This window comes from sulfur-oxidizing endosymbiont of Gigantopelta aegis (genome assembly GCF_016097415.1).
In the GTDB taxonomy this organism is placed as follows: Bacteria; Pseudomonadota; Gammaproteobacteria; order GRL18; family GRL18; genus GRL18.
On sequence record NZ_JAEHGE010000001.1, the window covers coordinates 2,601,017 to 2,658,687 of the forward strand.

Consider the following 57,671-nt stretch of genomic DNA (forward strand, 5'->3'; position numbering starts at 1 on the left):
AGAAATTGGCTTTGTACCACAATTACCCCCACCCTTAAAAATGCCTGTCGGTCAATTAATTAGCTTCGCTGCGAGCCTATGTGATGCAGACCCATTGGAAATGATTAAGGTGGCAGAACGTTTAGGCTTGGATTTTAAGCAATTGAAATCACGCCCCTTTGTTAAGCTGTCGGGTGGGCAAAAACAAAAAATATTAATTAGTATTGCCCTTGGGCGTGATGCAAAAATTCTTATTCTTGATGAACCTGCTGCCAACCTTGACCCTGAAGCACGGCATATTTTCTTTCAATTGTTGGCTGAGAAAAAAGATGAAGCCGTTATGCTGATTTCTAGTCATCGACTGGATGAAGTGGCCGCTCTGGTTAATCGAGTGATCGAAATGGATCAGGGTATCGTTGTCCTTGATGACCGCGTTGAAGACGAGGTTGATTTAGATAGCGTATTGCAAAGTGAAATAAAGATCAAACGTGCTGACGAAGCTTTTGCCAAGGCAATTAAGGCTTGGAACTTTGAATCTGAAGATGGCATTCAATGGTTTGGTAAAATTGCCGGTCCCGACCGTTTGCGCTTCTTGGGTGTTTTGTCACGCTATGCCGCCATTTTAAAAGATATTCACATGGAAGATCAGAAAAAATGACAAAATCTTTAATGTGGAATAGTTTATTGTTAGTCATACTGCTTTCTATGGCTATTTTTTTAACGGCCTGTAGTGAGAGTAAGCAAACAGGCGTCGTTGAAGTTAAATGGGATCGAGATGCTTGTGACCGTTGCCAGATGATGCTCAGTGAACGTAATTTTGCTGCACAAATTCGTGTTTTTCCTGAAGGAAAACGCTCTAAAGTCTACAAATTTGATGATATGGGCTGTGCGGTTTTATGGTTGCAAAGTGATGATGCACAGGCACAAAAATACCTGGCTGATCCTAAAACAGAAATATGGGTTAATGACTATCAAACTAAAGACTGGCTTAACGCAAAATCGGCTTGGTTTATCAAAGTGCCTGCATCGCCAATGAACTATGGTTTAGGTGCGCTTGCTAACAAACGTGACGATGCAATGAACTATAATAAGGCTGTGTTACATATCAAAGAAGTTGAACAGAAATTAAATATCCATGGCGGCAATTTAAGTCACTAGCTCCCTGAAATTATAATTTTTAATGAATAGTATAAAAAAGTGAATATGAAATGAAACATTTATGGTTAACAGCCTGGGCTGATATTATCGAATCACTGCGCGCAAAATGGTTTATTGTGTATAGTTGTGTGTTCGGTGGTATCGTTGTGCTGTTATTTGTCTTTGGTATTACCGAAAGCCGTATTATGGGCTTCACCGGACTCACCCGCCTATTAATTACCTATATTCAATTAACCATTGCCATTTTACCGGTGTTCGTTCTGATTACGACGGTGCGTTCAGTTGCCGGTGACCGAGAAGCAGGGGTGTTTGAATATTTACTTTCACTGCCCATTTCTCTTGCTGCATGGTTTTGGGGACGTTTCTTGGGACGTTTTATCGTTGTTTTTTTACCGGTATTTCTGGCCATGATTGGCGCGGTAATATGGGCTTCGCTCAAAGGCGCACAAATCCCCTGGGGACTCTTTTTGAGCTATACCGGCTTATTATTAGCAGTAGCCTGGTGCTTTTTAGGCATTGGCATGTTGATCTCCAGTATTGCCAAAAGTTCCGATGTGGCTCAAGGCCTGGCGTTTATGGTGTGGCTGACTTTTTTACTATTCCTCGATCTCATTCTTCTTGGAATTATGATCCGTGAAGGTCTGCCATCAGATACTGCTGTTCTTTTATCATTGTTGAACCCATTACAAGTATTCCGTACTGCGGCAATGGTATTATTTGACCCGCAATTAGTGATTTTAGGCCCTTCAGCCTATGTTATTCTGGATCTTTTTAGTGAGACAGGTTATATCATCTGGACTATTGTCTATCCTGTATCCTTAGGGACTTTAAGTGCTTATGCCGGGTATTATTTATTTAAAAAGGGCGATCTGCCTTAAGGTTCAATGGGGTTACTATTAATATGAGCTTGCATGTGTTTAAAATTCTATTAGTCTTATGCCTTATTTTGTCAATTACTACTGTTTATGCTGAAGAAATAGAGATTGATTTAGATCTAGGCGAGGAAATCAATGAAGTCTGTGCGGGCTGTCATGGTGAATATGGTCAGGGTGGAAAAAATGGCGAATACCCACGTTTAGCGGGCTTACCAGAGGCTTATATTAAAGCTCAAATCCATCTATTTAAAGAAGAAAAACGCAAGAATATGCCCATGCGTCCTTATGCTAATGATCGTGAATTGCCGGATAGTGATATTCCATCATTGGCTGCTTTTTTATCACAAATTAAGCTTACAAGCACCATGCCGGAATTTGATGAGTCGATGTCGGCCTATGAAAAATTATTAATTGCTAAAAAAGTATTTAATATTCCTAAGGCAGAGGGTGATTTTGAATTAGGTAAGGAGCTCTATATTGATGACTGTCAATTGTGTCATGGCAAGCAGGGTAGAGGTAAAGAAGGCTCAGATACACCACCGCTTGCCGGTCAATATACAGAATATATGACGAAGCAAATTCAAGACTTTGCCAGTGGTGAACGCTGGCATGAGTATGCTGAAGACATGTTTGAAGACATGGAAGCAGAAGAAATTCAGGCAATCATGGCCTATTTGTCAGAAATGGATGACTGACAATAAATATTCTATCAGGTAGAATGCCTCCCTCTTGTGAAATATTAATCGAACACGAGTAATGAATACTTGCTGAGCTAATTAATATTAACGTCTAAAAATTTGTAGCAACAAAAATTAATGACAATTAAAAAGGAATTTATTATGTCAGAACAAAATCCGTACTCTACTCCCGAAGCTGTATTAAACTCTGCTCATCAGGAAAAATATCAACCCAAATTCTTTAGTTTTAGTGGGCGTATTGGCCGCTTAAGATACCTCGCTTATAGTTTTGGCGCTACTATATTGCTATTTATTGTGATGGCTATATTGATGGCAATAGTGGGTGTGTTAGGCGCAAATGTCGATATGAACCAAGGTGAGATGCCTTTAGGGGTGATATTTGTTATTGGTTTATATTATGTGTTTTCTATTGTCTTGGCCGTCATGTTCGGTAAGCGACGTTTAAATGATTTAGATAAAAGTGGTTGGTGGTTTTTATTGTTTCTTGTGCCAGTATTAAATCTCGTGTTGGTAATTTATATTTTATTTTTCTCAGGTTCAGAAGGCAGTAATAATTTCGGTCATGAGCCTATTGAAAACAGCATGACGATTAAAGCCTTGGCTTTAGCATTTCCATTGTTAATCGTTGTCGGGGGTATTTTAGCGGCTATTGCAATCCCTGCCTACCAGGACTATGTTCAACGTGCACAAGCGATGCAGATGCAACAAGCTCAATAATCTTCTTCGCTACAACAAATATCGACCTGCTCGTGCTTCGTCAATATGGCGAGGCACAAACTCACCATTGTTTTGTCTGTCGATCACCATCATGGCTAAGTGATTCATATAAGCCTGAACACTGGTAAAACGGATATTTGTGTCTATTTCAAATACTTTTTGGCTTTGTTTTAGGCAATCTATTTCGTAATTATCCAGAGAGCGAAAAAGTGCTTGCAATTCTTTGTTTTTCATAAATAATGAGTTCTCATTGAATTAATTATAAAGTTAACATAAAAGATGCAAAAATTATTCCTTTATTGTTTTTTTCCAGTTTTTTTCTTTTCCTCCTTGCCACTCATGGCAGAAGTTAGCTCATCTGAAAATGAAACCACAGCCTTGAAATCGTGGAAATTATCTGAAAAAGGCTTTGAACTACAGATAGTTCAGCGTTTACCTGACCAGACACGGGGCTTTTTTCTGGCCAGAGGCTTTAATAAGTCACAGGCAAATGACATTGCGACTCAATGTATTATGCAGACTATTGTAAAAAATACCTCGAAACAAGAAGAGGCCATTATTTCTGTGAAACTCCGGGAGTGGCGAGTTAAAACTGCGGCGCAGGTGCGTGGTGTTAAGCTTAAAGAAGATTGGGCTGAGCAGTGGTCTAATTTGGCAAAAGGTGAAACGGCAGTTAAACCCTCAGCCAAAATTGCCTTTCGTTGGGCGACTTTTCCAAGTGAACAACAATTTGATGTTAAGGGTGATTATAATTGGGGTATGATCAGTTTCGGGCTCAAACCAGGAGCAAACTTTGATTTGCAAGTGTTTTGGCAAGTAGGAGAGAAGCGCTTTTCGCAATGGATAAGAGGCATAGATTGTCCGGAAGACAAATAACTACTGATAAAAGATAAACAACCCCCTAAGATTCAGATAATAAAATATGAGATTCAAACTATGATTAAGCTTTTTTATAAAACCATCCTTGTTGGTATTTTTCTATTGCTCAGTAATAATGTTTTTTCAGAGCAGTCTTTAACTGTACTTGATAAGCCTATTATGGCACCGGATTTTTCTTTACAGGATATGGATGGTAAGACGCATAAGCTATCGGATTATAGAGGCCAGCCGGTTATTATTAATTTTTGGGCGACCTGGTGTCCTCCCTGCCGTGAAGAAATGCCTTCAATGGAACGTGCATGGAATAAAATAAAAGATCAGGGTATTGCCATGTTAGCGATTAATGTTGGCGAGAGTGAAGATGCTATTTTTACTTTTACCGGTAATTATCCAGTGAGTTTTACTTTATTGCTTGATACGACAGGAACAATCACAGAACAATGGCCTGTGAAAGGACTACCTACCACCTTTGTCGTCTCACCTGAAGGCAAGCTGGTTTATCGTGCTGTTGGTGGTAGGGAATGGGACGATGAAGAGTTATTAGACCATGTCAGAAAGTTAAAAAAGAATGAAGACTGAGTTTATATCTTAGGATATTCATATTTTTACGTTCAGTTAAATGTCTAAAAAATTAGCAGACATTTTAGAATAATAATGCACCTAAAATAATCAGTTGAATTGTAGCGAGAGCGACTTAGGTGCTGAAGATTAAGGGTTTTACAGGTTATTTTGGCTTTATTCGTAGTCACCCTACGGGTGAAGTCAAAATGTTCTGGAAAATCCTTAAGATTCAGTGCATAAGGCGGTCGCAGTAGGTTCAACTGATTTTTTTAGGTTTAAGCATATAGTTTTTAATCGATTCCCCCTTAAGAGCTGTAGCCGCTTTCAAGCGTTGATGCTGGTCGGACGTAATTTCAATCGAAAGTCGTATAATAATGAACCATCCACACAAACCATTAGTATAAAATAAAAACAACAAATTATACATTTGTTGTTTTGCTGCCCCGCAAATGGTTTTGTGGGCTGACAACTTTCAACGTAAATTTTGTAATCACGATCTAGTTAGTGTGATGAAATCCAAATGTTGTGTTAATATGTGTTATATGGATTGTAAATTATTATGAGGATTTTCATCATGCCACGTACTACCAGTATTACTTTGGGTGAATATCAACAGAATTTTATTGAGTCGCTAGTCAAAAGTGGTCGCTATACTTCCACAAGTGAAGTTGTCAGGGATGCTTTACGTAAATTGGAGGAATCACAAGGCTCAGAATGGCTGTTGAGTCAGTTAATTGAAGGTGAAAAAGGTGAAGCTAAAGCTTGGGATGATGAAGCATTAATGTCTCATGTCAAAAAGGAAGCCCAAAAACGTGGCAATCTATAAAATTTCGCCTTATGCAGAGCAGGATTTAATTGACATATATTTGCGTGGACTGAATAAATGGGGGGAGAAACAGGCAGATGAATTTCAACTTCGAATAGTTTCAGCTTTTCATACCTTAGTCGGTAACCAAGATTTAGGGCGTTCAACCTCTATTCGACCACAGCTTCAGAGATATGAACTTAGTCCCTATGTGATTTTTTATCGCAAGTTCAGTTATGGGATACGTATTGCACGCCTATTATATAAAAGCAGGGCAATGGAAAAACATTTATAACTAAAAGTAAAAATTCCTGTTGCCTGGTATTACAAAAATGCACTTCACTATATTGATCCAAAGCACCAGTTCAATCATGGTTTTGTCCACCCATCTTTTGAGATTAAATAATGGTAAGCGCTTAACCATCTAGCGTTATTCAAAAAATATCTCCCCTGCCTCATAATCAATCCATCGATTAATTATGAGACATATCAATGAAACCAGAAACCCAAGCCAACTCAAAACAATTTTGGCAAGACTACGTTAATCAATGGAATGAAAACAGTATCAGCCAGGCATCCTATTGTCAGGAACATGGGCTACCCATCAAACGTTTTGGCTATTACAAGCGTAAGTTGCTGGGTGCAACAACGCAAACCAGTGCGATGACAAAGGGGAATGGTTTTATATCTGGCGTCAACTACCTTGTCCGGTTGGCGACAATTAGCTTGGCCGGTTTCTAATTTATTATTTTATTCATAGTGAGTTTTTTACAATCGATTATTCTCCTTTAATTGTCTGCTCTTCTTTTTAACTTGATTTTTCTTTAGTCGCTGCTCTTGATCTGGCTCTAGGGCGAAAAGCGACCGATGTGCGGCTTTTGCTCTTGCACGAGGCCACTTTGAGCTTTTTGGCTTTTCGCCCGCTCTATGCTTTTTATCTTGCTTTTAAAATGTTCAGCGATCAATGAGTTAGCCATTAATCTAAGCCTTTCATCGCTTGTTTTCTACGATAACTGTCGCCTTCAATTTGATAAATAGACGCATGATGAATGAGTCGGTCAATGGCAGCCACTGTCATCATATTGTCAGTGAAGATACTATCCCATTCACTGAAAGCCTGGTTTGAGGTAATGAGCAAGCTATTGCGTTCATATCGGTGCGCAATTAATTCAAATAGTACCTGGCTTTCACTATTGGTTTTTTTGACATAGCCAATATCATCAAGAATAAGTAGCTCATATTTATCCAGCTTTTTCAGTTCAAATTCCAGAGATAACGCTTCTTTTGCCTTTTGAAGCATTTGCACCAATGAAGTGCTGCTCATGAATTTAACCCGCACTGATTGCTCGATGAGTGCGTAACCAATAGCGGCGGCTAAATGCGTTTTCCCCAGACCACTGGCACCAAATAAAAGCAGATTATGTCCTTGCCTGAGCCAGTCTAACTGAGTGATTTTTTGTTTGAGCTGTTGGGCTGTCACACCGGTTATTTCATTAAAGTCATACTGTGATAACTGTTTACCAATGGGTAGTTTGCTTTCTCTTAATAAGCGCTTTAATTTGTTGTCATGCCGGTAACTGGTTTCTAATTCACATAAATGGGCTAAAAATAATTCAGGCTCCCAATCTAATTCAATGGCTTTTTGTGAAACCTGCTGCCATTGTTTGACCATGGTCGTTAAACGTAATTCTTGAGTAAAAACGGTAAACTTTGTGCATTGGCCATATTAATTCCCCAGTAATACATTGTAGGTCGATAAGTCATGTTGCTGACTGGTGTACTGAGGTCTATCAACCGACATGGGCGCAAAAAAGTCACGGCACGCTTTGATGGAAACTCGACTGCCGGCTTCTAACGAGGCTAAGACAAAACGACCCAGCGCTGCTTCACAATCATAGGCATCGGCAATGGACAGCAAGCTCACCATGTAACGGCAATCATCATCATGAATGCCCGTTTGTTTGAGATTTTCCCAAATCAGGGTGAAATCACCTTCTGGGACAATATCATCTCGGTAAGCCGATGATTTAAAGGCATTGGGCTTTTTGGCTAACGAGTGAATGATATGTTTATAATTGATTGAACGCGAACGGATATGGCGGTGTGCATAAATACGCTTTAAACTTAAGGTCAATTCATGACCATAGAAACAATCTAAATGTTGATCATAAATATGGATCAATAACGTGGTACCAATCAATCGGGAGGGTACGGTATAAGTGACTCGTTTAACTGAAATGGTACTCCTTGTGGTGACTTTAACATAGAGCTCACTAAAGCCATTGGTGCGGCGGCTGGGAAGCGGTTTTAAGTGTGCTTTTTCTTCATTAAATCGTGTTTTACAGCGTATGTTTATTTGGCGAACGATGTCATCAATAAAGGCTTCATAATCCAATAAGGCGGTAAAATCTCGACTGCCACGAAGGAGTAGCTTTTGTTCGATTCGGCGTTTTAAATGACCATTAGGGGATTCAATGGCTCCATTTTCATGGGCAATGCCTTTATTGTTTCGAGTGGCTTTTATACCATAGTATTGACATAATTTTTCATAACGCTCGGTCAGCTTTTCTTGTTCATAATGATTGTTAAATGCAGCACTTAGGCTATCGGTTCGGTGGCTTACAGGGACACCGCCTGATTGCCATAGCGCATTTTGTAAGCCTGAAGAAAGAGATTCAAAGCTCTCTCCACCTAAGACAACTTGAACATAAGTCCAGCCACTATAAACCAATCGGTAGTGATAAAGTTTGTGTTTAAACTCTTCTCCGTCAATCGTGATTTTAAGCTCATTAGCCCAGGTGTAATCTGAAATACCCATATCACCGGCAATGTGTTTTTGTTGAAAAATAACTTCTTGCTCCGGTCCTTCCTGAGCACGCCAGCGTTTGACTCGGCGTTGCAGTGTTCTTAGGTGAGTGTTGTCAAATTGACCGGGTTCTAGCTCTTCCAGTGCTTCTAATAAGGTAATGGGTTGTAGTTTGGGCTCAATCTCAAGTAAGGGCACTAAATGTTGTTCAAAAGCACCATTTAAGGGATCTTTTCGAGTTTTGTACTGTCTGGGTTGTGTGGTGCCGCCGGGGTGCTTACCTGTATCAATGCGTCGCGCTGATCTTTCTGAAAATCCTGCTTTGGCTGCTGATGAAGCTTGAGTGTGATTCGGTTGTTTTCGATGTGACATGTATAACTTGACCTGTTCTTGGGTAATTGATTTTCCAGACATAAAAATCCTTCTCGATTAATGTGTCTGGAGTGTATCAAACCGGCCAAGCTAGTTGTCGCCGACCGGACAAGTTAATTGTCGCCTAATACTTGACAGGAAAAGCACTCACCTATATTAATAATCAATGGCCTAAGCTGACTGTTTATTGTGAAGATGGTCGGTTGAATATCAGTAATGTGCTGGCAGAAAATGCTATCCGTCCATTCTGCGTGGGTAGAAAGGCCTGGTTATTTTCAGATACGCCAAAGGGTGCACATGCCAGTGCAGTTCATTATAGTTTTATTGAAACTGCTAAGGCCAATGATATTGAGCCATATGCGTATATAGTCTATGTATTAACCCAATTACCTTATGCGGATACGGTTGAAAAGCTGGAAGCATTGCTTCCCTGGAATTTTAAAAAATCAGAATTGGAAAAGGTAAAGAACGCTGTTCGTTAAGCGCTTACAAATAATGGGTAAATGATGGGTGGCCTAAATTATTTTCTAGGAGTTATAGTGAAAATTAGATTATTCTGCTTGAAATTGTTAGTTTCAGTTTTTCAAATATGAGCGCTTAGAGTGCAAAGAAAGTGAATTAACAACTTTATCAAGGTAGTTGACGTCTAATACGAAATATGCTGATGGCTGTCACTTAACCTTATTGATAGATTCATAACTACCTAGACACCTTGGGTCTTGAGGTAATGCTTAAGCATATCCGGTTCAGTCTCTTGTAAACGTTTTCTCAATGAAATGCAGGCTTCTTGAGTGTTGATTTCAGTCAATAGCAGGTTTTGCAATAATTCAAATGTTTCAGGTGTTTTATTATTTGTTTTTATATGATGAGCAATTCCCGGAATTTTAATAAGTAACCAACAAGTAAAATTATTGATACCCCAGGCTTTATCCAGTTCTTGATCTAAAAATTGCTGCCAGATTTTTTTTAGCATGGAATCATCATTAATCAGTTCATTGTCATTGTCACTCTTATCAATAAATTGCCAATAGTATTGACAAAGGGCTTGATGATAATGCGTTGTCTGACCTGAATGTCTAAATGCAATTGCATAACGACTCAGTAGTTCCTGATGTTGACCCATCTCAGGTGTATTTTCAATGCTCTCAATGACAGCTTGCCAATCTGGAATTTGGGTATAGCAGACAGAGCTGTGTAATTGAAAATTATTCCCAGCTAAAGATTTTTCATGGTAAGTTGCATCATTGATATAACGTGCCAAACGACGCCAGAATAATGCCATATAATCACGTTCTTGTCCGGCCAAGGTGCTACAGGCTAATGGTGCTAATTCATTGAGTAAATAATCCATTTCCCTGTTGGGATCGCTGATCTGTTCCTCTTCCAGAGCATTGACTAAGGCATCTAATAAGGTTTTTGCTGGGGCAATGATTTTATTCTGTGGTTCAATATCATAAAGTGCTTGAAACTTTTTGCTGGCCATTTGAATGTTGCGGGAAATAAGTGCACGTTTTAAATCATTGATGATATTGAGTGCTTGATTATCAAAGAAAAGATCCATTTGATCATCGTGGTTGACGCGCAAATACTGTTTGCTTAAAAAATCAGAAAAAGTACTGCTGTTGGCTGACACGGCGACGGTATTATTTTGTCCGCTGACTTCCCACTGAGGAAAAGATAAAGGTTCAGCGACTAATTTTAAAGAGCATACATAAGCTTCAGCTTGCTCTAAAATATTAATAATATCGTTTTGTCGATGGTCTATAATATCGACAAGATATTGAATCTTTCCCATCCTCCATTGTTCATAGTCCGAGTATCTCAATAAGGATAAAGCTAGTAATAGCTCGATTGCTTGATAGTTACCGGTATCCATAATCAACTGATCAATCGTATGGATTAACTCTTTGTTTAAACTGTCATGCTGGCTTAATATTTTTTTCATTGTTTGCTATTTTACATGATGGGCAGTTATTGTTATCGTCAGATAATTATAGAATAATAATATTACCTAATAATTATATTTTTGTCTATATATATCATGCTGTAAGATGTTACCTACTATGCTTGTTTTTAGGGTATTCTTTAATTGACAAGTCGATCTAACCGAGTATGATTAAATTTAAACTAGATTAGAAGTTGTATGGATATATCTCTATCTTGCTTGGATTCTTGTTGCATCCCTGCATAGTTTTTTTTCAAATAGCTTTTGAGAAATTCCATTTCTGTTGTATCTCTAGAAAGTCGGTTGACAATTGGGCGATAATGCCTATTTTATAAACATTATATTAACTTATTCATATTGTTTTGTGAGCTTGTTGAAGTGTTTTTTGTTACCAATTTTTAGGTAAAACAATTTTCTGCAAAAACTGGATAAATAATATTGTCATGTTTTTTTATATGGACGTATTTTTGCCAGCACAATTCATAATACTGATGTGTCAACACTTTTCCGGACAGTTTTCTAAATATTTTTTTGGCTGTTTCAAGTGATTTTTGTCATTTTTACCAATTTTTTTATGGTAAAAACAAGGGCTTTTTCTGCATTCAAAACTGGATGATCCTGTTACAATATCTTCACGGCAATATGGCCGTTGTAATGGGCGGCATTTATGTGCCTTTTTTTATATGGACGTATTTCATAATTTGGTGACAAATAATCAGCACAATTCATAATACTGATGTTATTTTTCTATGACTATCAGAGGCATATTGGCTACCTCGGTCAGTATGCCAAAGCAATCCATCCATTGGTTTACGCTTGACTATCCATATGGCCATCAGTAAAGCATCATTGACTAGCTTGGCTTTCATTCGCTCATCCATCGACCAGCCAACAATTTGCCTAGAGAATAAGTCAATGACAACCGCTAAATATAACCAGCCTTCCTTGGTGGCAATATAGGTAATATCACCCACATAGTAGCGATCAGGTTGAGAGACAGTAAACTCTCTTTCCAGTAAATTTGGAGATATACGCTTATTATGCTTGGAATTAGTCGTCGCTTTAAAGCGTCTCTTCGTTTTACAAAACAAACCGGCTTTTTTCATTAATCGACCAATTCTCCGGCGGCTTATATGAACGCCTTTTTCAGCCAGTTTTCTTTTAAGACGACGGGTTCCATAAGTCTTGCGACTGTCTTCAAACAGTTTTTTAGCTGCTCAGTAAGCGCTTCATTTTCTTTCTCTCGTTTTAGGAGAGCTAACCCAATCATAATAGCAACTACGGGAAACATCCATAAAACGGCACAGAATCGTTACCGGGTAATCTTTAGCCTGATCAGTTATCCATGCGTACTTCACAAAGTTTCCCTTGCAAAGTACGCTGTGGCCTTTTTAATAAATCACGCTCCTGAATCACTTTTGCCAATTCTTTTTTCAGACGTTTTACTTCATCATAAATGTGTTCATCACTTCTATTGGCTACCGTCTTCACCGGTTTGGAATATTTACTGATCCAGGTATGTAGAGTATTTACATTAACACCTAGCTCCCTGGCAGTCTGAGAAACGGGTTGATCCGTCTCATTAGCTAATTTGACAGCTGATTCTTTAAATTCTGATGTATAGCTTTTATTCGGTTTTTTTGTTTGATCATTCATTTTAGGTCACACTTTTTATCTTTTAGTTATTTTAAGTTGTGTGTCCGGTTAAGTATAGCCACATTATACTATCGGTTGAAAAGCTTCAAGCTATTAAAATTCTTCAGATAATTATCTTCATGAATAAGCAATTAGTCACCCCTAAACTATTAAACCTATACCTATAATTATTGAAAATGCACCGAGGCATTTCAAGTATCGTGGGTATATCTGCGTTGTTAAGTTACTATCTTATTAAGGTAAGAAGGGAGATATCATGCCAAGCTATTTACAACCCGGGGTATATATTGAGGAAGTTTCAAGTGGTTCACGACCAATAGAAGGTGTTGCAACATCAACTGCTGCATTCGTTGGGGTTGCCAATCGAGGCCCTGTCGGTGAACCGACTCTTATTGGTAGTTTTGATGACTATATCAAAGACTTCGGTAAAATCATTGATGAAGATGACAGTATGGGACTTGCTGTGCAGGCTTTTTATTTGAATGGTGGTGGTAGTGCTTATATTTGTCGTCTTGCCGGTGATGTCGCCAGTGCAGAAAATGAGACCGATATTCTAGGTGAGGGTGCTTATAGTAGTGGTACTAATTCGCGTACCGCAACCGCTTCAGCTGTGTTAAACATTAAGGCATCAAGTCCGGGTATTTGGGCCAATGATAAGCGTTTTAAAATTGTCAAAGACTATCGTGATGCCCGACTCTTTTCATTATTATTAGGGCGCTTGGATGCAGGTGAATTTAAAGAAGAAGAACGATTTGATAGTCTTTCCATGGATCCCAATTCAGATGACTATGTTGTTAATGTGGTCAAGCAAAATTCATCCCTGATAAACATCGCCATTGCTGACCCTTTAGCTTTTCAAAATGCCCAAGTCACGGGTGCTACTGTAAATTATACTACTGATATTGCCCCCTATGTTGCCGATGCAACTAAAACAAAATCATTTATGATCAGTATTAATGGTTCTCAAGCAAAAAATATATTAATACCGCCAGGTGCTGATGTAGCCAATAAAACCAAATTGATTGAATTTATTCAACAACAAATTCGTGCTGCTATCGGCTCAAATAGTATCAATGTTTCTAGTCAGGGTACGAATACAGCAGGCAATTTTATAATCGAGTCCGTAGATACCTTTAATGTCTCAGATAGTGTTGCAAACATTCAGTTAATCGATTCACCTTTTTTAGAAGTCTTGGGCTTATCATCCAAGAATAAAGCTTCAATAACAGGAACGGATGCAGGTGCCAGCCCTTCAGTGTCAAGTGGGGATGCATTTCAAATTGAGCTTGATGCCTTTACTGCTATTAATATTGAATTTCCTAACAATATTGATGGTGGCGCTGCAATTGCCACAGAAATTAAGAATTTAGTGCGTGCTTCCGGTGCAGATAATCCATCTTTTGCTTCGTTTGATTGTGAATTCAATTCAGTCAACAATAGTTTTACCCTGACTTCAGGTGCTCATGATGTTTTAGAATCAGGTATCAGTTTGGTCGATGGTACTGGAACACCATTAGATAGTTTGAAATTGGCTGTAGCTACAACAAGCGTGATTGGTCGCACTATACAGCAAGGTGTTGATCCGATTGTGCCTCAAATGATGCTGGGTTCGAATCCAGCCGTCGGTTTTGGCGAACGCCTGCAAAATGGTGAAAATACCACCCCGATAGCCACTGATTTTACAAGCTTTTATAATACCACACTCAGAAAATTTCGAGATGTAAGCATTATTGTGACGCCCGGTAGCAGTTGGGATGGTGGTGTTGGTCAGTCAAATCTTGCTGCTAGTCTGGCTCATTGCGAATCAATGAAAAATAGAGTGTTAATTATTGATCCGCCTATAAATACAGAGTTAGAAAACGCTAATGCAGTAAATAATTTAGGCCTGCCTACGTCAACCTATAGTGTACTTTACTACCCTTGGGTATCGATGAGCAATCCACTATATCATCCTGATAAAGCACCGAATAAAGATAAAAATGTACTTGTCGCACCCTCAGCAATTGCTGCGGGTATGTGGGCCAAGATAGATGGTAAGCGGGGTGTGTGGAAAGCACCTGCAGGTGTTGAAGCACGGGTGACTGGTGCGACAGGACTTGAATACGTGGTCGAGAATCTAGAACAAGCGCAGCTAAACCCACTGGGTGTGAATTGCATCCGTAAATTACCTAATTATGGTTCGGTATTTTGGGGCGCACGTTCATTGGCGACTAAGGCTGATCCAGAATGGCGTTATGTGCCAGTACGTCGCACCGCCATTTATATTGAAGAGAGTATTTATAACGGTATTCAGTGGGCTGTCTTTGAGCCAAATAGTCATCCTCTCTGGAGTTCTTTACGAGCCAATATTGGCTCCTTTATGAATGGAATGTTTCGTGCAGGTGCATTTCAAGGCGAAACTTCAAGCCAGGCTTTTTTTGTTCGCTGTGGACTGGGAGATACCATGACTCAGGGCGATATTGATCGGGGGCAGGTGATTGTGACGGTGGGTTTTGCACCACTTAAACCGGCTGAATTTGTCATTGTGCGTATTCAGCAAAAAGTAGGTGAAGAGCAGTAAGTAATTGATGATTGACTTAGCAAGACAAACAATTAGTTTAGCTTTAATTTAAAGGAAGAATAATATGGCGGCTCCAACTTTTTCGGTGAATGCACATCGTTTTGATCCTTATAGAACTTTCAAGTTTCAATGTATTATTGATGGTAGACCGGTTGCTGGTCTGCAAAAAATGGGCGCGTTAAAAAAGAAAGTGAATGAAGTTAAATGGCGCTCGGCAGGGGATCCCTCTCATCAGCGTATTATGCCCGGTGGTACTGAATATGAAGCGCTCACTCTGGAACAAGGATTAACGCATGATCCTGTTTTTGAGGATTGGGCAAATCTAGTTAACAATATTCAGGGTGATGCCGCTGTTTCTCTGGTAAATTATCGCAAAGATATTATTATCAATGTGCTTAATTTACAGGGACAGGTTGCAATATCCTATAAGTTGTATCGTGCCTGGGTCTCCGAATATCAGGCGCTACCTGAACTTGATGCAAATACCATGAATGCCGTGGGTATCCAGACCTTAACTTTGCAGCATGAAGGTTGGGAACGTGATTTTTCAGTGGGTGAACCTTCTGAAAGTTAATGCAGGGGAGAGCAATGAAACTTCCAGGTGGCTTATTTTACAAGGGTGAATTGCATACTGATGTGCGGCTAAAACCGCTTACCGGAATGCTTGAGCGTCTAATATCGGAAAGTGGTTCTGAGCTGAGTTGCCTTGCTGAGCAAGTAAGCACTATATTGACTCTAGTGGTTGATGAAATTTCTGCTATTGAGTTAGATGAACATTCTCGTGATGATGTTGTAAGCAAAAAAATCCCAATTGATAAGAAAATCATTCAATCGCTCAATAGTGGCGATCGGCACTATTTAATGCAGCAACTTGAAGCAATGATTGATCCGAGTCCAAAATGGCTGACCTCTTCTTGTGGTGACTGCAATGAACTGATTCAATTTCAATATGTTCCGGGGTCTTTACCCGTAAAACAAGCGGGTAAAGATTACCCTGAGACATCGATTTTTTTGAGTGTTGGTGAAGTGACAGTGCGTTCACCTACGGGGTTTGATGAGGAAGATATTGCTCATGCAGGTGATAATACCTTTGCTACAGATTTTTCTACAGCTAAGGCTGAAAATCGCTTGTTCTCACGCTTGATTAGTCAACAGAAAATCCCATTGGATAGTGCTCGTTTATCGACTGAAGATAAACAATTAGTTGACCATTTACTTGACGAGATGAACCCTCAAGTGGCTCATGAAGTGAATATTGATTGTCCTTATTGTCAACGAGCTCAGATTGTGTCGATTGATAATTATGTTTGGATCAGCCGCGAAATTCATGGCCTTGATGAAGAAATTCATCAAATTGCTTCACGGTATCATTGGTCAGAAGAAGAAATTTTAAATTTACCCCGTTCACGGCGCAAGCGTTATATTCAATTAATTGAAAAAACGATGGGCAAGTATCAGGCTGATGATTATATTCAGCAAATGAACAGAGGTTTAATCTCATGAGTTTTATCTCCAGCTTTATTCAACATAGTCTACAAGCTGCAAAGCACATTGATAATAATGATTTTTCTCAGAACGCTTTTCAAGCGCCTGATGCAAGAGGTGATAGTAAAGGCAGTCTTGGTCATGATGAATTATTGACTTCTGCGCTTCAAGAATCATTTGCTCCGTTTGATGATGAAAATAATCAGGTGGAAATTTTATCTAATGATAAAGATATCAGTGATGAGTCAGAAAATTTACTGAATAAGAAAATAAAAAACTTTATTCCTGATGATCCTTCTATAGACGTTTCTCAACAAGAGGATAGCAAAGAAACACCACAAGAGGCATTTAATACTCCATTTTTATCAACTGAAGCCTCAACTTCTTCCTCACCTAATACCTCTGCTAATATCTCAAGTGAAGGCAATGAAGAACAGAAAAATATTGACAATAATAAACAAGAAAATATTGTTCAAGCAATAGACAGTGATTTTCTGAATAAAAGTGATTTAGTCGATACACCTCAAAAAAATATAACTGCTCATCAATTAACCATTCAAGAGCAAGCGTATAAACAAGAATTGAATAGAAAACTGATTAATAATGATAGTTTAGAAAATAATCATTATCAGGCCGTAGAAAATAAAAAACTTAACAATGAATCTATGACCGCTAAAGAAATTATGAATAAAGAAACTGACATAAAAGCAGAAAAAATTAATCGCGAGCCCATTGCCAGTAGAGAATCATTCTTTATATCTGAATCCCGAAAATCACCTTTAGCATTCATTCCAGAGCAAGTGACTAAACAAGAGATGCCACAAGTACGAATTGGACAAATTAATGTGTTAATTGATGAACAGGCTGTAATGAGTACTCCCAAACAAACAAGGCCTTCAGTAAAAAAAATAGCCAATCCCTTTGGATTAAGGGGAATATAAATGGCATTGATAGACACTTCTCTGGCAAATATTTGTGACGAAATTAGAAACTATATGTTATTAAACATTGTTGCGCCGGAAGATAATGCTTCAAATTGGATCACGGTGGGTGCGCCGGGTGTTAATTATGAAAGTAGCATAGCAAAAAATGCCTTAAATTTATTTTTTTATCGCTTTGAACCCTTTAGTTTTGCTGCTGATGCTTTACCAGGTGATGTACAGTTTATTAAAGTCTTTTGTATTGTCACTGCCTTTGGCGTCGATATAGAGACGCCTTTAAATGGCCTTGATGCCTCAGCAGGTTTTAACGAATTAAGGATGCTGTCAGAAGTGATGAGACTCTTTCAGGAACAGCCTATTATGATGCTGGAAGGTAAAACATCGGGACAAAAATGGCATACTCAATTTATCCCCAGACCATTGGCTGATGAACAAATCAACCAGATTTGGTCTACACAGGGTAACACTGTCTATCGTCCCTCTCTTGTGTATGAAATAGCCCTGGCACCGATTGAACCAGAGTTAATGGTAAAACAATCGGTACGGGTTTCCGCTATTGGCACACAGGCGGTAAGTGATATGAGTAAACATAATAACTTATGGCCTGATGATAAAGAGGTGTTATTTTTCCCACCCTCATCGATTGAAGTTGACACCAGCAATCTACAATGGGCACCCGCAATCGCTATGGTCACGGGCTTGGTGAATGAACGGGAATCACATCTTACCTTAAACATCGAAGTCAATGCCGTTGGTGATGTCATTATTCCAGATATTGATATTTGGATTGCCGGTGATCCGCTTAAAGATGTTAGCCTGGTTGGACAATTATTATTAAATGACCAATGGCTTGATATCGATGAACTCAATAACATCAAAGCAGATACTCATCGTTTGAATATGAATGCCTTACCCAATGTGACCAACTTTACTTTGCAAGGGGTCAATGGTGCTAATAATCATTGGAGTAATTTTGACCAAAGCCTCAATCATTGGCAACTGCAATTATTTGCTGAGCGTAGGATTAAATTTGATCCACAAACGGCTACATGGAATGATGTTAATGCAAGTGAAGCTGAAATGAGAATTCGTAGCAATCCAGTCTTAATTACAGTGATACGAAATTAATATGAATTTTTTAAATGCAGCAATAATACTCAATAATGAATATGCACCGGGTATAAATTATGGGTGTTGATATGAGCACAGAAATTCAGGATTCTTTGACTGAAGAAATAAAGCATGCCATGACTTTGCAAGTGGAATGGCAGCGTATTGAAATTCTGGCACAATGTCTATCGGATACCCGTCTAGGTCGAGAGCCAACAGAAGCGATATTGAAACAATTACGCCATGTTCAGCAACAAGTTGAACAGCTTCGTAGCAAAAGCAATTGTTGGAAGGGTTTAGCAGTTGATGGTTTATCTCCACTGGCTTTGGACTTGTTAGCCTGCGTTTATGCGGCGGCAATTAATCCCAATGTGGCCTTAATTTTTAATGATTTACAGCAGGGGCAAAGTATTTATCCCAGCTTAGCTTTTTTGCATCATTTGTTGTCACTTGAAGACTATGAATATCTATTAGCACAGCAATTACTTGATGAACAAGGCGTATTGATCAAAGACGGATTTTTGCGTGTAGAAGGTGAGGGGCCAATGCGAAGACTACAGCCGCATCCCAATGCGATTGCAATCATCAGTGGCCTAAAGCCAACAGCATTGCGTATTCCCGGTGCTGTGCAAATTGAGATCGATGCTAGCTGGGATGATTTAATCATTCCTGCACCGCAACGAAAGATGTTACATGAATATCTGCTCTGGGTAAATTATGGCAAGAAAATTGTAGATGAGTGGGGAGCAAGAGTGGTTGGTGGACCGATTGCCTTATTCTCCGGCCCTTCAGGAACAGGCAAAACATTTGCTGCCAGTGTCATTGCTAATGCATTAGGTTGGGATTTGTACCGGGTCGATCTAGGTACTTTGATCAGTAAATATATTGGGGAAACTGAGAAAAATCTCAATGCCTTATTTGATGCCGTACAGGGACAAAAAATTGTTCTACAGTTTGATGAAGTTGATGCACTGATGGGCAAACGAGGTGAAATAAAAGATGCCAGAGATCGTTATGCCAATATGGAAGTCAGTCATTTACTTTCTCGCATTGAACAACATCATGGTCCCTGCATTTTAACGACCAATTTACGCAAACAGATCGATCAGGCATTTCAACGACGGTTTCATTTTGTGATGATTTTTCCACGGCCGGAAATAACAGAAAGAGTGATTTTATGGCAAACATTAATCCCACCTAAAGCACCTGTTGATAAGGATGTGGATTATCAGATGATAGCGGAAGCGGTGTCATTGACCGGTGGCGAGATCCGAAATGCTGCGAATCATGCTGCCATCCTGGCAGCAGCAGAGAATAGTGCAATTAGCATGAGCCATATTGCTATTGGTGTCTGGCGTGTATTACAAAAAATGGATGGGCAAACACGGCATAAGCAATTAATGCAATTGCAAAAATTTCTACCTGAAGATATTATCTTTGGTGATTCAATTTCAGGGACTGGGAAATGAGCCAACATAAAACAGCACAGGTTTTTATTGATAATGTCACTATACGTGTGCCATCGGGATGGCAGGGTGATCCTAATCTTTTGGCAAGAAAAATTGCGGAGCAAATACAAGCTCAGTCAACAGAAATACAAAGCGTAAAGCAGTTATCATTAACTTTGCAGGGACATTTCATGGTGCAAGATATTAATGCGATTAGTGAACAATTATCCAAAAAGCTATCTGAACAACTATCTAAAACCTCAAGAGGTCAACAATGATAAAAACGATGCAAGGAATGTTATTGGAATATGCCTTGAGTCTACCGCCTCTGGCTGTTGAGTTTGAGTTTAATCCAGAATCCTTAACGCGTAGCCGTACAGTCACCTTTGATGGTAGTGCTTTGCCTATCGCTGATTTTACCACTCCGGGTGAAAGTAACCGCATTGGGCAGGCGGCATCCGCTGCCGCAGAAACAATTAACTTTAATATCTTATTAGATGCAACCGATAAACTCAGTGACCCTGCTCATGCGATGCATGAAATTGCAAAGCGGTCAGGTGTTGAACCAGAGATTGCTGCTCTGCGTAGTATGTTAGAACCCAAAGTGAATGGTCCCGACCCTTTTCAAATAATGAGCTCTTTAGGGGGCGGTAGTGCACATGCTCATGAAAGAAATGAGCATCTATCAGTCTTACTCTTTGTTTGGGGTAGCCATGTACTGCCGGTTTTTATGACTAGTTTAAGCATAGAAGAAATGGCACATTTGCCACAATTACAGCCTTATCGTGCCAAGGCCACGATCAGTCTGCAAGTATTAGAAAGTAATAATCCATTTTATCAGGCGGAACAAGTACAGCGCATGATATTGTCAGCGGCAAATTTGATAAATTCACCCTTAGCATTTTAACTCAAACTCTAATGTCAAAGATAAAATAGAAGCAGAAAGTCATGAGAAGAAAAGGATCAAGATATGAAAACACCACTGCGTTTAGTGAAGCGAGTCAATTTAAAGGTTATAGAGAGCGTCAGTTAAATTTACCTGACGGTATACTTGAGCATACTGTATTGCATACCGATCGCATTGATCTACTTGCGAATGCCTATTACAAGAGTAATCGTCGTTGGTGGCGGATTATGGATGCCAATCCAGAATTCCTTTATGGCTTTGAATTGTTGGATGATGATATGCAGGGCGATGTGATTGCGATACCAGCTTCAAGAGAGGCAAAATAATGAGTTTGGCAAGTCTGTTGGGTCTTACTACTCGTGATACAGGTGAATGTATTATCAAGATCGGTGGTAGCGAGTTTTCAGAATTTTATCAAAACTTGCAAACCACGACGATCACGCTCAAGCGCCGAGATAGTAGTGAGGCGAGTTTGACCTTTTCTATGTTAAGAGATGCACAAGGACGCTGGCCATTAGCAGAAGACCCGCGCATTCGTACTTGGGCTCAGGTCGAAATTGTTGTTGTTTTTGGTGATGTTGAAGAGCCTTTTTTTAGTGGTTATATTCGTGAAATATCAACGGATGTACCAGAAACAGGGAGTATAGCGAGTGTCACCTTAAATTGTCAGGACATATTTGCTGCAATGGATCGAAATTGTAAAAAAGTGACCTGGGATGAAGGTCGTGATTCTTTAGATATTATCCGAGAAGTGATAGCACCCTATGGGCTGAGTCTGGATACTGATTTGTCATCAATGCCTATTGATAATACCCATCAGAACAAAACGGATTATCGCTTTATAAGAGAGTTTGCTGAGGAAAAAAAATATGAATGGTATTTACGTGATACATCCAGTGGTTTACGGCAGTTATATTTTGGACCTCCTCGCTCAACAGCGGACTCAAGTTTACCTAAATTAATGATACATGCGGGAAAAGCAACTAATTGCTTAACATTTAATGTCGTTTATGATGGCTATCAACCGGATTCAATTCGAACTTCTACAGCGCCATTAACTGGGGCTGAAATTGAGCAAAATAATAGTGTGCCGGATCTTGAATTATTCGGTAGTCAAAGTGCAGACTCAAGCAATAGTGGCTTAGATGATTTTAGCTGGTGCTTACCTCCGGGTAGCGGCAATAATGCTGAACAAGCGAATAGCAATGCAAAGGGGCAGGCAAATGCTCGTTCCTTCAAACTTAAAGCCAGTGGCAGGCTCGATGGTACTGTGTATGGTAGTTTGCTATTGCCGGGCAAGGTTGTTTCAGTGGGAGGCACGGGAAATAATAATGGTAAATGGTATGTTGATACCGCAGTACATAGCTTCGATAGTACAGGTTATTTTGTGAACTTTGAACTAATACGCAATGCTGCTGCGGGTGACGAAAGTAGTAATGATGAGCATATTCTGGCAGGTATTCTTTAATGGAAGAAGCAATCAATCAATTAGTTGTGGAGTCTCAGGAAAAATATTTTGGAAAATATCGAGGCTTTGTTGTGGATAACAATGATCCGGAAAAGCGTGCTCGTGTCACTTTGAAAGTCCCCTCTATTCTGGATGATAGTGTCAGCCATTGGGCTGAACCTTGTTTGCCATTTGGGGGACTGGCCGATCAAGGCTTTTTTTTAGTGCCGGAAATAAATGCCCAAGTCTGGGTTGAATTTGAAGCAGGCAATATTGATAAACCCATTTGGACTGGTACAACTTGGCAACAAAGTAGTGATGTGCCTCAAGAGGCGGCTGATCGTTCGCCGCAAATGCGGCAATTAAAAACTCCATCCGGACATATCTTATCTTTTGATGATACTGAGGGTGGAGAAGAAATTCGTCTTTATCATGCCAAAGACGCAGAATTAAAAATTGATCCCGATGGGGTGGTGCAATTAACCGATGCATCCGGTTCAGTGGTACTTATGGATGCAACAGCTTCGGCAATAAAAATATCAGACAGTAGTGGCAATACCATAATGATGGACTCTTCTGGCATTAAAGTCAGTGATAGTAATGGTAATGAAATAACCATGGAAGCAGGTGGGGTCAAGGTGAGCAGTAGTGGTACTGTGAATATTGAAGGAAGCATGGTCAATGTCGGTGGCAGTGGTGGTGAGCCGCTGATTAAAGGGCAAAGTTTTCTCAGTTTGTTTGCCACCCATATGCATACCACAACGGCACCGGGTGCACCTACCTCACCTCCCATACCTCAGGGTGAATTTTCAACACTCAGTATGACCAGTATGGTGAAATAAAATGGCCAGATTAACTCGAACAAAAATTAATAATCGTGACTATATGAGTTTTCCTTTTACTATTGAAGCAAATGGCTCAACGCTGAGTAGTAAACAGCAGCATATACGAGAAATGATAGAACAAATTATCTTTACCAGTCCGGGAGAGCGCTGGTACCGTCCGGAATTTGGTATTGGTGCAATGGCCTTAGTGTTTGAACCTAATCAGGCACCGATGCATGAATTAGTTAAAAAACGCTTGCTGGCAACATTAGCAGAAGCCTTAAAAGGTGATGTTTTAGCTGAATCCTTAGAGGTTGATGTGCGCGGTGAAAACGAACAATTGAAAATTTTAATCAGTTATCAAATGGCGGCGTTACAATTTACAGAAAAGCTAGAATTTGTTTTAAACAGTGATGAATAAGCAGAAATTTATGGATAAGCAAAAAATCATGGCCAAAGATACAAATGTTTATAGACAATTTGTCTATAAACACTGCTTTGCTAATATAGCGTGTTTCGGTATTGGAGGTCAGTATGGCTGGTGAACCTCGAGTCGAATTGAAATACACCGAAGGTTGTGGTGACTGTGGTCAACGTCATGTTGAACTACCGGCAACCTTAGTGGATATAGGGGATGATTTTGACTGGGATGTCAGAGACTATGATGGCTATCGCCTGTTTATGCTTGAAGAATTGGCTGCGCGTTTTCCAGAACGAAAAAACTGGACGCCTGCTGATATGGAAGTGATGTTAGTTGAAACCCTTGCTGTCGTCTTAGATCAATTATCGGATATGAATGATCGTATTCAGGCAGAAGCTTTTTTAGAAACAGCCAGACGTCCGGATACCGTGCGCCGATTATTGGCAATGATAGGTTATAAAGCAGCCTTACATACTGACAAAGCCTTATTAGATGAAATTGCCGTCAATAACCCTGAATTTGATGATAATAAAAAACTAGAAATGCTCTGGAGTTATTATCCTCACCTGATGGCCGAGGCTAAAAAAGCCGGACCTCGTTCTATTCACCAGCAACATCGCATGGTGACTCAGGATGATTATAAGAACCAATTGCTTGCTCATCCTTTGGTTTTAGATGTTGATGCCTACACGCGATGGACAGGTTCATGGTATGGCCACTATGTGGTAGTACGTATTATCAATAATATGAGTCTGGATGAAGTGTTAAGCAAAAGCAGCATAGCGCCAGATGCAGAAGGTGATGAAGAACGCAATGATATTGTTGAGCATTTTAATGAACAACTGACAGAATTTTATCAGTCTCAGGAAATTGATTTATTACCTGATGTTGAAGGTAAAACGTCTCGCTATCTATTACAGCAGATCATTGATAGACAACGAATGATAGGACAGGAAGTTATTTTGTCTGATGTGACATTAGTGGGTATTGTGCTTTCAATTTCTGTGCGTATAAGCGGTGATTATTATCGCTCTGAAATTAAAGATGCAATCAATGAAAGCTTAATCAATCAGAGTGATGGTTTTTTTGCTCCGGGCTATTTTCAATTCGGCGAAGACGTTGTGGCAAGTGATGTTATTGAAGTGTTAATGAATCTTGATGGTATTGACTCAATCTGCATTAATCGAATGAAACGTATTGGTTCAATCTATTCTGATCAGTCAGGCAGCGGTCGCATTGTACTTGAAGGCCATGAGGTGGCGGTTCTTGATAATGATATTAGTAAGCCAGAGTTAGGGGTACTGAAAATAAGTTTACATGGAGGCAAGTCAGGATGAATTTATCTGAGTATGATAAGCAACCATTGAACAAAAAAAATGATCTGAGTCGTTGGAATCGTGCGGGACTCAATGAATTTAGATATATTGATGGTAATGCCATTAGCTATCTGGAAACCTTGAGACAAGAATTGCTTGAGCAATATGAGAACAAGGGCATACTGACCTGGCAGGATTTATTAAATCGATTTCCCGTTGCTAAAAATGAAACCGCTTACCAAAATAAAAAACGTTTAAATGCACAATATTATGATGAGCGACGTGATTATGCCTGGGAAATCCTTAGAAGCTTTTCACGCAGCGCCCATGTTTTGGGTGAATATATCAATGCTTATGCTAATGAGTCTTATCTTCCCACTGCACAGGAATGGGACAATGTTAGAAAGTTAGTGGCATTATTAGATTACATACCATCGCCACCCGCTTCAGCAGAAACCTATATTGCCTTGCTTTACAAAGATAATAGCAATGGAATTGTGGATAAAGGCTTTGCAGTAAAAAACAAACCAGACAAGGGTGAGTCCAGTGTGATTTTTGAGTCACAGGATAACTTAGAGGGCTCATCTCTCATTAATAAATTGTATTTAAAAAATTGGAATAAAAATAAGACACAATTAAAATCACTACAATCATTCAGGCTTATAACAAAAAATATTATTCGTTTTACACTTTCTGATGATGCAGTGGAAATTAATAACGGTGATGTGGGGGTTTTAGCAACAGCACAAATTGGTCTTCCAGTTCGAGTCATCAATATAAGCAATAATGCTTCAGGGAAATCTGTATTACTCAGGAGTGCGCGAACATTACCTGCCAGTTTTACTTTGCACAATTCAACGCTGTATCTTCAGCCTGAATTTACGGCTTCACCCTTGCCCAATGGTATCAATAGTGCGGAATTGGATAATGAAATCTCAGTCGCTACAAAAGACATTATTTTTTCTGAAAAAGACGGAAAATATACTGCCAGAGAGGTTGCTGCGGCTAAGAAAAACAAGCTGCAATTTAAGGCCGGTGATGAGCCCTTACAACAAGGTGAAAAAATTCATCGCCTGAGAACCTTAAAGGGTCAATGTAATTATGATATTGATGCGGGTAAGCTTTATTTACTAGCCAATGATTATAATAATGAGGCCATTGTCTTTATCGATAGTCAATATAATGAAGTGGCCAATGCAGATGATATTGTCAAAAAATCAATTAATAGTGAAGGTGAAATTGATATCCCATCGGGGAAAATTGATTTTCACTATATCAAAGGTAATTTTGGCAATGAAATTTATTATGCGGATAGAGAAATACAAGCTGAAATACTTCGCGTGGGTTCGTCTAAAGTCACTGAAATTAGCTTTTCCGGTCAGTCAGGTAACCTAGAGTCACAGCAATGGGCATTGATTGAACATCAGGATAAAGAAAAACAAGCTTATAAAATTACCCGTATTAATGCTGATGAAGATAGTTTTTCACTGCGTCTTGATGGTTTAATAAAACCGATCAAATTAGTACGCTCGGCATTCAAGCTGGCATTGAAACATAAAAACTATAATGTGAATTCTGCTTTATCCGGTTATTCAGATGCATCGGGATTGAATACCATTCTCAAACTGGAACAGAATCAAGATGCACGTAAAAATAACAAAAAATTATTACTTGCCCTGAGTTTAGGGAAAAAAATAATTTGTGCTTGTGATACCCAGGCCATTACTGTTGAAATTAAAGATGTAAAACAAAGCGCTCAGGGCATAGCACTTTATGTCAGTCCTGCTTTTCATAATAACACTGCCTTCACTCGTCACAATACACAAATTTATGGCAATGTTGTGCGTGCAACCCACGGGGAAACTCAGGCAGAAAAAATTGTTGGCAATGGTGATGCCTCACAAAGTAGTCAATGTTTTTCGTTATCATCAGACACTATTTCATGGGTCGCAGATAGTGCCTTTAATACCGGAGTACGTGCCGACTTAAGCTTGCGTGTCGGTCAAAGAGTCTGGCAACAAGTTGCCGATTTATCAATATCTGCACCCGAAGCGCATCATTATCAAGTACAAGTCAATGAAGATAATCAGCTATCAATCTGCTTTGGTAATGCTAAAAACGGTCGTCGTTTACCCACAGGTATTGATAATGTCCGAGTACGTTATCGTAATGGTTTTGGTGAACAAGGCAATCTAGTAGCCAATGCATTACAAAAAATTGTTCGCCCTCATGTATTAATTGATTCTTTTATCGCACCCTTAGTCAGTCTTGGTGGTGCTGAAAAAGAAACCTCAAGCTCAATGCGTGAAAATGCGCCGCAAACAATATTGACCTTATCAAGAGCCGTTTCATTGGCAGATTTTACGCACCTTGCTGCTTACCATAGTATGGTTTGGCAGGCTAAAGCATTTGAAAAGATGCCGGATAGGCCGGGACGTGCAAAAATTGAAATTGTTGTGGTGAGTGCCGGCGGTGCTGTTTTTGCTGCTAATTCAGATACTGCAACATTGATTCAGAATTACCTGCTGGCTCACGCTGCACCGGGGACACCTATCAGCGTTTTATCCTATAAGCCTTTATTAATGCAAGTTAAAGTTTTCATTATGATTGATGAGCAGGCCTACGACAAAAAACAGGTTGAGTTAGCGGTTAAAGAACACCTGATAAAACAATTGCAGCTGAAATCACGAAAGCTGGGACAGGCTTTATTTCGTAGTGAAGTGATTGCTTTACTGGAACAAGTTCCCGGTGTTGAAAATGGTCATTGTGAAATTTTAAACTCAGCCTATAGTGCTCTCCCTGAAAAAGAAAAACCCGCTTTTTTTAAAGGGGATGATGGCAAAATCCGTAAACTTTCGATACAAGCGGATCAATTACTTTATTTGGATAATAAGCAATATCCGATTCAATTGATAAGTCAGAATTATGAGCCATAAGAGCTAGGTGTAAGCGTTAAATGCTAAAAAATGGAAAGAAAGTGATAGGAATCAATGATGAGCAATACTGATAATAAAGCAAAAAAAATTCAGCATTCAGAATTGCTGTATAACATTTCTTGATTACCCATAAAGCTCCGCCATTTTTAGGAGCTTTCCATTCATAGGTGGCGTTTTCATCGCCACGCATAAAAACCTTGGCATCATGTCTTTTAAGTTAAAGCGTCTATTAAACCGATAACAAAATTCAGCAAGATACCGAGGTAAATGTTTTGAGTTAATGGAATGATAGCTTCCCTTCATAGAGTTTTTAATATTACCTATCATAGTGTTAACCCAGATAAACTCAATTTTATCAACACTTGCCGCACCACCACCCGTGACGATTGGAACATGCTTACTACAGTGGACCCCATTGTCAAGACAGCTTTCTCAAATATTAAGATATAATTCTGTTGGTTATTTATAGTATTAGTCTTATCCACATATCCACAGGTCTGCCAGTAGTCCAGAGACGCTTGCGATATATCTCAGGGCTACTGGCTTGGCCTGTGGATATGTGGACAAGGCGGTTGCCAGTAAAGTTGATTATCCTCTCATCATGCTGCCCGTTTTAAGTCTGGAACAACTTCTTTCATCACGCCATAGATCTCTGCAGGCGTTTTTCCACCGTGTGTACTGTGTGGTCGTTCATGGTTGTAAAACTCAAAATATTCCTTTAATGAGCTCTTTAGCTCATCAATACTTTGGTAATCCTTGAGGTAAATTTCCTCATATTTTACACTTCGCCAGAGTCGTTCAATCATAATGTTATCCATTGCTCTGCCTTTGCCGTCCATGCTGATTTTTATATCATTGGCCTTTAGAACACCTGTAAATGCTCTGCTAGTATATTGAGCACCTTGATCCGTATTGAAGATTTCTGGCTTTCCATATCGTCGCAGTGCTGTTTCCAGACTACTGATACAAAAGCTTTCTTCCATGCTGGTTGACACTTCCCAGGACAGCACAAAACGGCTACTCCAGTCCATAACAGCACTTAGGTAGACAAATCCATGTGGCATCCGTAAATACGTGATATCTGTGCACCAAACCTGGTTATTCCTATTAATATCAATTCCTTTGAGCAAATATGGATAGAGGTTATTTACTTTGCAAGGCTTGCTGGTATTGGGTTTTGGTGCCACTGAAACCAATCCCATGATCCGCATAAGCCGTTGAACTTTTTACGATTAATTTTATAACATTTCAATCTTAATGCATTACGAATTTGACGACTGCCATAGAATGGATGTTTTATGTACAACTCATCAATCAAATTCATTAATGTTAAATCTTTATTTTGCAGAGGCTTTTTAGGTTGATAGTAATAGCTTGAACGGTTCAGGCCGATAAGCTCACATTGTTTTTTGATGCTCAACTGAGGGTGCTCTTTTTCTATGCAACACCGCTTTTCTGCTCTACTCAGTTGAACATCTTCAACTTTTTTTTGACAGCCAGTCAGCCTCTACTTTTAGTTGACCTATTTGGCTGTACAGGTGTTCTTTTTCCTTTTCATGTTCAGCATCTTTATTCTCTAATTTTTTTTGAAAAAGTATCGGCTGCACCATCAAGCATCTGCTTTTTCCAGCTATTGACCTGGGTGGTGTGCACTTCAAATTCTGACGCAATTTCTGCGACTGTTTTTTGACCTTTCAAAGCCTCAATGGCTACTTTTGCTTTAAATTTGTTGTTGAATGTTTTTCTTTTTGTGCTCATTTTTTTGTTCCCCGTTAGGTTAGCTCTTATATCTTAACCTATTGTCCAGTTTTCGGGGTCCACTATATACAGTCAGCTTCTTTAACCGCAGGAAAACAATTTAACCCATCTGAGTAAACAGTACTTCCAGGTGTTAAATGAGTTTGTGCCCATCGTTTTATTTCACTGGATTTAAACCCTTTAAGCACATTTAAATTCATTGCAATCGGGTGTCCATCTTCATTAGTAGAAACGGCTGCAACGAACGGTGTTTTATTTTCTGAACCACGACCTCTGGAGCCGCCTCTGTGCTCACCACCCCAGTAGGCATCATCAATTTGAATGATGCCTGATAAAGGTTTACTGTCATCACGTTCTTTCATAACCTGCATGATCTTTTGTTTCATACTCCAGGCTGTATTGTAGCTTACCTTAAGCTGTCTCTTTAATTCTAATGCTGAAACCGCTGTCTTCAATTGAGTCATAAGATGAATCGCTAAAAACCACTTAGATAAAGGCAGTTTGGTACTATCAAATATTGTCCCACAGGTTGCTGATGTCTGATGATGACAATGGTGGCACTGATAAAGATGGCGATGTTCTAGAGTGCAATAAGTCTTATTGCCACACTCTGGGCAAACAAATCCATCAGGAAATTTCCATTTAAATAAGGCTTGTCGGCACTGTTTGTCAGTGCCATAATCATTAAAAAGCTCAAATAAACTACAGCAATTCTCGCTGAGATGAACAATTGAGTTGTAGTGGTGCTTACCAAGCAGAAATAAAAAAACTTTTCGCAGTAACTTTAGCAAAATTAAAAAAATCAAATAAAAAGCTTGCATTTTGAGAAACAAGAGATCAAACTCTTGTTTTTCAATTGGTTGAATGACTTCATGTTAAAAAATATTTCCCTTTTATATGCTTGGTACTGTGAATTTTGGCCTCTTTAAGTCATTAAAAAAAAAACATTTAAGTTTTTCTGCCCTGAAACAGGCCATCTCACTGCACTTTCATGCAATCAAAGATAGCCGAGTACAAGGAAAGTGTGATTACAGTCAACATGATGTGCTTATGAGTGCTTTTGCCTGCATGTATTTTCAAGATCCCTCTTTAAGTGAATTTCAGAAACAGATGGAAGAGGAACAGAATCAAAATAATTTACGCACTCTTTTTAATGTTGAAAAAATTCCTAAAAATAGTCAACTAAGAGACATTTTGGATCTCATACCCTCTAAAACATTTGCACCTGCATTTAAAGATTTATTTGAACGACTCAGACGACATAAGCATCTTGAAGAGTATGCCATATTACCCAACACATTGCTTTGTGTTATTGATGGCACGCAATATTATTCCTCTAAGCAAATCCATTGTGACTGTTGTCTTCATAAAGAACATAGAACGGGTGAAATAACCTACAGTCATGCTGTTTTACAAGGTGCCATTATGCACCCGATAAAAAACAAGTGCTCCCTGTCATGCCTGAAGCAATACAAAATACGGATGGTACAAAAAACAGGATTGTGAAAGTAATGCAGCCAAACGTTTTATAGCCAATCTAAAAAAGCACATCCAAGACAAGGATTTATGATTTGTGGTGATGGTTTGATGTCACATCAACCTATGATAGAAGATATAATTGAAGAAATGATGCATTATTTATTGGTTGCCAAACCTGGTGATCACACATATTTATTTGAATGGCTTGAAGCATTTTCTGAACTCCCATCAATGGACTGGATTGACGAAAAAGGGCACCAACATCATTATCGATGGAAAAATAATGTCCCTTTACATGGCGAAAAAAATGCCATTGAAGTTAACTTTTTTGAATATACCCTCACCAATACCGCAGGGAAAATTATCTACCGAAATAGCTGGGTCACCGACATAAAGATCAGTGAACATAATATTCAAACAATGACCCAGGCGGGTCGATGTCGTTGGAAAATAGAAACGAATGTTTCAACACATTAAAGAACCAAGGCTATCACATTGAGCATAATTATGGTCATGGGAAGAAGCACCTGAGCTTTAATATGTATCTGTTAACCTTGCTGGCTTTTTATTTCCATCAAATTTTTGAATTAACCGATGGGGCTTATCAAGCTTGTCGTAAAAAGTTTGGCTCTAAAAAATTAATGTGGGAAAAGTTCAGAGGGGTTATTACCTTTTTTGTGATGGACTCCTGGGAACATTTAATGGATTTTTTATTGTACAGAGACGATTATGAGGAGATGAGACCTGTAAAAATAAGAAAATAAACCTATTTTAGGGAAAATGCGTCGATTAAACGCAGCATCTCCCGTGCCTGCTATTTAGAAAGAAAGAACAAAAAAAATTTTAAAAAGCATCAGGCAAACAAAAAATGCTGTTTTCAGCTTAATTCATAAGAATAAGTTACTTCACCGAGTTTTGCTGAATAAACTATAACCTTCTTGAAACTGAATTTTATTTTTTGACATCATTCTACTCCACACATAATCTATACTTTAATTATAGTATAATTATAGTATAATTATAGTATAATTATAGTATAATTATCGAAATATGGCGGAGCTTTGTGGGTAATCAAGTAACATTTTGCCCTCCGTGTATCGAGAGCAAGATAAAACTCAGGATCTCAAGAAGTTTCTTGCCGGCTCAGGTCTTTTATTAGATCAAATTCAGGCTACTTTATTACAACGTTATGCTGATATTTTTCCCGATTCAGACCAAGCGTTTGACCTTGATTCTCAAAGCTGGTTATTGCCCTATATTGCGTCACTATTGGATGTACGTCTTGTTTCACCTACTCTGGATGGGCAACGAGCAGAAATTGCCAATGCAATCTCATGGCGAAAGGCCAAAGGCACACTGAGTGTAGTCGAAGCCATTGCAGAAAAAGTAGGTGGTATGGAAGTTGTGGTACATGAAGGCTGGAAGCGTGTTGCAAGTACCGCACGGCTTAATATGCCTGTACTGCCATTAAGTACCTATGGTTATAAAGACAATGCCCACAATCGTCGCTATGAAGTTGATTTCAAGTCTTTTCAAGGCTCAGGAATATCACTGACAAATCCAATAGGACAGTATGATCATGCCCCCTTATGGGCAAGACATCCCGGCCTACCTGCAGGAACCGTTGATTTAAGATGTCAGGGCGGGGCAGTTAAAGCTGACGTAAATAATCCGGCGGCCAGACATAGCAATATTGCAGCCAAGCAATATCATTGGCGTCAAAGTTGTTTACATGGTGCGCAAACGTGTCGTTCTGGACATAGTGTTTTACCCGTTGACTCACTACAGACAGATTGGATCCCAGGTTATTTTGATGACCCATCAGTGAGGACTGTTGATTTCAGGCGTTCTAATTGGCGACAGGGGCATTTTCACCCGAAGAAAATACTCTTGTTTTCAGCAACTCATGCGGGATTTTTTCCAAAAGTTAGTCCTGAGAGAAGTTTTATCTGGAGTAATTCTTTGGCCCAAGACAGTGATTTTTTAGAACATGTATCAGTTGAGAGAGTCGTCGATAAAATTACCTTTCGCAATAAATCTTTGGATGAAACTCACTTTAAGCCCCTAAAGATCCGCCAGCGAGTAATGCTGGAACAAGTGCCAAGCGGTACTGGCCCAGTTAATCCCTCAATTTGGCGTTTTGAAGGCATTATCTTTTCACATACGATTGAAGTGGATTCGGGACGTTTGGAGCTGTTTCGCTGTGCGGTACTCGCTGCTGAAGTACATAGTACTGATTTACAAACACCGGTTCTGACGGCCGATGATTGCTTGTTTAAACGTGTACAAGCAGCGAAGGGCTTAATCAGAATGCAATATAGCACTGTATTGACGACCACTATTGCAGAAAACCTTCAAGCCAGCGCTTGTATTTTTAGTGGTCTGATTCGCAGACATCATGATCCTGATAGTTTACCTGGAGAAGGCTGTGTGCGTTATTCAACTGTCCTTGCGGAGCAATCTTGTGGGGCACTCCGGTTTTATCAACATCATAAATTATCAGCTGTTTTTTATTCCAATGACTATGGTCAGCCCGGCTGTGCCGTGCTTCACCCTGCTACACGAGATGAAATTGCGATGGGCGCAGAAGATGGTAGTGAAATGGGTGCTTATCATCATCTTCATCTGATGGCGCGTCAACAAGCAGTGATAAAAAAATTAGCTGATTTTATACCGGTAGGAATGACACCCGTCATTATTCCTGATGCTTCGCTACATGATTTACCGGGATAATTTAATCATTAAAATTGTACAGACAAATAGGACGTAGGCATGAAAACCCAAATCTCGCGTATTAGGAAAAATACGCAAAAAAATTATTCATCTATAAGTCATCAGCAAGGAAGAATGCTGACGGATTCTGATTTGACAGAACAAGCCTTATTATCCAGAGATCGCCTGAATCAGGTTTTATATGATGTCATTGGTAGTGGTACGCCACGACATAATGCTTTATTACAACTGAACGATGAATCGGGAGAACCAGTGCCCGAATTGCATTGGGGCAATAATGGTGGACGTGTTTATGTGGATGGTATTGCTGCGGATGTTCGTCCGAGTGATTCGGCAACAGAAACTGATAGTTTTCAATATGAACATCAGCTTTATTATCCCATGGGTGACAATGCGTCCCTATTACCGATAGAAACACCCTATAGACTATACCTTGATGTTTGGGGTCGCAGTATTACCTGGCTGGAAGATGAAGACTTGCGTGATCCGGGTTTGCATGGCGCAGATACAACGACGCGTACCCAAACACTGGCTCAGGTAAAATGGTGTCGTGCTGATATTGATCCCTTGTGTGTAGAACTGAATCCGGCAATAGGTAATTGCAGACTTAAACTCATACTACGTAGCTTATCCAGTAGTAGCGATCTCTGTGACCCCTGTGCGAATGAGCTAGAATTGAACGATGCAGTGGGTAATTATCTGTTTCGGGTTGAAGTGCATGATGTGCATTATGATGAAAATGATCAAGCAGATGCACTGGTGCTGAAATGGTCCTCAGAAAATGGGGCAGAAGCTTATAAAACCGCTGATGTACCGCCTGACTTTTCTAATAATCAATATGTCTATGAATTTTTTGATGACATCAGTGAAAAACACTTAGGTGTTCATTTAGCGCGTGATACAGACAATAAACGCTTCATTGATGGCAAACGCGCAGATTTACAAGAAAATTTTTCTGCTACTTCATCGGCGTCAAAGGTCTTTGTTCGACGCTGGGATGGCTGGTGTAAAATTGAAAAAATAACGACGGATAACTGGCAAGTGACGGCGGGTATAGAAGGCAATATCGATCTAACATCTGGAGTCGGCACAGGAATCCCCGGACATGTGACCAAGCCGATAAACAAAGGTGTTGATATTTTTGTATAAAAACACCCATATTTGCTCAAAGTAATGAATTTCCAAGTTTAGAAATAGTTTTTAACAATGCTTGTCTTTTGATTTTGTTATCTTCATTATGTGCTACTTCACTTAATGCTGATAACTCTTTATGTTTCTTATTATCTGCATCAAATTCTGGTAAATTCATGTGTTTAAACACATTACCCACTTGAATTGAAATATTATGACTATCAATAAAAGCTTGTACTGTAGAGCTGTTTAGTAAACCACAAAGATAATAGGCTGGCTCTGAATCATAAAAATCAACAAAAAACAATTTGTGGTCGGGAACAAAAACTTTTTGACCACTGATAGGATCGTTACCTTTTGTAATGACTGCCGCTCTAAATGATTTATTGCCAGGCTGTTCAGGCCATACCACTTTAAATGGTGCGAAAGTATAACTGCCAACATTTGAAATACAGAAATAAGGTGCGTGTTCTGTCATTCGTTTGCTATATGTTGATCTTAAAATAAGCTGGTCTTGATAGGTGCTAAAAAATCCTTCACACTTTGGTTTGTCTTCCATGTCATTTTCACAATCTTCTAATAACTGTTTTGTGATCCCCTTATTAGGCACCAGTACATATAAATCTTTTTTTGATTGAGACATAACATTCCTGTATATCTCCAGCCCCTTAACTAAAGGATATAGAAAATCAGGTTCTATCCAAAACTTTCTTGCTGGTTTTACTTTTTCATTTCTTCCAAAGTCAGGGCAGGTTTTAATTTGCACCAAATTATTATTTTTTATTTGTATCAATAATTTTTACAAAATAAATACCATTTAATTCTGTGGTTACTCCTTTTCTGCCGTTAACCCAAGTGCTTGCACCAGTGATCTTTTAAATGCTTTAAAACCACCTTTCGGTGTAATAGCCCATGGTGAATCACCTCCCGTAACAGGGGTTGCCTCACACTTATCAATGTCAACTGAATCAAGAGCTTCTTGTTTTGTGAGGTGAGCAGGGATTGCTTTTTTATTTCCTTTAGCCGCTTCCCATATAGCATAGGGTATAGGATATTTTATTGTGTTACCTTTGCATTTTTAGCAATAAAAATAGCTGTTTTATTGGCTGCATCAGGAAATGGCTTTAAAGCTTTTAGATCATCAATCCCTACAGGTTGAATGATCTGATTATTTCCGATATAAAATGATCGAAAACCTGCTGAAGATGGTGATTGAAAATGAGTTTGCGTGATAACAAATGCTAAAATTCCGTCTTCATCTTTGAGCCATTTATCTGCAACGGTATAGGTGATCATTCCTGATATATCAAGTTCATTTCCACCATGAAATTTTGTTTTTGAGAAAATTCCATAATGATCACAGGTTGGCTTTATACGTTCACGGTATAATTCGGGTAATTTTGACCATCTGACCCAAGGTGGATTACCAACAACCACATCAAACTTTCCTGCAATAGCAGACCAGAAGAAATTACGCACTATACGAAACCAGATACCATTCCAGTTTCTTTCATGTAAATCCAGAATTTTTTCATAAGTATGCTTGAGTGGTGATCTCCATTCTTTCATTTCATTGGATGTAATTAATTTTTTTTGTATTAATTTTTTTTCTGTCTCACGCCACTGAGTACTTTTTGAAACTAAATTATCCATTAGTAAAAATACGGAATCTAAACGACTTCTATCAAAAGCCAATTCTGAAGGCAATAAAATTTCAAGATCGGCTACTTCACTACCAATTTTATAAGAGACAATTATAGTGGACCCCGAAAACTGGACAATAGGTTAAGATATAAGAGCTAACCTAACGGGGAACAAAAAAATGAGCACAAAAAGAAAAACATTCAACAACAAATTTAAAGCAAAAGTAGCCATTGAGGCTTTGAAAGGTCAAAAAACAGTCGCAGAAATTGCGTCAGAATTTGAAGTGCACACCACCCAGGTCAATAGCTGGAAAAAGCAGATGCTTGATGGTGCAGCCGATACTTTTTCAAAAAAATTAGAGAATAAAGATGCTGAACATGAAAAGGAAAAAAGAACACCTGTACAGCCAAATAGGTCAACTAAAAGTAGAGGCTGACTGGCTGTCAAAAAAGTTGAAGATGTTCAACTGAGTAGAGCAGAAAAGCGGTGTTGCATAGAAAAAGAGCACCCTCAGTTGAGCATCAAAAAACAATGTGAGCTTATCGGCCTGAACCGTTCAAGCTATTACTATCAACCTAAAAAGCCTCTGCAAAATAAAGATTTAACATTAATGAATTTGATTGATGAGTTGTACATAAAACATCCATTCTATGGCAGTCGTCAAATTCGTAATGCATTAAGATTGAAATGTTATAAAATTAATCGTAAAAAGTTCAACGGCTTATGCGGATCATGGGATTGGTTTCAGTGGCACCAAAACCCAATACCAGCAAGCCTTTGCAAAGTAAATAACCTCTATCCATATTTGCTCAAAGGAATTGATATTAATAGGAATAACCAGGTTTGGTGCACAGATATCACGTATTTACGGATGCCACATGGATTTGTCTACCTAAGTGCTGTTATGGACTGGAGTAGCCGTTTTGTGCTGTCCTGGGAAGTGTCAACCAGCATGGAAGAAAGCTTTTGTATCAGTAGTCTGGAAACAGCACTGCGACGATATGGAAAGCCAGAAATCTTCAATACGGATCAAGGTGCTCAATATACTAGCAGAGCATTTACAGGTGTTCTAAAGGCCAATGATATAAAAAATCAGCATGGACGGCAAAGGCAGAGCAATGGATAACATTATGATTGAACGACTCTGGCGAAGTGTAAAATATGAGGAAATTTACCTCAAGGATTACCAAAGTATTGATGAGCTAAAGAGCTCATTAAAGGAATATTTTGAGTTTTACAACCATGAACGACCACACAGTACACACGGTGGAAAAACGCCTGCAGAGATCTATGGCGTGATGAAAGAAGTTGTTCCAGACTTAAAACGGGCAGCATGATGAGAGGATAATCAACTTTACTGGCAACCGCCTTGTCCACATATCCACAGGCCAAGCCAGTAGCCCTGAGATATATCGCAAGCGTCTCTGGACTACTGGCAGACCTGTGGATATGTGGATAAGACTAATACTATAAATAACCAACAGAATTATTAATGTGGCTATACTTAACCGGACACACAACTTAAAATAACTAAAAGATAAAAAGTGTGACCTAAAATGAATGATCAAACAAAAAAACCGAATAAAAGCTATACATCAGAATTTAAAGAATCAGCTGTCAAATTAGCTAATGAGACGGATCAACCTGTTTCTCAGACTGCCAGGGAGCTAGGTGTTAATGTAAATACTCTACATACCTGGATCAGTAAATATTCCAAACCGGTGAAGACGGTAGCCAATAGAAGTGATGAACACATTTATGATGAAGTAAAACGTCTGAAAAAAGAATTGGCAAAAGTGATTCAGGAGCGTGATTTATTAAAAAGGCCACAGCGTACTTTGCAAGGGAAACTTTGTGAAGTACGCATGGATAACTGATCAGGCTAAAGATTACCCGGTAACGATTCTGTGCCGTTTTATGGATGTTTCCCGTAGTTGCTATTATGATTGGGTTAGCTCTCCTAAAACGGATAGAGAGAAAGAAAATGAAGCGCTTACTGAGCAGCTAAAAAACTGTTTGAAGACAGTCGCAGAGACTTATGGAACCCGTCGTCTTAAAAGAAAACTGGCTGAAAAAGGCGTTCATATAAGCCGCCGGAGAATTGGTCGATTAATGAAAAAAGCCGGTTTGTTTTGTAAAACGAAGAGACGCTTTAAAGCGACGACTAATTCCAAGCATAATAAGCGTATATCTCCAAATTTACTGGAAAGAGAGTTTACTGTCTCTCAACCTGATCGCTACTATGTGGGTGATATTACCTATATTGCCACCAAGGAAGGCTGGTTATATTTAGCGGTTGTCATTGACTTATTCTCTAGGCAAATTGTTGGCTGGTCGATGGATGAGCGAATGAAAGCCAAGCTAGTCAATGATGCTTTACTGATGGCCATATGGAAGCGTAAACCAATGGATGGATTGCTTTGGCATACTGACCGAGGTAGCCAATATGCCTCTGATAGTCATAGAAAAATATTGTCGGATCATAACATAATTCAGTCTATGAGCCGCAAAGGAAATTGCTGGGACAATGCTATTGACGGCCATCGGCTCCTCAGCCTGTGCCGTGAAGATATTGAGAAAGATCATTACCGTTGTGAAATATGGGTGAATGGAACGGGTCCAGAGGTAATCTCTATCTGTTTAAAGTTAACATAGAATTAAAATGATAGGAAATACAAAATGACAAAAATCACTTGAAACAGCCAAAAAAATATTTAGAAAACTGTCCGGAAAAGTGTTGACACATCATTATATCTTAATATTTGAGAAAGCTGTCTTGACAATGGGGTCCACTGTAATCTCTATGATAGATTAAAAGACCACCTGCGCAGTAAAACCTTTTGTGCGCAGTTTTCCAGTAATGAATTTCCTGCTTATCCATTTAATAAAGACAAAAGTTGTCGTGCAACCTGGTTTACGCCAGAGCTACTTGATCATATTCGCCTACACCCTAGTGGTCAGTTTATATTTTCCTGGCAAAGAGAGAGTGCGAGAATTTTTGTTTTTAAATCTTTAGAGGATGAGTGTAGCGGTGATCTTCATGGCTATTTTGATGTGCCACAATTAGAAAAAGGCAGTATTTCAGATATAGTTTTTGACCAAGATAATAATATTTATATTGCAGCAATTATGCACAATGAAGATACTTTGTTTGCCAGAGGAGAGTTAAAAGGCCTTAATTCAAAAGGTTTTGATTTAAAAGACTGTCAATTACAAGTTGATTGGAAAAGTAGCTTTATCTGTGGTGTGAAAATTGTCCAAATGTCACTATCACCCTGGTCAGATAATAAAATATACGCAACGGCATTATGTGAAGGTGTTTATTTATTAGAACTTGAGAGTATTTTTGAACAAGAAAAAATCAAAAAAGAACCTGACTGGATATTTTCAGCTACAGGTCATATAGATTTTGATGTTAAGACCAATCAGATTTTTGCAACGGCATATCATGAAAATTCAGATAAAGCTGATAATCAAGATAATACAGCCTGCAATAAAGGTTTTTACAATAGCATTGTAGTTTTTAATCGGGAGAAAACAAGCACTGATAATAATTTACTTACATTGGTTCTGAACGTTAATAAAGAGAATGTCAGGGGGAGTGATGGCTTTGTTTTAGCCCAAACTAAAGTAAAAAATCAAGGTGATACTCTAAAATCAGTACTCTATATTGTCATTGATGAAGATGAGCCTGATGGTAAAAAATCGCTTTGTCGATTTATGCCTGAAATGATAACAAATGATAAAAGAAATACTCTCTGGTTAGGCGATAAATATCATTCTTTGGACAATTCGGGGCGTGTTGCCCTAAAATATATAAACTATGAAAATACCAATGGCGTATTGCTGAGTCGTTATTCAATGCATGATTTGCAATACATTCCTCATGATCCAGAAAAAAGCAAACTATTAAATATTCCTGTGCAAGCAGGCCCTATTGATCTGCTTGCGAATGCGGATAGCAAAAAAATATACGTGTTAAATTATATTGGTCAGTCAATAACGGTTTTAGACTATGATTTACAAGCCTATGAACAAGGACGTGCTGCACTGGGTCAATATCGAGATGATGTGATTCGGGCATATTACGCATTGTCATCCGGTGTGCTCCAATACCTTAAGGATTGCTTCTGTCATCACTTGTTGGTTGAATGCCCTGAGTGTGATGAAGATGAAAAAGTGTATTTGGGCTGTTTGAGTATTGAAGATAATGAAATTAATCATATCTGTAACTTTACTAAGAGAAAATATGTAAAATCTTTTCCTACGATTGCCTATTGGTTATCCATTCTACCTATTGCCCCTTTATTAGCCTGGTTGGTTGAAGAATTCTGTTGCTTGATTTTACCCAACTTTTTCAAACAGCGTGATCCCACGCGTGCAAGCATTAGCACCGAAAGTCTGGGACTTGGAAAAGCGATTTTAAATGCGAATCAATCCAATGTCATCACAGAGCTGACGACTCAAGGAAAAGAGTTAGCAAGAGATAGTATGGTTAAAGTGATTGGAGCAGGTTATAAAGATAAAAACTCCTATCAGGAAGTGGCCATGCTGCAATACACTTATAAACCGGGTGTTATCAATAAACCTATAATGAAAGGGCGATATGATAAAGAAATAATTGCTAAAGTGAATGCCATTGATATGGATGCAATAAAAAACAAGAAAAAAATATACACATTGGAAGAAAAATTAATCAATTTAAATGAAGAAAAAACATTAACAGAATCACGTATCTCTCAAGTTGAGCTGGATAAATCAAAAGCAGAATCTGAGGTTATTAATTTAAAGCAACAAGTTAATAATTTGCAGCAAGAAAAAATACTTGCAGATACGCGTTTTCTTCAATTAGAAAATAACTTGGAAAAATTTCAATTAGAAGTCTTGCCCGTGCTTGAGGCAGGAAAATCCATAGAAGTGATAGAGGGCATAAGTAATAAAGATAAATCAATTTTAACAGAAAATAATGTTGTCTCTGTTGGAGGGCTGGCAAAAATGAATGCACTTGAATTGAAAAAAATGGGCGTTAAGGAAACTGATGCAATAATGATGATTAAAAATGCACAAGGACGAATAGAAATCAAATAAATTTAAACTGAATAATAATGTCATTACACGCAATTGCTAGCAAGAAAACAGCAGCAACAACATCTGCTAATAAATTGCGTGTGTCTAATTCTCAACATTTAAAACAAGAATCAAATAAACATTCAAATCAAGGGCAAGCACAATCAGTTTCGTCGATATTATCCCGTCAGAAAATACCGGAAAAGTCCAAGTCTGAAAAAAATCAAATCAAACAACTGTCTAAACAGTCACAAACTCTACCTCAAGAAACATCGTTAGACTCATTTGATCAGCAAGTTAAAAAACAAGCTGATGATAATGAATTGAATGCTCAAGAGACTAAGACGGATGATGTTGTTGTTGAATTACCAGAACAAGAGCCTGTAGTCGCAGAACAAATTACAGACATAAAAAAAGTGAATTTAGACGGCTCTTCTGACGAGGCATTATTGTCGTTTACAGCAGCTTCGGCATCCAGCATGGCAATGAGTCAGCCTGAATTAGGGCAATCCTTAGACAGTAAATTAAATAATGAAGCAAAAGTAGAGTCAGAATCTGTACCTGCTTTAATTGCACGGGCAAGTGGTCAGGAATCGCTGGCAATGGTTTCGCCTGAACTTGTTGCGAATGATGCATCATTTGATCCCAAATATGAAGCTAATAATGATAGTGCAGATAAACTCTCTGTTGATGAACATACTAGTTCAGGTCAAGCTCCTGACAATAGTGATAATAAAAAATTATTGGACAAACAAGAGAGTAGTGGGTTCTTAGATTGGTTCCGAAATAATTTTGGACGTTTTATGTCTCGTATTAAAACCAGTGATAGTGGTTTGAACACCAGTGCTGGTGAGCGTCAAAAAGTATTATTACAGGGGAATGCTGATCTTAATCGTAGTCAAAATGTCCGTTCTGAATCAAATAATAGTCTTATCAAGCAGCGTGATCAAAGTATTAATTTGTTTCGTTCTCATCCAGGGCAGGGAAATATTAAGGCCAAAGCCGTTAATGAAGAGAAAAAAGTAGCACCAAAGGCTGAATCAAGTGTTGAAGTTGTTCAAGAAAAAGATTCAGGCATGGCTGACTATGCTGAAATGCCCCTGCCGGAAGATGTAAGAACGAAAAGTGACGAATTATTACAAGCCTCTATCAATAATAATCTGGCTGATGCACGCAAACAAACGCAAAATGCTGCCAATGTTAAAGAAACCGATAAGCAACAAACAATAACTAAGGCTGAGGCTGACGTTCAATCATTAAATCAGCAAGCAGATAATGAGCAAAAATCAATTGTTATTGAAAATCGAGGCGTGGTTGCTGAACAACAACGACAAGGAATTAAGGACGCGAGTGATACAGTAAAAGCATTTGATAAAGACGCTCAAGGTCAACAAAAGACATTAAGTGACTTGATTACCCACAAAGCTCCGCCATATTTCGATAACTATACTATAATTATACTATAATTATACTATAATTATACTATAATTATACTATAATTATACTATAATTATACTATAATTATACTATAATTAAAGTATAGATTATGTGTGGAGTAGAATGATGTCAAAAAATAAAATTCAGTTTCAAGAAGGTTATAGTTTATTTGAGCTTTTTAATGATTATGGCACTGACAAACAGTGCCGACAAGCCTTATTTAAATGGAAATTTCCTGATGGATTTGTTTGCCCAGAGTGTGGCAATAAGACTTATTGCACTCTAGAACATCGCCATCTTTATCAGTGCCACCATTGTCATCATCAGACATCAGCAACCTGTGGGACAATATTTGATAGTACCAAACTGCCTTTATCTAAGTGGTTTTAGCGATTCATCTTATGACTCAATTGAAGACAGCGGTTTCAGCATTAGAATTAAAGAGACAGCTTAAGGTAAGCTACAATACAGCCTGGAGTATGAAACAAAAGATCATGCAGGTTATGAAAGAACGTGATGACAGTAAACCTTTATCAAAATGGCGGAGCTTTATGGGTAATCAAGTTAAGTGATGAGGTTAAACTCAAAGTCAAAACATCAGAAGGGAATGCTGCAAAAGAATTAGAACAAGGGGAACAGAAAGCTGAAAACAAGCGTATTGAAGAAGAAAAAAAGGCCGTTGTAAAAAAACGTGAATTAGAAAAAGAACAAGAAAATGATAGTTGGTGGGATCGCGCTGTTAATGCAGTAAAAAGCGCCGTTAAGTTTATTTCAGATGCCATTGACTCAATTTTTACAGCATTACGTGAAGCCGTTAAGTTTATTATTGAAAAAGCCAAAGAGGCTGCAGTAGGACTCATTAATGCCGCTAGAGATTGGGTGATTGATAAGCTCAATAAATTCCGTGACTGGGCTAAAGAACAGGTTAATCGTTACTTAAAAGATACCTTCCCCGGTTTGGCAAAACTCATTAATTCGGGAATTGATATCGTTGTTGATGGTGCAGTCGCTGGTGTTAATGCTGTTGCGGATACACTGATTGCCGGTGTTGAAGCCTTAGCAGATGGTTTGACAGCGTCATTGGATAAAATACTTGCAGTGTTTCAGACTGCATTGAAAGCAGCCGTACAAATTGTGGGCGCAGTACTGACTGGCGATTTTGCCGAGGCATTGCGAATTGCGATTCGAGCGGCTTGTGATATTGCCGGTATTGATTCCCAACCTATTTTTGATTTTATTGATCGGGCAACGGGTGCAGTAACAAAGATACTCAAAGATCCGGTTGCCTTTTTTATGAATATTGTTCGGGGCGTAGGCGGTGGCGTAAAAAAATTCGCAAAAAATATCAAAAAGCACTTAATCAATGGACTGCTGGGCTGGTTAACGGGCGCTTTATCTGAAGTTGAAATCACCTTGCCTGAGAAATTTGATTTTAAAGGGATATTAGGACTCGGTTTGCAAATCATGGGACTGACCTATGAGAACATCAAAGCCAAAGTCATCAAGCGCTTTCCTCCCGCTGAAAAAGTCTTTAATTTAGTTGAAAAGGGAGTGGGTATTGTAAAGCGTATCCTCGTTGATGGCCCTATTGCCATTTGGGAAATGGTTAAGGAATCCCTGAGTAATTTAAAAGAAATTGTTCTAGGGGGAATTCGTAATTTTGTCGTGATTACCGTGGTTAAGGAAGCGGTAGGCTGGTTACTAGGTTTGTTGAATCCTGCCGGTGCTATTGTCAAAGTGGTTAAGTTATTATTTGATTTCACCCTGTTTCTGGTTAATCGTTTCCAACAGATCAAAGATTTCATCATGTCGGTATATGGTACGATTACTGCGATTGCCAGCGGACAATTATCCAAAGTTATGTCCAGCGTTGAAGATGCTTTAGCCAGAAGCTTGCCGGTGGTTATTAGTCTTTTAGCTTCTCTGGCAGGTTTGGGTGGTATAGGTAAAACAGTAAAAAATATTATTGCTAAGATCAGCAAGCCAGTGAATAAAGTCATTGATAAGGTGATCAACAAAATCATCAGCTTTGCTGAACGTGTGACAGGCAAAGGTGAAAAAGGTAGCAAGGCTAAGAAAAACAAAGATGATGATAAAAATAAGCAGAAAAACAATCAATCTAATGCCCTAGGTGCGGTTAATCTTGCTGACTTAAATAAATCACCAGTCCCTGAAAAACGCACTCAGGCAGAAATGAAACAATATTTGAAACGTAGTAAACAATTGCTATCGATTATTTCTAAAGGCTCAAAAAATACCGATGATATAGAAAAACACTTTCCAAAATTAAAGAAGCGCTATCGTTTAAAAACCGTAGAATATGATAAGGTTGGAGGCAATAAACTGGGTATAAAACTGAAAATAAATCCAGAGGAAACCTTCACTGACTTTTCAGGGAACATTGAAGTTAAAGGTAATGATGGCGATGAAGTCGTTAGCCTGAAAAAACCGCTTGTTAAAACTGAAAATATAACGATAAAGAAAAATGGAAAATCGTATGCGGATGTTGCTGGCGTTAAGATGACTGCAGAACATCTTGCACCCAATCATCCAATGGGATCGGACACATCAGGCTCTGAATTAAGTGGTCTGTTTACGGTGCTTCCTACCCGTAAAGATTATCCTGGAGGGTATAAGGCTAATCAAGTCTATATTCGAGGTCATCTATTAAATGCGAATTTAGGTGGTCAATCTGAGAATCGTAATCTTTTTCCAATTACTCAAAAGGCTAATTCAGATCATCATAATATGATAGAAAAAAAGGCCAAAGAATTAGTGAACGACAAAGGTTTTCTGGTACGGTATGAAGTAGAAGTTAAATCAAGAAAATCTGGACAAAAAAATGGTTTTTCATACATTAACTCAGTTTTTGATTGTAATTTGGCAACGTACACGCTAAAAAATGGTGAATTGTTACCCAATAAAAAAGTGCTAAAGGCAAAAATAATTTCTAACTTTGAAGCAGATGGTGATTCAACATCAAAAGGTACTATTGATGAAAATGGGCTTAAGCAAAAGAACTTTGATGCCTCAAAAGTGAACAAAGCCGATGGTAAAAATGTTGCCTATTTAAGTGATATGTCAGCAGCAGAATTGAAATCAATCAGTGGTGTCAGCATAACCAAGGCAAGACAGATAATTAAAGATCGCGGATTCAACTCTGAAGTGCAACGCAGGAAATTCCAGTTCTTGCAAATGATTTTTTCATTGCCTGGAATGGTGTTTGAAAGCCGAGTGCCTTTCTAGGTCTATTATTAAGTTTTTCCATCATGTTGTAAACCTCTTTATCAGTCACTTCTTTAAAGTCTGTATCTTTAGGAAAATATTGTCTAATCAGTCCATTAGTATTTTCATTTAACCCTCGCTCCCATGAAGAATAAGGGTGGGCAAAATAAAATGCTGTATCAAGAGCTTTGCTTACCTGCTCATGATAAGCAAACTCTTTACCATTGTCTGCGGTAATACTATGAAGCCTGTCTTTAAAGGGTTTAAGCAATTGTATTGTTGCTTGTGTCACCCAATCAGCCTGTTTGCCATTCACTCTTGCTACTAATGTGTAAAGCGTTTTTCTTTCTACAATCGTGACCAGAGCACCACTGTGTCCTTTACCGATCACTGTATCAATTTCCCAGTCACCAACACGACGTTTATCATCAACAATCTTAGGACGGTCATCAATGGAAATTCGATTAATTATTTGTCCTCGACTGCTTTTACCGTTACTACCACGCTTTTGGTATTTCTTTCCCTGACGCCTTAAATACTGATGTAAATCACCACCTTGCTTCTTATCATCCCATATGTGTTGATAAATACGTTCATGGCTAAGAAGTAGCATTTTGTCATTCAGTAACCAACCTGATATCTGTTCAGGACTCCACTGGTGCTGTGAAAGCTTTTCATCAATAAGGGCAATCATGTCATCCGTCATTTTAATTGCTTTAGAAGCATTGTAGCGACGCTTAACGGCTTTTTCTTGAGCTTGCTTAAATCGATAGCCACGTAAACCAGCGTTGCGTTTAATTTCACGGCATATAGTAGATTTACTCACCTCAATCGCCTGAGCAATTTTAGACTGGGAAATGCCATTTTTAATCTCAGTCGAAATGTAGTATCTTTGTTCTTGTGTCAATTGCTTGTAAGTTCTCATAAGTCACTTTACTCTTGCAGGAGAAAATGGCCGATTTTACAAGCAATTGGCCATTTTTTCGAGCAAATCATTGCTGTACTTATGATTTTTTTAGTAGCGCCGTCAGGCGCGTCGCTGGCTCATGAAATTCCCGGGGTGGCCATCGCTACGCTCGGCCACCCCGGGAATTTCATGAGCCAGCGATAAACCAGCAAATATCACAAATACAACCAAATAGTGTTGCACTTATGAGTTGAATCTAAGGATGTTAATGCCGGTAAGTTAAGAACGTTTAAAGCATTGGAGTCTGAACTCTCAACGGCAAATTTTATGAAAATAAAAGCACAAGGGATCAGTTTAAGGCTTTATCATCGTTAATTGTAAATTAATGCCATAAATAAGGGATTTACTATGCCAAGAAAAATTAATCAAGCAGGTTTGAAGTTAATTAAAAAGTTTGAAGGCTTGCGTCTCACTTGTTATGACGATAGTGTGGGTGTTGCTACTATCGGCTATGGTCATACTCGCACAGTTAAACGCTCTGATATTGGTAAAAAAACAATTACTGAAGCAGAAGCAGAAGAGTTATTAAAAGCCGATGTTGCAAGTTCGGAGCAAGCAGTTGAGCGTTATATCAGTATTAAACTGGATGATAATCAATTTGCGGCATTGGTTTGTTTTACCTTTAATTTGGGTGCGGGTAGTTTAAAGTCCAGTACCCTGCGTAGAAAATTAAATGCCGGTGATTACAATTCAGTACCATCAGAATTAGCGCGTTGGGTAAAAGCCGGCGGCAAGACGCTGGCAGGTCTGGTAAAAAGACGCACGGCTGAAGGTGAGTTGTTTATGAGTTCTGTAAAATTGGACATAGAAGCTCATGTGCCACGTCGTGCTGATAATCCTAATAATGACGATAGACTAAGTGCTTATTTAATTGATGATAGTGTTGAATTAGAACGCGGTAGTGTGGATGACATTGGTGCTGAAAAATACCTTCACCTCAATCAAAACGTGCCGGATAACTATGTCACTGCATTGCAACATGATTTTAATGAGCTGGGATATAGTGCGAGTAAGGCTGATGGGGCTTTTGGAAAAAATACCCGCACTACTGTCATAGATTTTCAAAAATCGGCCAATATTAATGTCAGTGGTATCGTCGATAGTCTCACTAAAGATGCGATTATCTTATGGCTAAAAGAAGGTTATTCAAAAATCAACCCGCCTAAAACGGATAAGCCATTGGACGAGCATCAGCCTGGTGTTAAGCAGTTAATCTTTCCTCCGGTTACCCATTTTAGTCAGGGCGATCCCCGTTGGGGAAGTCGATTATTAGGGCGTAGTTCCAGTATTTCTAAACAGGGTTGTGCTATTTCATCGATTGCAATGTTGCTTGATTTTTATGGACGAAAAGTAAATCCAGGTCAATTGGATGACTATTTAGACAATAATAATGGTTATAGTGGTAACTCGGTTATTTGGGGTGTTGCGGGTCAGTTTAATGAATCTCATGAGAAAAAACTTAAATATCACCGTGAAACGGGCAGTAGTCAGAAACTCGTCAAAATAATTAAAGAACGTATTAAGAAAAACTTGCCGACAATGGCGAGAGTTGATTATGGGACTGATGCTGATTTGACCTATAACCATTTTGTTGTGTGTGTCGGTATCGCCACTGATGGCGATATTATTATGAATGATCCCGCCACTCACCGTGGCAATGGCTATGTGGATTCAGGCAATGAAAATATTATCCAGAAAACCACACGTAAGAACAGCTATACCATTGTTGGTCTTGATTATTATGAACCCGTTAATTAGTGCCCACCCTACGGTTCTTTATATAAAAAACCTATTGACGGATGGGCACTAATTAGGCTTGCGCTGATAATCGAGTAATTTGTTGGCGAAATACTTGTCACCCAGTTCTGGAGCGATAGGATTTCCCTCCAGATCTACCAATGGCAGATCATATTCGTTCCAGCCACGCAGACCTGTTTTGAGGGAAGATACATTACTATAGCCCATTTGCATTAGAGTGTGGGCGGCAAAGATACTGCGGCTACCTGAGCGACAGACAACGATAATTTGTCTGTCCCGTGCTTCAACGAGTTCCGGTTCAGTCTCTTCATGATCCCATTCCACTGCCGTTTCAAGAATTCCTCGTGGTACATGTAGTGAATCGTCGATATGCATGGTGTCGTATTCCTGATTTTCGCGTACATCAAGGAATAAAATATTCGCATCATCGGTCATTTTATCTTCAATATCCCAGGGGAAATATTCTGTTATCTGAGGAGCAATTTCTGCGACAAGATCTTTATAAGTAATTCGTTTCATATTTTTTCTTAGAGGTTAAGGTTTTTTTCATTGTTTTCAAATGCTATTATTGATCAATTCCTCGCGTCTTAAAACAGCATTCCATGCCAACCAAGGTAGCATTAATAAGCTATTTTTGAAGCTATGTTAATTTTCTCATTATAATCAATGAATTATCTATGAAAAGGGTAACTTCTCAATAAGTCTGTGCAAAACTTGAAATAAAAACAAAAAAAGTCTTGACAGCATTTTAGAGGACAAAAATTGCATTTTCACTGCCCCATGTAATTTATCCCTATAAATGATCCTGTCGATCTGTCTCAGATCGAAATAGAATATTTTTGAATATTATCTTAACTGAGAGGGAGTTTGATCAACACAGGGCAAACTAAAGAGCCTTAAAAAGCCATGATACAATTGTTTTATTGAAAACAACTAATGTGGCTATACTTAACCGGACACACAACTTAAAATAACTAAAAGATAAAAAGTGTGACCTAAAATGAATGATCAAACAAAAAAACCGAATAAAAGCTATACATCAGAATTTAAAGAATCAGCTGTCAAATTAGCTAATGAGACGGATCAACCCGTTTCTCAGACTGCCAGGGAGCTAGGTGTTAATGTAAATACTCTACATACCTGGATCAGTAAATATTCCAAACCGGTGAAGACGGTAGCCAATAGAAGTGATGAACACATTTATGATGAAGTAAAACGTCTGAAAAAAAGAATTGGCAAAAGTGATTCAGGAGCGTGATTTATTAAAAAGGCCACAGCGTACTTTGCAAGGGAAACTTTGTGAAGTACGCATGGATAACTGATCAGGCTAAAGATTACCCGGTAACGATTCTGTGCCGTTTTATGGATGTTTCCCGTAGTTGCTATTATGATTGGGTTAGCTCTCCTAAAACGGATAGAGAGAAAGAAAATGAAGCGCTTACTGAGCAGCTAAAAAACTGTTTGAAGACAGTCGCAAGACTTATGGAACCCGTCGTCTTAAAAGAAAACTGGCTGAAAAAGGCGTTCATATAAGCCGCCGGAGAATTGGTCGATTAATGAAAAAAGCCGGTTTGTTTTGTAAAACGAAGAGACGCTTTAAAGCGACGACTAATTCCAAGCATAATAAGCGTATATCTCCAAATTTACTGGAAAGAGAGTTTACTGTCTCTCAACCTGATCGCTACTATGTGGGTGATATTACCTATATTGCCACCAAGGAAGGCTGGTTATATTTAGCGGTTGTCATTGACTTATTCTCTAGGCAAATTGTTGGCTGGTCGATGGATGAGCGAATGAAAGCCAAGCTAGTCAATGATGCTTTACTGATGGCCATATGGAAGCGTAAACCAATGGATGGATTGCTTTGGCATACTGACCGAGGTAGCCAATATGCCTCTGATAGTCATAGAAAAATATTGTCGGATCATAACATAATTCAGTCTATGAGCCGCAAAGGAAATTGCTGGGACAATGCTGTATCAGAGAGCTTCTTTCATAGTTTGAAAACTGAATTGACGCACCATTGTCGATTCAAAACCAGAGTAGAAGCAAAGCAGGCAATATTTGAATATATTGAGGTATTTTATAATCGGGAGCGACTTCATTCGGCTAATGATTATTTGTCACCAGTCGATTATGAAATACAGCAGGAAATAGCTTAAATCGATTGATTGAAGAGGGGTAAAAGGCGACATAAATGCCGCCCATTACCGTTGACGGCCATCGGCTCCTCAGCCTGTGCCGTGAAGATATTGTAACAGGATCATTACCGTTGTGAAAATACCTTGGGTGAATGGAACGGCTCTATCGTTCCAGAGGGCAAAGCCCTTTCTCTTCATCTGTTTAAAGTTAACATGAGAAACTAAAATGATAGGAAATACAAAATGACAAAAATCACTTGAAACAGCCAAAAAAATATTTAGAAAACTGTCCGGAAAAGTGTTGACACATCAATTGTGAGTGATGATGCAGGACAATTTGATATTTTGTTGCACGCATTATGTTGGATACATGCAGACAGAGTGTTTCAGCGGATACTACCACTCAATGAGCGACATGATAAAGAACTGAACTGGGTACATACTCAGATTTGGGAACTATTTTATGATCTCAAACAATATAAACTTGAGCCAGATGATCCGTTGAAGTCAGCGATTGCTGAACATTTTGATGAATTGTGCCGGACTAAAACAAGCTTTGAAACGTTGAATCAGGCACTGAAACGATTGGCAAGAAATAAAACAGAATTACTGCTGGTATTGGAACGGCCTGATATTCCTCTTCATAATAATTTGAGTGAAAATGATATTCGAGAATATGTTATTAAGCGTAAAATTAGTGGTAGTACACGCTCAAAGGATGGGCAACTTTGCAGAGATACCTTTGTCAGTTTAAAGAAAACTTGTTTGAAACAAGGAATTTCATTCTGGGATTTTATTAATGACCGGATCAGCAAGAGAAATTTGATCCCATATCTGCCTGAGTTGCTGAAAGGTAAAGTTTGTGCTGTTTAAATGCACAGACTTATTGAGAAGTTACTGAAAAGGTTGAAATTGTCAGGGGGGTATATTTTTTGCTTTAGGTATATTTTGGGGTGGCCATCGAGGGCTAAAAATACCGTTTTGGTGGCTTTTTTATGAGCATAAAATTATTTTGACACTATAACGAAAAAGCCACCTCAAGTGAGATGGCTTTAATTGAGGAATGCTATCAGTGATAGCACTCAGCGGATTCAAGGTATTAGGCTTGAAGTTTTCGACGATTTATTGCAAATAAACCAATTAAGCCCAAACCCATCAGAGGAAATATTGACGGCTCTGGTATCTGTGCATCTACGTTAGACACAAGTAAGAAGCTTTTCTGACATGTTCCGCCTCGTGCGGTGCATGACCCGCCTATGCTAGATGTAACTCCGATTACATTATCATAGAATTCTATTAATCCGCCAGATTTTGTATATATTATTCCTAGCTGATTCGTTATGTCACTAAGAAAAAAAGCTGAAGAAGAATAATTGACACCGCCGCCAAATTGATTGGGAAAATCGGTGCTGTCGAGATTGAAATTATTACGATTGAAGCCTTGTGCAACGGGGTCAAAACTGGCAGCAGCATAAAAGAAATCTAAAGCTTCTGTTTGCGATGCAATATGAAAGCCCTCATAGGTAGCTCCGATCTCAAGCAATGGTAAAAGATCCCCATACGTCGTCGATGCGAGTAAATCCCAGCCTAGGTATTGTTTACCTGTGTTTGTATTGGTAATTAAGTCAGTAGTATTATCATAAGATAAATCACCCGTAACAATTATTGCATTTGCATTGCTAGCCAATGTCAAAGCTAATAATAATATTACCGTACTTAAAATGTGAGTTTTACCTAAATTCATTGGTAGTTTCCTAAGCTAATTTATGCTTTTAATTTTAAGCAAAATATAAGCTTAAAATAATTAATGTAATATAAAATCAATGGCTTGCAGATGTGTTTGTCACGATAGATGATCACTCGTTTGTCTGTTGAAACATTTAGTGCTCAATGCTAACGATAGACTTCTCACAACCGAGGGTATATTAATAAACTATTTTTGAAACCATGTCAATTTTTTTATCATAATCAATAACTTGTCTCTTTATGCTAAAAATTGAACAAACAGGGTAAAACGAACCATAGACATTTAGCGTCTTAAAATAGCAATCCAACGCCAAACATTCAAGAGACTGGATAAAGCGGCGGCGACATAAGTGAGAGCGGCGGCTAATAATACCTGGCGAATAGCGATAAGATCCCGCTGGGTCATATATTCTCCCTCTACCAATAGTGGCAGTGCTTTATTAAAACTGGCATCAAATTCAACGGGTAGACTGATAATATGAACCACAACGGATGAGGCAATGCTCAAAATGCCAATTAGGGCGATAAAAACGCCAGCCAAAGGGGAACGAATGAAGGCGCCCAAAATGGGGGCGATAAATAGGGTGGCAGCGCCAAATTTTTGAAATCGTTGGGAAACGATGACCATTTTACCGCGTAAGATCAACATTTCATCATTGCGAAAATCTTGTATGGCGTGACCAACTTCGTGGGCTGCAATGGCGATAGAAGTGAGTGATTTTCCATTATAATAGGCTTCACTTAAACGTACGGTTTTAGTTTGTGGATCATAGTGATCACCAGTATCGGTGATTTCCAGTGTCACAGGCAATTGGTAGCGTTCAATAAGGTGCTGGGCGAGTTCACCGCCTGTTCCAGGTAAATCTTTAATGTGTTTATCATGCTGTTTCATCACATATTTGACCCACCATTGCGGGGCAAACACGAGTAAAACTATAATACAGATGAGGAAAATATAAATCATTGGCTTTATAGTATCATGTCTATAGATTGAAATTTATGATGATTTAATATAAAAAAGCCCCTATATTAATGAAAATATAGGGGCTTTTTTTGCATGGTGGATGGCTAATGCTTTATAGCGCCGCCATGATATTTTCAGTGACTTCCCCAATGGAAGGACCACCATCAATGGCTATTACTTTAGTATCGCCTCCCAGTGCCTTGAAGAAGTTTACTGCAGCCATCGTGCCGGTATTTTCGTCATAATAAATATCATGACGCTTATCAACGGCATCTTCGTCCTGGTCATCAGCACGGGCAGATAATGCACCGCCACAGACGCGACAGACAATTTCACCGTCTTTTTCTACGGGCTTAATCGCATCAAAGGCAATATGGTTGGGGTGGTTATTGTCATTTTCACATAAACGACGCCCGGTAATACGTATTTTAGCGACATCACGTGGTAGCACGATTTCAATCACGTAGTCTAGCTTGATGTTAGCATCAGACAAGGCCTTTGCTAAGGTTTCTGCCTGAACTTTGTTACGTGGGAAGCCATCTAATAACCAGCCATCTTTACAATCATCTTCTTTTAGACGATCTAAAATCATAGGGATGGTAATGTCATCAGGGACTAAATCACCACGGTCGATGTATTCTTTGGCTTTTTTCCCCAATTCAGTACCACCACCGATATTTTGGCGAAAAATAGCGCCGGATTCGATGTGAGCAGTATTGTATTTTTCCTGAACAATCGCACCTTGAGTGCCTTTACCACTACCGTTTGGTCCAAAAATTAATATATTCATTGAGTTCCCTTTATTTATTTACAAAAAATTATCAATAATCCATCATATCATTAAGTCTCTCTAGTTTACTAGATGAGGAAATACCTCAAGTATGATATTTTTTGCTTATATTGTGTAAGAAATATATAGTTGATGGATTTTCTGCCATACTGAATAATGTATCATTAGCGTATCTGAATAACGCTGATCTATATCAATGCTCATTTTTATCTTAAGGATGGACTGATGACTAAAGTATTTAATGAACCCACGTTTAGAGATGGTGTTAACCTGATGGTTGATCGTGCCATTGCGGTCATGGGACTTGATGAGGGAGTGGCCAAGGCAATAAAGTCTTGCAATGCTGTGCTGCAAGTCCAGTTTCCGGTCAAAATTCGCGATAAAATTGAAGTCTTTACGGGTTGGCGAGCCACCCATAGTACCCATCGTTTACCCTCTAAAGGTGGCATACGCTATGCGCCTTATGCGGATCAAAATGAAGTGGAAGCACTCGCGGCATTAATGACCTATAAGTGTGCGATTGTTGATGTACCCTTTGGTGGTTCAAAAGGTGCTTTGCTCATTGATCCTAGTCAATATTCTCGTGATGAACTGGAGCTAATCACTCGTCGTTTTACTTTAGAGCTGATTCGTAAAGGCTTCCTCAGCCCATCAACCAATGTGCCTGCTCCGGATATTGGTACAGGACAGAGAGAAATGGCCTGGATGGCAGATACTTATAAACATTTACATCCTGATGACATTAATTATGTGGCCTGTGTTACCGGCAAGCCTATTCATCATGGTGGTATCCAAGGGCGTGTCGAAGCAACAGGGCGTGGTGTTCAATATGCTATTCAAGAATTTTTTCGCCATGCAGATGACGTGAAAGAGGCTAATTTATCCGGTTCATTAGAGGGTAAAACCTGTGTAATACAAGGCTTTGGTAATGTTGGCTATCATGCAGCTAAATTTTTATCTGAAGAAGATGGCGTTAAAATCACTGCAATCATCGAGTATAATGGTGCTTTGATCAATGATGATGGTATTGATATTGAGCAACTACGTCAACACATTGATGAACATGGTGGTGTGGAAACCTTTACCTGTGCTCACTTTGTAGAAGATGGCCATGCAGTACTGGAAAAAGAATGTGATATTTTGATTCCGGCCGCTTTAGAAAGTCAAATTACCATGGAAAATGCGTCACAAATTAACGCGAAATTAATTGTCGAGGCTGCTAATGGTCCTATTACCTTTGGTGCCGATGAAATTCTTGCCAAAAAAGGTGTCATTATTATTCCTGATGCTTATGCGAATGCCGGTGGTGTGACTGTTTCTTATTTTGAATGGATACGCAATATTTCTCATATCCGTTTTGGTCGCATGCAGCGTCGTCATGATGAAATGCGTGGTGCAGAAATGACCCGAGTGATTGAAGAAGCAACAGGGCGACATGTGTCGGATCAAATTCGCCATAGTATTAGTCGTGGTGCTGATGAGCTGGATTTAGTGCGCTCTGGTTTGGATGATACCATGCGTCTTGCCTATCAGGAAATTCGTGCAACGCGTGAAAATAATGATAATATTAAGGATTTACGCACCGCGGTTTATGTGACTGCCATAGAAAAAATATCACGCTCATATTTAGAAGTTGGCGTTTATTGAGGTCAGGTTTGGAAAATACAAGTTCAGAAAGTACACACTTAAAAAGTAAAAAAAATAGCAGCCCTTTGGGTGACATGTCAGTCGCGACTTTTTTGGCCGAATACTGGCAAAAAAAACCGCTATTGATCAGAGGTGCTTTCCCTGATTTTGCAGCCCCATTATCACCTGATGAGCTTGCAGGACTTGCTTGCGAAGAGGATGTAAATTCTAGAATTGTGATAGAAAAGGGGGGCGAGCACCCCTGGCAAGCAATACATGGCCCCATGAATGATGATGTGTTTGCTAATATGCCAGAAACACATTGGAGTCTGGTGGTTAACGATCTGGAAAAGTATCTACCAGAGCTTGCTTGGATCACGGATAAATTCCGCTTTATTCCGGAATGGCATTTAGATGACCTCATGAGTAGTTATGCTGCGCCAGAAGGTTCGGTAGGTCCTCATGTTGACCTCTATGATGTGTTTATACTACAGGGTGAAGGTAAACGACGTTGGCAATTGAACACTCAGCCGGTTGCTGAAGATAACGTGATTCCGGATATTGCCATTCGGTTACAAAAAGAGTTTACTGCTGAAATTGAATGGATACTCGAGCCCGGCGATATGATGTATATTCCCTCGGGAGTCTCCCATCATGGTGTTTCTATTGGTGAAAGCATGAGTTATTCAATCGGCTTTCGCGCTACGAGTCATGCAGATTTAGTGAATGACTTTGTTGCTCATATCACCGATGGTTTGTCGATCAATAAAACCTATCAATTGCCGCATAATAAACAACAGGTGCATTCCAATGAAATATCCGCTGCAGCAATCGCTGAATTAAGACGTGTTTTTACAGAATACTTAGACCCCAATCATCCAGAATTGGCGCGTTGGTTTGGGAGTTATGTGAGTGACTCAAAAGTTGATTATTTGCATCAATGTGAACAAAATGTTGACAATTTATCACAGCTAAAACAGTTATTGCTAGAACAAAATGCTGTTCTCATGCGCTACCCATCCAGTCGTTTTGCTTTTACACGAGACAGTGATCATTGCTTGCTCTTTGTTGATGGTCAGGATTTTAAAGTCTCAGAACAATTTGTTTATTGCTTATGCGATCAACGCATTTTGGATCTCGATGTACTGGAAAAATCAGCCTCAGACAACGAACTCGATTTATTCATTAACCTTTACAATTCTGGCAAACTTTATCTTCAATATGAAGATGATCAGGAGTGTGAGAGTTAATTTAGCTTGCTAAAATAGGGACTCCCGTGAATTGAATGGAAATCATTTGCCCAAAGTGTCAGACATCGTATAAGAATGTCGCAGTAAAATTCAGCCATAAATCGGTACG

Annotated in this window: 52 protein-coding genes and 8 pseudogenes (2 of these 60 running past the window's edge); 44 read left to right on the forward strand and 16 right to left on the reverse strand. The window is 38.9% G+C overall.

Annotated elements, in window-relative coordinates; all coding sequences use genetic code 11:
• From JEU79_RS13080 to JEU79_RS13100, 5 genes are all read left to right on the forward strand, one after another.
• Nucleotides 1-637 carry the 3' portion of an ABC transporter ATP-binding protein gene (locus tag JEU79_RS13080; protein ID WP_198264461.1) on the forward strand. Its footprint begins 218 nt before the window's first position, so 637 of the gene's 855 nt are visible here — the last part of the coding sequence; its start codon lies beyond the left edge, outside the window; the stop codon is at nt 635-637.
• Nucleotides 634-1,137 carry a nitrous oxide reductase accessory protein NosL gene (locus tag JEU79_RS13085; protein ID WP_198264462.1) on the forward strand — a complete coding sequence of 168 codons (504 nt, stop codon included), beginning with the start codon at nt 634-636 and terminating at the stop codon, nt 1,135-1,137. Before JEU79_RS13080 ends, JEU79_RS13085 begins: the two co-directional genes overlap by 4 nt.
• A 50-nt stretch (nt 1,138-1,187) precedes the next feature.
• Entirely contained in the window at nt 1,188-2,015 is an 828-nt protein-coding gene (locus JEU79_RS13090; RefSeq protein ID WP_198264463.1) for an ABC transporter permease, read from the forward strand.
• A gap of 35 nt (nt 2,016-2,050) precedes the next feature.
• Nucleotides 2,051-2,707, forward strand: a complete 657-nt coding sequence (locus tag JEU79_RS13095) for a c-type cytochrome (RefSeq protein WP_214660565.1) — start codon at nt 2,051-2,053, stop codon at nt 2,705-2,707.
• Between the two features lie 144 nt (nt 2,708-2,851).
• The gene (locus JEU79_RS13100) at nt 2,852-3,427 is read left to right on the forward strand and encodes a DUF805 domain-containing protein (RefSeq protein ID WP_198264465.1); all 576 of its coding nucleotides are present in this window, start codon (nt 2,852-2,854) and stop codon (nt 3,425-3,427) included.
• A 9-nt stretch (nt 3,428-3,436) separates the two neighbouring features.
• Here JEU79_RS13100 and JEU79_RS13105 read toward each other — a convergent pair whose 3' ends face one another.
• The gene (locus JEU79_RS13105; RefSeq protein WP_198264466.1) at nt 3,437-3,661 is read right to left on the reverse strand and encodes a hypothetical protein; all 225 of its coding nucleotides are present in this window, start codon (nt 3,659-3,661) and stop codon (nt 3,437-3,439) included.
• A 105-nt stretch (nt 3,662-3,766) separates the two neighbouring features.
• Between JEU79_RS13105 and JEU79_RS13110 the strand changes: the two genes are divergently transcribed.
• Both JEU79_RS13110 and JEU79_RS13115 read left to right on the forward strand, forming a co-directional pair.
• Nucleotides 3,767-4,303, forward strand: coding sequence for a hypothetical protein (locus tag JEU79_RS13110; protein WP_198266002.1), 537 nt, complete (start codon nt 3,767-3,769; stop codon nt 4,301-4,303).
• A 60-nt stretch (nt 4,304-4,363) separates the two neighbouring features.
• Nucleotides 4,364-4,885: a peroxiredoxin family protein gene (locus JEU79_RS13115; RefSeq protein ID WP_198264467.1), complete on the forward strand. Its 522-nt coding sequence runs from the start codon at nt 4,364-4,366 to the stop codon at nt 4,883-4,885.
• Nucleotides 4,886-5,123: 238 nt separating this feature from the next.
• Here JEU79_RS13115 and JEU79_RS28630 read toward each other — a convergent pair whose 3' ends face one another.
• Nucleotides 5,124-5,294: a hypothetical protein gene (locus JEU79_RS28630; protein ID WP_425511176.1), complete on the reverse strand. Its 171-nt coding sequence runs from the start codon at nt 5,292-5,294 to the stop codon at nt 5,124-5,126.
• 147 nt (nt 5,295-5,441) lie between these two features.
• Between JEU79_RS28630 and JEU79_RS13125 the strand changes: the two genes are divergently transcribed.
• The 3 genes from JEU79_RS13125 (at nt 5,442) to tnpA (ending at nt 6,413) form a co-directional block, all read left to right on the forward strand.
• Entirely contained in the window at nt 5,442-5,693 is a 252-nt protein-coding gene (locus JEU79_RS13125) for a type II toxin-antitoxin system ParD family antitoxin (RefSeq protein ID WP_198264468.1), read from the forward strand.
• Nucleotides 5,680-5,967: a type II toxin-antitoxin system RelE/ParE family toxin gene (locus JEU79_RS13130; RefSeq protein WP_198264469.1), complete on the forward strand. Its 288-nt coding sequence runs from the start codon at nt 5,680-5,682 to the stop codon at nt 5,965-5,967. The genes JEU79_RS13125 and JEU79_RS13130 overlap by 14 nt, the downstream gene beginning before the upstream one ends.
• A gap of 197 nt (nt 5,968-6,164) precedes the next feature.
• Nucleotides 6,165-6,413 (forward strand): IS66 family insertion sequence element accessory protein TnpA, encoded by a 249-nt coding sequence (gene tnpA, locus JEU79_RS13135; protein ID WP_198264470.1) that lies wholly within the window; start codon nt 6,165-6,167, stop codon nt 6,411-6,413.
• A 235-nt stretch (nt 6,414-6,648) separates the two neighbouring features.
• Here tnpA and istB read toward each other — a convergent pair whose 3' ends face one another.
• A complete protein-coding gene (gene istB, locus JEU79_RS13140) occupies nt 6,649-7,344 on the reverse strand; it encodes an IS21-like element helper ATPase IstB (protein WP_198264471.1) in 696 nt (231 codons plus the stop codon).
• Between the two features lie 54 nt (nt 7,345-7,398).
• Nucleotides 7,399-8,892 carry an IS21 family transposase gene (istA, locus tag JEU79_RS13145; RefSeq protein WP_198263001.1) on the reverse strand — a complete coding sequence of 498 codons (1,494 nt, stop codon included), beginning with the start codon at nt 8,890-8,892 and terminating at the stop codon, nt 7,399-7,401.
• 95 nt (nt 8,893-8,987) lie between these two features.
• Here istA and JEU79_RS13150 point away from each other — a divergent pair.
• Nucleotides 8,988-9,332 (forward strand): annotated as a pseudogene (locus JEU79_RS13150) (IS66 family transposase); the annotation flags it as partial.
• A gap of 221 nt (nt 9,333-9,553) precedes the next feature.
• Here JEU79_RS13150 and JEU79_RS13155 read toward each other — a convergent pair.
• A complete protein-coding gene (locus JEU79_RS13155) occupies nt 9,554-10,795 on the reverse strand; it encodes a hypothetical protein (protein WP_198264473.1) in 1,242 nt (413 codons plus the stop codon).
• Between the two features lie 740 nt (nt 10,796-11,535).
• Nucleotides 11,536-12,451: pseudogene (locus tag JEU79_RS28635) on the reverse strand (IS3 family transposase); the annotation flags it as partial.
• Nucleotides 12,452-12,707: 256 nt separating this feature from the next.
• Between JEU79_RS28635 and JEU79_RS26525 the strand changes: the two are divergent.
• The 14 genes from JEU79_RS26525 to JEU79_RS13235 all read left to right on the forward strand — a co-directional run bounded on the left by JEU79_RS26525 (nt 12,708) and on the right by JEU79_RS13235 (nt 27,846).
• The gene (locus JEU79_RS26525; RefSeq protein ID WP_246540275.1) at nt 12,708-15,011 is read left to right on the forward strand and encodes a phage tail sheath family protein; all 2,304 of its coding nucleotides are present in this window, start codon (nt 12,708-12,710) and stop codon (nt 15,009-15,011) included.
• Between the two features lie 64 nt (nt 15,012-15,075).
• A complete protein-coding gene (locus JEU79_RS13175) occupies nt 15,076-15,585 on the forward strand; it encodes a phage tail protein (RefSeq protein ID WP_198264474.1) in 510 nt (169 codons plus the stop codon).
• 14 nt (nt 15,586-15,599) lie between these two features.
• Nucleotides 15,600-16,514, forward strand: a complete 915-nt coding sequence (locus tag JEU79_RS13180) for a hypothetical protein (protein ID WP_198264475.1) — start codon at nt 15,600-15,602, stop codon at nt 16,512-16,514.
• Nucleotides 16,511-17,437, forward strand: a complete 927-nt coding sequence (locus JEU79_RS13185; RefSeq protein WP_198264476.1) for a hypothetical protein — start codon at nt 16,511-16,513, stop codon at nt 17,435-17,437. The genes JEU79_RS13180 and JEU79_RS13185 overlap by 4 nt, the downstream gene beginning before the upstream one ends.
• A complete protein-coding gene (locus tag JEU79_RS13190) occupies nt 17,438-18,565 on the forward strand; it encodes a Pvc16 family protein (protein ID WP_198264477.1) in 1,128 nt (375 codons plus the stop codon).
• A 71-nt stretch (nt 18,566-18,636) separates the two neighbouring features.
• On the forward strand, nt 18,637-20,016 hold the full coding sequence (locus JEU79_RS13195; RefSeq protein ID WP_246540277.1) for an ATP-binding protein: 1,380 nt from the start codon (nt 18,637-18,639) through the stop codon (nt 20,014-20,016).
• The gene (locus JEU79_RS13200) at nt 20,013-20,273 is read left to right on the forward strand and encodes a hypothetical protein (protein ID WP_198264478.1); all 261 of its coding nucleotides are present in this window, start codon (nt 20,013-20,015) and stop codon (nt 20,271-20,273) included. The genes JEU79_RS13195 and JEU79_RS13200 overlap by 4 nt, the downstream gene beginning before the upstream one ends.
• Entirely contained in the window at nt 20,270-20,902 is a 633-nt protein-coding gene (locus JEU79_RS13205; RefSeq protein ID WP_198264479.1) for a CIS tube protein, read from the forward strand. The genes JEU79_RS13200 and JEU79_RS13205 overlap by 4 nt, the downstream gene beginning before the upstream one ends.
• Nucleotides 20,903-20,943: 41 nt before the next feature.
• Entirely contained in the window at nt 20,944-21,228 is a 285-nt protein-coding gene (locus tag JEU79_RS13210) for a LysM peptidoglycan-binding domain-containing protein (protein ID WP_198264480.1), read from the forward strand.
• Entirely contained in the window at nt 21,228-22,370 is a 1,143-nt protein-coding gene (locus JEU79_RS13215) for a phage late control D family protein (RefSeq protein ID WP_198264481.1), read from the forward strand. Before JEU79_RS13210 ends, JEU79_RS13215 begins: the two co-directional genes overlap by 1 nt.
• Nucleotides 22,370-23,191, forward strand: a complete 822-nt coding sequence (locus JEU79_RS13220; RefSeq protein ID WP_198264482.1) for a phage baseplate assembly protein V — start codon at nt 22,370-22,372, stop codon at nt 23,189-23,191. The genes JEU79_RS13215 and JEU79_RS13220 overlap by 1 nt, the downstream gene beginning before the upstream one ends.
• Nucleotide 23,192: 1 nt before the next feature.
• Nucleotides 23,193-23,594 carry a GPW/gp25 family protein gene (locus tag JEU79_RS13225; protein WP_198264483.1) on the forward strand — a complete coding sequence of 134 codons (402 nt, stop codon included), beginning with the start codon at nt 23,193-23,195 and terminating at the stop codon, nt 23,592-23,594.
• A gap of 113 nt (nt 23,595-23,707) precedes the next feature.
• Nucleotides 23,708-24,931, forward strand: coding sequence for a hypothetical protein (locus tag JEU79_RS13230; protein ID WP_198264484.1), 1,224 nt, complete (start codon nt 23,708-23,710; stop codon nt 24,929-24,931).
• Between the two features lie 26 nt (nt 24,932-24,957).
• Nucleotides 24,958-27,846, forward strand: coding sequence for a baseplate J/gp47 family protein (locus JEU79_RS13235; protein ID WP_198264485.1), 2,889 nt, complete (start codon nt 24,958-24,960; stop codon nt 27,844-27,846).
• Nucleotides 27,847-27,969: 123 nt separating this feature from the next.
• Here the strand turns inward: JEU79_RS13235 and JEU79_RS13240 are convergent.
• The 3 pseudogenes from JEU79_RS13240 to JEU79_RS13250 all read right to left on the reverse strand — a co-directional run.
• Nucleotides 27,970-28,242 (reverse strand): annotated as a pseudogene (locus JEU79_RS13240) (transposase); the annotation flags it as partial.
• 203 nt (nt 28,243-28,445) lie between these two features.
• Nucleotides 28,446-29,604 (reverse strand): annotated as a pseudogene (locus tag JEU79_RS13245) (IS3 family transposase).
• Between the two features lie 68 nt (nt 29,605-29,672).
• Nucleotides 29,673-30,335 (reverse strand): annotated as a pseudogene (locus JEU79_RS13250) (IS1595 family transposase); the annotation flags it as partial.
• Between the two features lie 178 nt (nt 30,336-30,513).
• Between JEU79_RS13250 and JEU79_RS13255 the strand changes: the two are divergent.
• The 5 genes from JEU79_RS13255 to JEU79_RS13275 all read left to right on the forward strand — a co-directional run bounded on the left by JEU79_RS13255 (nt 30,514) and on the right by JEU79_RS13275 (nt 34,965).
• Nucleotides 30,514-31,110, forward strand: coding sequence for a transposase family protein (locus JEU79_RS13255; protein WP_198264486.1), 597 nt, complete (start codon nt 30,514-30,516; stop codon nt 31,108-31,110).
• 60 nt (nt 31,111-31,170) lie between these two features.
• Complete coding sequence (locus JEU79_RS13260; RefSeq protein WP_198264487.1) at nt 31,171-31,560, forward strand: hypothetical protein; 390 nt, start codon at nt 31,171-31,173, stop codon at nt 31,558-31,560.
• 62 nt (nt 31,561-31,622) lie between these two features.
• Nucleotides 31,623-31,847 (forward strand): hypothetical protein, encoded by a 225-nt coding sequence (locus JEU79_RS13265; RefSeq protein WP_198264488.1) that lies wholly within the window; start codon nt 31,623-31,625, stop codon nt 31,845-31,847.
• Nucleotides 31,848-32,175: 328 nt separating this feature from the next.
• A complete protein-coding gene (locus JEU79_RS13270) occupies nt 32,176-33,816 on the forward strand; it encodes a phage tail protein (protein WP_246540584.1) in 1,641 nt (546 codons plus the stop codon).
• A 39-nt stretch (nt 33,817-33,855) separates the two neighbouring features.
• The gene (locus JEU79_RS13275; RefSeq protein WP_246540279.1) at nt 33,856-34,965 is read left to right on the forward strand and encodes a DUF6519 domain-containing protein; all 1,110 of its coding nucleotides are present in this window, start codon (nt 33,856-33,858) and stop codon (nt 34,963-34,965) included.
• Between the two features lie 16 nt (nt 34,966-34,981).
• Here JEU79_RS13275 and JEU79_RS13280 read toward each other — a convergent pair whose 3' ends face one another.
• Both JEU79_RS13280 and JEU79_RS13285 read right to left on the reverse strand, forming a co-directional pair.
• Complete coding sequence (locus JEU79_RS13280; RefSeq protein ID WP_198264491.1) at nt 34,982-35,740, reverse strand: hypothetical protein; 759 nt, start codon at nt 35,738-35,740, stop codon at nt 34,982-34,984.
• A 263-nt stretch (nt 35,741-36,003) separates the two neighbouring features.
• A complete protein-coding gene (locus JEU79_RS13285; protein ID WP_214660566.1) occupies nt 36,004-36,654 on the reverse strand; it encodes an Eco57I restriction-modification methylase domain-containing protein in 651 nt (216 codons plus the stop codon).
• 115 nt (nt 36,655-36,769) lie between these two features.
• Here JEU79_RS13285 and JEU79_RS26530 point away from each other — a divergent pair, with 115 nt between their 5' ends.
• The 8 genes and pseudogenes from JEU79_RS26530 (at nt 36,770) to JEU79_RS28640 (ending at nt 46,341) form a co-directional block, all read left to right on the forward strand.
• Entirely contained in the window at nt 36,770-37,027 is a 258-nt protein-coding gene (locus tag JEU79_RS26530) for a transposase (protein WP_246540280.1), read from the forward strand.
• A gap of 57 nt (nt 37,028-37,084) precedes the next feature.
• Entirely contained in the window at nt 37,085-37,717 is a 633-nt protein-coding gene (locus tag JEU79_RS26535; protein ID WP_246540586.1) for an IS3 family transposase, read from the forward strand.
• Entirely contained in the window at nt 37,710-37,928 is a 219-nt protein-coding gene (locus JEU79_RS26540) for an integrase core domain-containing protein (RefSeq protein ID WP_246540281.1), read from the forward strand. The genes JEU79_RS26535 and JEU79_RS26540 overlap by 8 nt, the downstream gene beginning before the upstream one ends.
• Nucleotides 37,929-38,147: 219 nt before the next feature.
• A pseudogene (locus JEU79_RS13300) lies at nt 38,148-39,183 on the forward strand (IS3 family transposase); the annotation flags it as partial.
• 462 nt (nt 39,184-39,645) lie between these two features.
• Nucleotides 39,646-41,679 (forward strand): hypothetical protein, encoded by a 2,034-nt coding sequence (locus JEU79_RS13305; protein WP_198264494.1) that lies wholly within the window; start codon nt 39,646-39,648, stop codon nt 41,677-41,679.
• Nucleotides 41,680-41,696: 17 nt separating this feature from the next.
• Nucleotides 41,697-43,124 (forward strand): hypothetical protein, encoded by a 1,428-nt coding sequence (locus JEU79_RS13310; RefSeq protein WP_198264495.1) that lies wholly within the window; start codon nt 41,697-41,699, stop codon nt 43,122-43,124.
• Nucleotides 43,125-43,221: 97 nt separating this feature from the next.
• Nucleotides 43,222-43,631: pseudogene (locus tag JEU79_RS13315) on the forward strand (transposase); the annotation flags it as partial.
• Nucleotides 43,609-46,341 carry a DNA/RNA non-specific endonuclease gene (locus JEU79_RS28640; protein ID WP_214660567.1) on the forward strand — a complete coding sequence of 911 codons (2,733 nt, stop codon included), beginning with the start codon at nt 43,609-43,611 and terminating at the stop codon, nt 46,339-46,341. The pseudogene JEU79_RS13315 and the gene JEU79_RS28640, both read left to right, overlap by 23 nt.
• Here JEU79_RS28640 and JEU79_RS13325 read toward each other — a convergent pair.
• A complete protein-coding gene (locus JEU79_RS13325; RefSeq protein WP_198263143.1) occupies nt 46,250-47,245 on the reverse strand; it encodes an IS30 family transposase in 996 nt (331 codons plus the stop codon). The two genes, JEU79_RS28640 and JEU79_RS13325, sit on opposite strands and share 92 nt — an antisense overlap.
• A gap of 390 nt (nt 47,246-47,635) precedes the next feature.
• Between JEU79_RS13325 and JEU79_RS13330 the strand changes: the two genes are divergently transcribed.
• Nucleotides 47,636-49,045, forward strand: coding sequence for a glycoside hydrolase family protein (locus JEU79_RS13330; RefSeq protein ID WP_198264497.1), 1,410 nt, complete (start codon nt 47,636-47,638; stop codon nt 49,043-49,045).
• Between the two features lie 48 nt (nt 49,046-49,093).
• On the opposite strand, the gene JEU79_RS13335 is transcribed toward JEU79_RS13330, so the two are convergent.
• Nucleotides 49,094-49,564: a rhodanese-like domain-containing protein gene (locus JEU79_RS13335; protein ID WP_198264498.1), complete on the reverse strand. Its 471-nt coding sequence runs from the start codon at nt 49,562-49,564 to the stop codon at nt 49,094-49,096.
• Between the two features lie 481 nt (nt 49,565-50,045).
• On the opposite strand from JEU79_RS13335, the pseudogene JEU79_RS13340 reads away from it, so the two are divergent.
• Nucleotides 50,046-51,207, forward strand: a pseudogene (locus tag JEU79_RS13340) (IS3 family transposase).
• A 294-nt stretch (nt 51,208-51,501) separates the two neighbouring features.
• Nucleotides 51,502-52,059 (forward strand): IS66 family transposase, encoded by a 558-nt coding sequence (locus tag JEU79_RS13345; protein WP_198264499.1) that lies wholly within the window; start codon nt 51,502-51,504, stop codon nt 52,057-52,059.
• Between the two features lie 226 nt (nt 52,060-52,285).
• On the opposite strand, the gene JEU79_RS13350 is transcribed toward JEU79_RS13345, so the two are convergent.
• From JEU79_RS13350 to JEU79_RS13360, 3 genes are all read right to left on the reverse strand, one after another.
• Nucleotides 52,286-52,930: a PEP-CTERM sorting domain-containing protein gene (locus tag JEU79_RS13350; RefSeq protein ID WP_198264500.1), complete on the reverse strand. Its 645-nt coding sequence runs from the start codon at nt 52,928-52,930 to the stop codon at nt 52,286-52,288.
• A 285-nt stretch (nt 52,931-53,215) separates the two neighbouring features.
• Nucleotides 53,216-53,896, reverse strand: a complete 681-nt coding sequence (locus JEU79_RS13355; RefSeq protein WP_198264501.1) for a zinc metallopeptidase — start codon at nt 53,894-53,896, stop codon at nt 53,216-53,218.
• A 112-nt stretch (nt 53,897-54,008) separates the two neighbouring features.
• A complete protein-coding gene (locus JEU79_RS13360; RefSeq protein WP_198264502.1) occupies nt 54,009-54,686 on the reverse strand; it encodes an adenylate kinase in 678 nt (225 codons plus the stop codon).
• Between the two features lie 225 nt (nt 54,687-54,911).
• Between JEU79_RS13360 and JEU79_RS13365 the strand changes: the two genes are divergently transcribed.
• The 3 genes in view from JEU79_RS13365 to JEU79_RS13375 are tightly spaced (at most 35 nt apart) and all read left to right on the forward strand, a layout consistent with a single transcriptional unit that may run on beyond the window.
• Nucleotides 54,912-56,333 (forward strand): Glu/Leu/Phe/Val family dehydrogenase, encoded by a 1,422-nt coding sequence (locus JEU79_RS13365; RefSeq protein ID WP_198264503.1) that lies wholly within the window; start codon nt 54,912-54,914, stop codon nt 56,331-56,333.
• 8 nt (nt 56,334-56,341) lie between these two features.
• Nucleotides 56,342-57,562: a cupin domain-containing protein gene (locus JEU79_RS13370; protein ID WP_198264504.1), complete on the forward strand. Its 1,221-nt coding sequence runs from the start codon at nt 56,342-56,344 to the stop codon at nt 57,560-57,562.
• 35 nt (nt 57,563-57,597) lie between these two features.
• On the forward strand, nt 57,598-57,671 hold the 5' end (the start) of the coding sequence (locus JEU79_RS13375) for a protein kinase domain-containing protein (protein ID WP_198264505.1). The gene runs 4,870 nt beyond the window's last position; 74 of the gene's 4,944 nt are visible here — the first part of the coding sequence; it begins with the start codon at nt 57,598-57,600; its stop codon lies beyond the right edge, outside the window.

Excerpts from the sequence above, each read along its gene's own strand:
- JEU79_RS13085 (WP_198264462.1), top strand. The coding sequence starts at position 634 with ATGACAAAATCTTTAATGTGGAATAGTTTATTGTTAGTCATACTGCTT.
- JEU79_RS13090 (WP_198264463.1), top strand. The coding sequence starts at position 1,188 with ATGAAACATTTATGGTTAACAGCCTGGGCTGATATTATCGAATCACTG.
- JEU79_RS13100 (WP_198264465.1), top strand. The coding sequence starts at position 2,852 with ATGTCAGAACAAAATCCGTACTCTACTCCCGAAGCTGTATTAAACTCT.
- JEU79_RS13105 (WP_198264466.1), bottom strand. The coding sequence starts at position 3,661 with ATGAAAAACAAAGAATTGCAAGCACTTTTTCGCTCTCTGGATAATTAC.
- JEU79_RS13110 (WP_198266002.1), top strand. The coding sequence starts at position 3,767 with ATGGCAGAAGTTAGCTCATCTGAAAATGAAACCACAGCCTTGAAATCG.
- JEU79_RS13115 (WP_198264467.1), top strand. The coding sequence starts at position 4,364 with ATGATTAAGCTTTTTTATAAAACCATCCTTGTTGGTATTTTTCTATTG.
- JEU79_RS28630 (WP_425511176.1), bottom strand. The coding sequence starts at position 5,294 with ATGTATAATTTGTTGTTTTTATTTTATACTAATGGTTTGTGTGGATGG.
- JEU79_RS13125 (WP_198264468.1), top strand. The coding sequence starts at position 5,442 with ATGCCACGTACTACCAGTATTACTTTGGGTGAATATCAACAGAATTTT.
- tnpA (WP_198264470.1), top strand. The coding sequence starts at position 6,165 with ATGAAACCAGAAACCCAAGCCAACTCAAAACAATTTTGGCAAGACTAC.
- istB (WP_198264471.1), bottom strand. The coding sequence starts at position 7,344 with ATGGTCAAACAATGGCAGCAGGTTTCACAAAAAGCCATTGAATTAGAT.
- istA (WP_198263001.1), bottom strand. The coding sequence starts at position 8,892 with ATGTCTGGAAAATCAATTACCCAAGAACAGGTCAAGTTATACATGTCA.
- JEU79_RS13155 (WP_198264473.1), bottom strand. The coding sequence starts at position 10,795 with ATGAAAAAAATATTAAGCCAGCATGACAGTTTAAACAAAGAGTTAATC.
- JEU79_RS26525 (WP_246540275.1), top strand. The coding sequence starts at position 12,708 with ATGCCAAGCTATTTACAACCCGGGGTATATATTGAGGAAGTTTCAAGT.
- JEU79_RS13175 (WP_198264474.1), top strand. The coding sequence starts at position 15,076 with ATGGCGGCTCCAACTTTTTCGGTGAATGCACATCGTTTTGATCCTTAT.
- JEU79_RS13180 (WP_198264475.1), top strand. The coding sequence starts at position 15,600 with ATGAAACTTCCAGGTGGCTTATTTTACAAGGGTGAATTGCATACTGAT.
- JEU79_RS13185 (WP_198264476.1), top strand. The coding sequence starts at position 16,511 with ATGAGTTTTATCTCCAGCTTTATTCAACATAGTCTACAAGCTGCAAAG.
- JEU79_RS13190 (WP_198264477.1), top strand. The coding sequence starts at position 17,438 with ATGGCATTGATAGACACTTCTCTGGCAAATATTTGTGACGAAATTAGA.
- JEU79_RS13195 (WP_246540277.1), top strand. The coding sequence starts at position 18,637 with ATGAGCACAGAAATTCAGGATTCTTTGACTGAAGAAATAAAGCATGCC.
- JEU79_RS13200 (WP_198264478.1), top strand. The coding sequence starts at position 20,013 with ATGAGCCAACATAAAACAGCACAGGTTTTTATTGATAATGTCACTATA.
- JEU79_RS13205 (WP_198264479.1), top strand. The coding sequence starts at position 20,270 with ATGATAAAAACGATGCAAGGAATGTTATTGGAATATGCCTTGAGTCTA.
- JEU79_RS13210 (WP_198264480.1), top strand. The coding sequence starts at position 20,944 with ATGAGAAGAAAAGGATCAAGATATGAAAACACCACTGCGTTTAGTGAA.
- JEU79_RS13215 (WP_198264481.1), top strand. The coding sequence starts at position 21,228 with ATGAGTTTGGCAAGTCTGTTGGGTCTTACTACTCGTGATACAGGTGAA.
- JEU79_RS13220 (WP_198264482.1), top strand. The coding sequence starts at position 22,370 with ATGGAAGAAGCAATCAATCAATTAGTTGTGGAGTCTCAGGAAAAATAT.
- JEU79_RS13225 (WP_198264483.1), top strand. The coding sequence starts at position 23,193 with ATGGCCAGATTAACTCGAACAAAAATTAATAATCGTGACTATATGAGT.
- JEU79_RS13230 (WP_198264484.1), top strand. The coding sequence starts at position 23,708 with ATGGCTGGTGAACCTCGAGTCGAATTGAAATACACCGAAGGTTGTGGT.
- JEU79_RS13260 (WP_198264487.1), top strand. The coding sequence starts at position 31,171 with ATGATTTGTGGTGATGGTTTGATGTCACATCAACCTATGATAGAAGAT.
- JEU79_RS13265 (WP_198264488.1), top strand. The coding sequence starts at position 31,623 with ATGTATCTGTTAACCTTGCTGGCTTTTTATTTCCATCAAATTTTTGAA.
- JEU79_RS13275 (WP_246540279.1), top strand. The coding sequence starts at position 33,856 with ATGAAAACCCAAATCTCGCGTATTAGGAAAAATACGCAAAAAAATTAT.
- JEU79_RS26530 (WP_246540280.1), top strand. The coding sequence starts at position 36,770 with ATGAGCACAAAAAGAAAAACATTCAACAACAAATTTAAAGCAAAAGTA.
- JEU79_RS26540 (WP_246540281.1), top strand. The coding sequence starts at position 37,710 with ATGGATAACATTATGATTGAACGACTCTGGCGAAGTGTAAAATATGAG.
- JEU79_RS13310 (WP_198264495.1), top strand. The coding sequence starts at position 41,697 with ATGTCATTACACGCAATTGCTAGCAAGAAAACAGCAGCAACAACATCT.
- JEU79_RS13325 (WP_198263143.1), bottom strand. The coding sequence starts at position 47,245 with ATGAGAACTTACAAGCAATTGACACAAGAACAAAGATACTACATTTCG.
- JEU79_RS13330 (WP_198264497.1), top strand. The coding sequence starts at position 47,636 with ATGCCAAGAAAAATTAATCAAGCAGGTTTGAAGTTAATTAAAAAGTTT.
- JEU79_RS13335 (WP_198264498.1), bottom strand. The coding sequence starts at position 49,564 with ATGAAACGAATTACTTATAAAGATCTTGTCGCAGAAATTGCTCCTCAG.
- JEU79_RS13350 (WP_198264500.1), bottom strand. The coding sequence starts at position 52,930 with ATGAATTTAGGTAAAACTCACATTTTAAGTACGGTAATATTATTATTA.
- JEU79_RS13355 (WP_198264501.1), bottom strand. The coding sequence starts at position 53,896 with ATGATTTATATTTTCCTCATCTGTATTATAGTTTTACTCGTGTTTGCC.
- JEU79_RS13360 (WP_198264502.1), bottom strand. The coding sequence starts at position 54,686 with ATGAATATATTAATTTTTGGACCAAACGGTAGTGGTAAAGGCACTCAA.
- JEU79_RS13365 (WP_198264503.1), top strand. The coding sequence starts at position 54,912 with ATGACTAAAGTATTTAATGAACCCACGTTTAGAGATGGTGTTAACCTG.